Raw genomic sequence first — 54,629 nt, 5'->3', positions numbered from 1 at the left:
AAGCCGTGGCGCAGAGTCGCCAGCGCGCCATGGGTATCCAGCCACTTGCACAGCGATTCCAGCACGCGGGCGCCGGTCTGTTCGCCGTGCAATGCCTCCAGCTTCTCCCACACCTTGCCCTGGGTGGCGCGGATGAAGGCCAGTGCTTCGCTGGGGAAGATCGCGCGCTCGCGGTCAAAGCCTTTGGTATCGACCCGCGTGTAGCCCTCGCCCAGCAAGACCGCCTCGATGGCGGTTTCAAAAGCAGCTTCACTGGTGCGCTTCATGCGGGCAATCTCTTCAGCTTCTTCAGCAGATAGTGGGCAACGATTTGCGAGAAGGGAGGCAGCTCGCTGCCCAAAGAGCCATCCCACTTCGGAAGCTCTCTCGCATGATCAAGCTTTGCGTTTCCAAGGCCTTGAAGGAAACCGGTCAAAGCGTATTTTCGGTTCTCCGTAAGCCGGCTCAAGTTGAGATTGAGTACCTCATTAATCGCCGTTCTTACCGCCTCATCGTCCGATGTGATCTCCCCATTGCCCAAGAAGCGAATCTTGCGCTCGATCGGGTGGGCTGGATCACATACGCTGAAGCACAGGTCTCTGTTGCCCTTATGGGTATCACAGTGTTGCCTGTCGATGGGCTGTCCCTCGTTTCCTTTGCACACGCCGTGCAGATTGCCAAAATCGAGCTGCCGCTCTGGGTAGTCGGTCTGGCATTGCCAGTGTTCGATCTTCATGTCCTCGGCCGTGGCCCGAATACGAGACTGGCAGTAGCAGCACACGCCGCGCTGCTCATTCACCAAGGCTTGCCGCAGGGCCGCCTTGTCCGCGTAGTTGTTGTAGTCGGCATGCGGCTGCTTGCGATGTTGGGTCAAAGTGGCGGGTTCTGGCCCTTTCCGGATTGTCCGCATCTATTCGGCTCCCTCCAGAAAACGGATCAGTGAGCTGGCACGGGTCAGTTCGGGCTCATCCTCGCCTAGCAGGGTGTTGAAAATTCTCGCTTCACCTTCGGTTCCCAGCCGCCTGGAAAAAAATCGACGCAGAAAAGAGCCGACCCGAGCCGCCCTGATGACGATTCCAGCCGTTTTCCCAGCCGATTGTGCAACCGCAATCGAGCAGCGCTCCCGTCGCTGCAAAGACACCGTATTCAACCGTCAAATGCCGCAACGCAAGTGGCGCGATAGCGCCATCGGGTTACGGCGCCAGCAAATTACCCAGCCGCGTCAGGTTGTAGGCGGCGAAATTGAGCAGCGCATGCGCGCGAATCGTGTCCAGCCCGCGCGCCATCAGGCGGCGCAGCGTGCCGATGTCCTTGGCCCAGCCAAACGCCTCTTCGATCATCTTGCGACGACGCAGGCTCACCGCATAGCCTTCGGTAGCCTTGACCGCCACGGGCACGGCGCTGCCCTTGGTCTTGGCGGCAACGTGCGCCAGCACGCCCAGCGGCGTGAGCGCAGCGATGAACTCGGCCGTGTCGTAACCCCGGTCGGCCGCCAACGTCGGCTGATGCGTCGCGTCGGCCGGCTTCACGGTGCGCTTGACCATCACCAGCGCGGCCTCGCGCTCGGCAGTGCCGGTAGCCTGGGTGGTGTGCACATCGACGATCAGCCCGTTGCGGTTCTCCGCCAGCGCATGGGTTGTGAAGCTCAGGTAGGCGCCTGCGCCGCCCTTGCTGGCGAGCAAGGCGTCCGGGTCGGTGCGCGAGACGTGCGTCGCGTTCGAACGTTTCTGCCCCCGGAAGTCCACCTCGGGGTTGCGTCCCTGATCCGGCCCCGGGGGCTCGTCCGAACCGTCGCGTGCGGCCAGGCTCTTGTGCGAAGCCCACGCCCGCAGCAGCGAGCCGTCGACGCTGAAGTGCTCGTCCGAGACCAGATCGGCCCACTCGGCAATCGCCACCACGCCACCGAAGAACTCGCGCATCACGCTTTCCTTGAGCAAGCGCTCGCGATTGGCCGAGAACGTCGAGTGATCCCACACCGCCTCGTCCAGCGTCAGGCCCACGAACCAGCGATACATCATGTTGAAGTCGATATGCTCGACCAGTACGCGCTCCGAGCGAATCGAAAACAGGCATTGCAGCAACGACGCGCGCAGCAGCCGCTCCGGGGCAATCGAGGGACGGCCGCCTTCGGCATAGAGCGAATCGAAAGTGGGCGACATCGCACGCAGAACCAGATCGGCCAGCACCTTCACCCGCCGCAATGGATGATCCTGAGGAATTCGCTCCTCGATATTCACGTAGCTGAACAAGGCGTTCTGTTTATGATCGGTGCCGCGCATCGGAATTGTCAGACCGTTAATGCAACAAGCATTATAGCAGATCTAAAACCCTTGCACTTACTGGGAAACGTATTAAATCAACACCCTGCTAGCTTGCTTGCGAGGGCCGCGATTACGGATCGAGCGTCGTCGAAGCGCTCCTGGTCGATCAGTTCGAATAGAGTTTTCAGTTCACCGTCCACTTGTCGGTTGCGCACTAGCGCGCCCATCAGCTCTTGAAGGATGCGGTTGGCATCCATGCCATAGGCCTCTGTCGGTACGGTCACGCTCACCTTGCCATCCACAAACTCGAGAAAGCGCACACAGCGCGCAGGCACCTCGCCCAGCACCAACGGGGAATGGGTGGTGACCACGAACTGGCAGGATTGGAAGGTCTCCCGCAGGCGCTGAAGCACATCGCGCTGCCACTTGGGATGCAGGTGCAGCTCGATCTCGTCGATCAATACCAGTGCCACACCGTCGGCGATGGGGTTGTCACTGTCCGGGTTGGCAATGGACAGGCGTCGGGTGAGGTCGAAAACCAGGGCCAGCAGGCCGCGTTCACCATCAGAGAGTTGCTCAAGAAACAGTGGTTGGCCACGCTTTGTCACGCTGAAACGCGGCGGGCGAGCATCGTGCAATTCCAGGTCGCAGACCTCAGGCAGAAATGTCTGAATCGCTTGCTGCAGGTGCTGGAAAAGTCGATCTTTGGTCGCCGTAGTTGCCTCGGATGCAACAACCCGATACCAATTGGCGAAATCGTTAAGCGACACCTCCAGTTGGTTGAGCGCCTTGTCATACGCCGTTGCTGCGTCGAGCTTCTTTGTCTTGGGCAGTGCCGGTGGAAGTCGAGACAGAAAGCGAGAGGTGGTGTAGAACACGGCAAATGGCTGCTGACGGCACTCCTTTAGGGCAGCAAGCAGGTCGTCTGCATCAATCGCTGAGTCATCGGGCAAAATTCGGACAGCAGGAACGTCTGAGGTCTGACCAAGCTGGAATTCAATCAGCCTGATTTCGTCGTTGATCTCCTGTTCTTCTTTTGAACCCTTCTTGGTCTCGCGTGTGGCAAAGCGCAGCTCATCTCGACGCTTGATCAGCGTCTCTGTTTTGTCGGCAGCCAGTGGTGCCGCGCGGTTCAGATCGACAATGACCGTTGCCGTATCGAGGCCAAGCGTCACCGACATGGCGAGCCCAGGCTTGCCCGATTGAACGTCGGTATCGTTCAAGCCGAGAGGAGTCTCCCGGGAGACCGTGAACTTCGGCAGCGCCAGCGATAGCGCGCTCGTCAGTGCCTTCAAAACACCGGATTTTCCCACACCGTTGACGCCCGCAATCACCGTCACATCATCGGCAAAATCGAGGTCGATCTGATCGAAGCCTCGAAAGTTGGCCAGCGCGATTTTCTTCAGCTTCATCCAGCCATCTCCTCCAACGGGATCTGCCCGGTGACTGCAGCCGAGATCAGTGCGGCGCGGCGCTCCTTCAGGAGGCTGATAGAGCTTCTAATGTATTCGCGGACTGGAGCCGATATCTCGGCATCGCGTTCGAGGAAGGTGATGATCTCCTCCTGTTCGGCCTTTGGCGGCAGTGGGATGTGAATTTCCCCGTATCGCGTCGGACTCAAGTTGGCCTGGCCGATCGCCGGAATCGCGTTCTTTCGAGCGAACTCCAGAAACAATGACGAATTCAGTAGCGCGACCAAGTATTGCGGCGTTGCGCGATGATTCGTACGAATACGAACCAGATAGGAAGCGAAGGTCAAGGGCTCGTCTGGGTCGAAATCCACTAGCCCGACCTTTGCGATCTGATCAAGACTGTTCGTTCGGTTGAAGAGCAGATCGTTTCGCCGGAGCAGCAAGTGGCCGTCGACCTCCGTAATCATTCCGGACTTCGAAACATCAACCCTACCATCGACAATGCAGCTCATACGGAGGACTGCAATTTCTCCTTCGTCTCTGATGCTTTCCGACAACCCATAGTCCGATGAAGCCCAGGTGCGCTTCAATTGGCAGGTATTCCAGTGCGCTGGAACTTCGTCTAGCCACTCTAGGCCGGAGGGTTTGAGCGGGGCGTTGGGGTCGAGGCCGCGGGTGACGACGCGGCTGATGAGGCCAGCGCGCTTTTCTTCCAGTAACGCCAGCATGCGTTCCTTTTCGGCAATCAGTCCGTCGATGCGGGCGGTTTCGCGGTCGAGGTAGTTGGCGATAAGTCGCTGAGCACTGATTTTCGGCAAGCTGACCTTGATGTCGCCGAGATCTGAAGCATTGATAGCCGGATAGCTGACGCCGGTAGATCGGCTCTCTACCTCCCACAGAAACTTGCTTGCCCGAAGGGCATACTTGCAGAACCGGTGGTCGAGCAAGTTCGACGGCCTGACGACGGCAAATCCTGTCGAGACGATTAAATTGTCCGGTGGATTCTCGACCGGCGCTATAGCCTGAAGGTAGGTGCGTACGGTTGAGATGATGACATCACCATCACGCACGACGCGGCGGGCACGGCTGGGCGCATCTTCGAAGCGATAGTTGACGATGTCGTGGACTCGCCCTTGAGAATCAACGTTGCCGATGTCGATGTAAGCCAATTCAAAATCAGCGTCGGAGGACTCTGAGAGTGCCTCGTCGTTGATGGTCGCCGCGTACTTGAGACGTTGTGCCGGAAACGGTGTTGTCGGCATCACTCCGTCACCTCCCGCAGCAAGCCCAGGATCCGCTTTTCAACCTTGGCCAGATCGGCATCGATCTCGGCCAGCGGCCTCGGCGGCTGGTACTGGAAGAACACGCGGTTGAAGTTGATCTCGTAGCCCACCTTGCCGATGCCGCCGTCCTGCTCGTCCAGCGTCTCGCGGTCGATCCATGCATCCGACACATAAGGCTGAACTTCGCGCTGGAAATAGCTGACGATGTCTTCCTTGAGCGGGATGCTCTCGAAGTCCTTCAGCGCCGGGTCGGGTTCGTATTCGACGTGCTTGCCCTTGCCTGCAGCGTGCAGACCCAGAAGGGCGTAAAAGGCTTCGTCCTCGAGGGGGGGTACCCCCTGAGGGAACAAGGCTTCCTCATCGAGCGTGAACTTGATGTGGCGCTTGGCAATGACGGGCGCGGCCTCTGGGTCCGTTACGGTGAAGCAGTCGCGGAAGATCTTCTTCTGTGCTGTGCCTTTGGCGCCCTTGGCCCAGCCTTCGACATCATCCGGCAGGGTTCTGAATATCTGCTGCACTGCGTCCCAGGTTTCGTTCCAGTCCAGCAGCGGTTCGCTGTCGAGTGCGTCCTGCACGGCCAACAGGGCGTCGTACAGCTCGGGGCAGGTATTGAGGAAGCGTTCGCAGGCGTCCTCGGTGATCTGGAAGCGCAGGCGCAGCGGGCGCAGCACGGTGATGCGGCGATAGCCGAAATCGGCGTTGTCGAAGACGCGGCTGGTCTGGCTCTCCTCCATGGAGCCGTGTTCGCGGGTGATAAGCTCAAGCGCGGTGTGGTCCAGGTAGCGGCGTTTGTCGCCGAGGCTGCGCTTCATCGGCGTATAGCGCTCGCGGGCGTCGATGAGCTGGATCTTGCCCTTGCGGTGCCCAGCCTTGCGGTTGGTGACCACCCAGATGAAGGTGCCGATGCCGGTGTTGTAGAACATCTGCTCCGGCAGGGCGACGATGGCTTCAAGCATGTCGTGTTCGATGATCCAGCGGCGGATCTCGCTTTCGCCGCTGCCGGCGCCACCGGTGAACAAGGGGGAACCGTTGAAGACGATGGCGGCTCGCGAACCCGGCAGATCCTTGTTGCCAGATTGGTAGTCCGCGAACTTGCTGATCATGTGAAGCAGGAAGAGCAGCGCGCCATCGTTGATCCGGGGCAGCTTGCCTCGGTATATCTGCCCGTTCGGCCCTTGGCCACGGAAACTGGGCCAGCGGTCGATTTCCTTCTTCTCGGCCTTCCAGTCCACGCCGAATGGCGGGTTGGCGAGCAGGTAGTCGAACCAGTGCATGTCCTCAAAACGGTCGTCGATCAGGGTGTTGCCGAGTTCGACGCGGCTATCCTTTTGGCCCTTGATCAGCAGGTCGGATGCGGCCACCGCATAGGAACGTGGGTTGTAGTCTTGCCCGTAGACTTTGACGGTTGCCTGCTCGTTGTGAGCGCGAATCCAATTCTGTGCCTCGGCCAGCATGCCCCCTGTGCCGCAGGCAGGATCGCAAATGGTGACGATGACGCCGGCCTGGGTGAGCACGTCGGTGTCCGGCTCCAGCAGCAGGTTGACCATGAGCTGAATCACTTCACGTGGGGTGAAGTGATCGCCCGCCGTCTCATTGGCCGATTCGTTGAAGCGGCGGATCAGGTCCTCGAACACCAGCCCCATGGTGATGTTGTCGACGCGCCTGGGATGCAGGTCAATCTCGGCGAATTGGGCGACAACCTGGTAGAGACGGTTGGATTCCTCGAGCTTTTCGATCTCTTTACTGAACTCGAAGCGCTCGAAGATCTTGCGGACGTTCTCCGAGAACCCCTGGATGTAGTCCTCCAGATGGCGGCCGATGTTGTCCGGATCGCCCTTGAGCTTGTAGAAGTCGAGCTGGCTGTGGTTGTGGAAACCCAATGAGCGCCCGTCCTCGTCTTTGGCCAGGTTGTTGAGGATGGCGTCGATGTTGGGGGTGTTCTTCGCTTTGAGTGCTTCGTAGCGCTTGAGCACCTCGTCTTTGGAGGACGCGAGTACGGCATCGAAGCGGCGTAGCACGGTCAAGGGCAACATCACGCGCTCATACTGTGGCGGGCGGTAGGGGCCACGCAGCAGGTCGGCGACGGACCAGATGAAGTTGGCGAGCTGTTGGAAGTTGCTATTTGTCATTGCTGATCTGCCCAGGCAGCCATGTCAGGCTGCGGAAAGTGCTTGAATCAGGTGCGGGTTGATGAAGAGCTTCTCCCGTCCGGCCTTCATCTCGCGCAGGAGGCCGATGTCGACGAGTTGCTTGAGATAGACCGATGCCGTCTGGCGCTGGGCGATGTCGGCATCGACGACGTTGGCGATGCGGCAGTAGGGCTGCACGAAGATCAGCTCGGTCAGCTCGCGGGAGTAGATGCCGGGCGCGTCACGCTTCATCCGCTCTGCGGTTTCATCGATGAGCGCCCTAATTGCCTTGATGCGGGACGTTGTCCATTGCGCAGTACTGCGAACCGCGCCGAGCATGAACAGTATCCAGGGCTCCCAGGCGGCATCACGGCTGACGTTCAGCAGGAGCCGGTAGTAGTCCTGTTTGGCCTCGATGACGGCTTTGGACAGGTAGAGCACCGGGATGTCGAGCAAGCCCTGCTCGACCAGGTACAGCAGGTTGAGCACCCGGCCGGTTCGGCCATTGCCATCGACGAAAGGGTGGATGGCCTCGAACTGGTAGTGGCCGATGGCCATGCGTACCAGCGGGTCGATGTGCTCGGCCTCGTGCAAGAAGTGCTCCCAGTTGGAGAGCTTGTCGCGAATGCGTGCCTCACCTTCGGGCGGGGTGTAGATCACCTCGCCGCTGCGGTCGTTCATCAGCGCCGTGCCCGGCGTCTTGCGGATGTCGATAGCGACGCCCTTGATGGTGCGGCAGATGTCGACCGCGGTACGGGTCGTGAGTGGATGACGACTCAGCGATTGGAATCCCTCGCGCAGCGCTGTCCGATAGCGGAGCGCTTCCTTCGTCGCCGGGTCGGCCATGGACTCGCGATCATCGGCAAACTGGAAGAGGCGATCCGTCGTCGTCACGATGTTCTCGATCTCCGAGCTCGCCTGGGCTTCCAGCAAGGGAATGCTGTTGATCAGCACGGCCTGGTTGGGGATTAGCTCACCGGCCTGCTTGAGTTCGGCGACGGCGGCACGCGCCTCGATGCAGGCCTTCAGGATGGCCCGAGACTCGACTTCCGCCTGAGGGGGAAGGGCAGGGAGGTCGTTGTATGGCTTGCGCGGGTCGAAGGTCATGTGTCGATAGCAGGCTGATTCATCGACATTTCGATCGGACGTGTCGACGGATTCGACATGATATCGTTTCGTGTCGAAAAATGACGATATTCTCTACAAATTGGGCTCAGTTGAGCGGTGTCTAGGGGAGTGATGTGCAGAGACTGGAACGAGCAGTAGAGGCGGGAATGCACCGATTGCGGGGTGTGCCAGGGACGCAGATTGCGGCGGGACCGGCGCCCAGGGAGGTGGGTTACCGCTTGCTTTCGGCCCTCCTTAGCTTCGGTTTCTTCGCTCTGTACTCCCAGGCGGTGTTCATTCTCTTCATGGGGAACGAGGGCTTCTTCTCCTACGACATGCTGGTAAACGGGGCGGTCGGGATCGGTGTGTTCTTCCTTGCTACAGAGCTGACTATCGTGATGTTTGCGATCTCTGCTGTGGGGGTGGTGATCCCGGCGCTACGGTGGTGGTATCGCAGAAGTATCGACTGGGTACATGTCGCAGTGCTCGGCGTGGTCAACCTGTATGTCATCCTTGGCGTGGCTGGCGCGCTGAGCCGATCGCAACAGGACTGGATGATCTGGCTCGTGATCTTCGCCGTTAGCATCCTGGTATGCCTTCAAATCGGTGCCCTAATTCACGGAACAGCCAAGGACAGCCTGCGCAGCCTGGTTATCGTCTTGGTCTGTTTGCTGGGCATTACGGCCGTGGCGCACAAGGAGACCGTGGCGCTGCTCGAGTTCGGCCTCAAGCACTTTGGCGTTGGCGGCAACGTCCCCGTGACGCTCGAGCTGGAGCATCCGGCCGAGGCTAAGACGGTCGATGGGCGCCTCGTCTTCTTGTCTCCCGAGAACGCCTACGTCGTTCTGGATGGAGACAATCGGGTGTCGATCATTCCCCGGTCGAAGGCCGAGATCATCAGCGTTTCCTCCCGTAAGTCGCCCGCGATGTGATGTTTGCCGGCGTCAGCCTATCCTGCACTAGTCGTGCTTCACGCCCATTTTTTGGACATGTCCAAATTTTGGAACTGCGGGCAGCGTCTGTCTGTTGCTCGGCGGTGCGCTGAAGTTGTCTTGCGCACCGCTGCTTCAGCTTTTCCGGGTGGAGGGGCCTCCAATATCCTTGGTTGCCAGCTCAGCGTGCCGTGTGTTCATGGCCTCTACCATCTCGACTACCAGCTGATGAAGGGCGCCGATGCTCCGCTTGGTGAGCCGGAATTCTTCCAGGTTCGCTTTGTAGGCCGCCGCGAACTCCAGTGGCTCGATGACGCCGAACTCGTAGCTGACACATGTGCGAGTCGGATCTTCGGCAATCTGGTACGTGCCGTCAGGTTGCTCTACCGTGACGGGGGCTGGTCCAACCGATCGGTGTGCCCGGAGGATTTCGCCGGTATGAAACCTGGGGCCGAAGGAATGGCTCGTCAGGTTGCGGAAATCGCGGCTGTGTTTGCGGTAAGTCTTCGAGTCGATCTGCGTCCACAGATCGCGGAACCGTCGGTACGCGTTCCAGTGGGAGCCGAGACGATCCAGTTGCGCCAGTCGTTGCCGCACGGAGAAGCGAGTACCCGGCTTGAGCGCATCTTGGTCGAGGCGATCCTTGCTGTTCGGAACGGTGAAGCAGTTCGCATGGTGCAGGGCGGTTTCGGCAACTTCGAGAAGCCGTTCCGCCACCGCGCGGGGTTGGTACATCGCGAAGAACGCCAGGGGTTCGACAAAATGATAGGCGATCTCCCAGCGCGTTTCCTCGTCGTATTCGGGTAGCAGCTCGATCCAGGTGGCCCACTCGTGTAGCCGCATCGCCCAAACGTTGATGGCTCTGTGCCGTTTCCAGTGGAAATTGACTTCTCAACAAACATGACGATCGGTGGTACAACCGCCCGAACCTGACGCCGACCTTGCGCCCGATGAACACCCAGATCGAAGCCCTCTTCACCACCGCACTTGGCCTGCAGCCGCCCTGGCACGTCGCCAAGGTCGAGCTCAACATAGCCAAGCGGCGGATCGACTTCGAGGTCGAGCACACCGGCGGCCGTGCAACGTGTCCGGCGTGTGGGGCCGAGCACCAGCTGATCCACGATCGGGTGCGGCGCAGCTGGCGTCACCTGGATTTCTTTCAGTTCGAAGCGTGGCTGCATGCCGAGATCCCGCGCGTGCAGTGCAACGGCTGCGGCAAGACCACGCAGCTGCCGGTGCCGTGGGCGCGTGAGGGGAGCGGCTTTACCCTGCTGTTCGAGACGCTGAGCCTGTCGCTGTGCCAAGAGATGCCGGTGCGCCAGGCAGCCAACCAGTTGCGGGTTGCCCCGAAGCGCCTGTGGCGCCGCGTGCGCCATTACGTCGAGGTGGCCCGCGCCAAGGACGACATGTCGGGCGTCCGTTACGTTGGCATCGACGAGACCAGCGTCAAGCGCGGGCACGCGTACATCACCGTCGTGCATGACCTTGAAGCCAAGCGCCTGCTGTTTGCCACTCCCGGCCGCGATCACGGCACGTTGCAGGCCTTTGCCCAGGACATGCGTGCGCACGGCGGCGATCCGCTGGCCATTGAGCACGCCTGTATCGACATGAGCGCGGCCTACGCCAAGGGAATCGGCCAGTCGCTGCCCCATGCCCGGATCAGCTACGACCGCTTTCATGTCGTGGCGCTGGCCAACGCGGCGATGGACGAGGTGCGTCGCGAAGAGGTGCGTAGCTCGGCGGCAGCGGTGCGCGAAGCGGTCGGCGCACAGAGCAAGAAGACGCTGCGTCAGCTGCTGTGGGGGATGCGCAAGAACCCGGTGAGCTGGACCCGTGCCCAGTTCGAGGCGATGCACTGGCTGCAACGCTCGAATCTGAAGAGCGCGCGCGCCTGGCGCCTGAAGCAGGCACTGCGGCTGGTCTATCGCGATGCAGCCGCGAGCAACAGCGAGGAGATCGCACAAGGTGCCATGAACAAATGGCTGAGCTGGGCGCGCCGCAGCCGCCTCGAGCCCTTCAAGCGGCTGGCCCTCACCCTGAAGGCGCACCTCGGCGGCGTCGTGCGCGGCATGCTCGACGGACGCAGCAACGCCTACGTCGAAGCGATGAACGGCCTGCTCCAACAGACGAAGACCGCCGCCCGAGGCTTCCGCAACATCGAGAACTTCATCGCCATGGCCTACCTGCGCATGTCCAAGCTCAAGCATCTACCGCAGAACCCCCTGGTGCCGGCCGTCGCCCGCGACTACGGGCGCTACCGTCATGTTTGTTGAGAAGTCAATTTCCACTGGAAACGGCACAGAGCCACGTTGATGCCGTTGATGGCCTCGCGAACGGCGCTGGGGACGCTCCAGCTCCATTGAAAGCTGCCGTTTGCCTGCGAAGCATCGTCAGCGATGGCGAACGAGACCAGGCCGGGGAAGGTCTTTTGCCGGCTCCAGCCAAGCTCGTGGAATCGGGTGTATGCGCCAATCATGGCCTCTCGCCATCTGGCATTGGCGGAGGTGGGGTCTTCGTCGGGTTGCTCGTCGGGGTGTGTGCTCATGCGCCGGTCCATAAGAAGAATAGGAATATTATTCTTATGTTCTTGTTTCCGGCGTTGCGCTGAGCCAGCGGAACCTTATCCACGGCCCGAACCTGTGGGAAACCGGCCCGCGAGCCTACGCATCGCAAGAGGCCGGTTTTCCACAGGCGCCGCGCAGCGGCGGGGCGGTGGGTAAGGTGTTGAGTGGGGCGAGGAAGTGAAGGGCGCCCCGCACGGATGGGGCGCTGCTCGCTGAATCTGCCGCGTTGTCAGCTGCGTGCAGGGCGGTTCTGCTTCTGCATCAACTCACGAAGACCCGCGCGATAGGCGGGCTGAGGACTTGAGGCCACGCTGTTGCCCCCTTTCAGCGCGTTGACTGCCTGGAAGGCCTTGCCGCCCACCCAGCCTGAGAGATTGCCAACGCCGGCGATGGTCTTTCCTGCTGTTTGCCCGGCGCCTTTGCCAACGGCGGCTGCACTTCTTGCGGCGCCGGTCATCTGCCCGATGGAGAGGACAGCCATCGACAGTCCCCCAGCCAATGCAGACGCCATGCCTGCTACACCCTTGATGACCGCGTACAGGATGCCCGCGATGATCAGTAACTCGAATGCGATGAGCGCCATGTTCTGATCACCCGTCCCGACGGTGACCTTGGTCAGTTCGTGTTCGTAGATCATGACGCCGAGGGTGAGCACCGTTGCCGTGAGCACGACGATCAGGATGTGGTTGAGGACGTAGCCGATCCACTGGTCGAAGAATCTGGCGGTGACGGGAAACAGCAGCGCCATGATGAACAGCGGGCCGATGGCGAACAGGATCTTCAGCAACATTGTCGACATGACGATGGCGATGCCGCCGACCACTACAACGAGGGTCAGTCCGACGGCGATCAGAACGGCGCAGACGTACCAGGCGTAGGCGCTGGTCAGTTCGGTCCAGCCGGCCTCGCGGGCGTTCTGCATGCACTGGGCGATGAGGTCCATGCCTTGGCCCAGCGTGGCATCGAGCGTCCCATAGATCGTGCCGGTGCCTCCGCTGCCTACTGCGGCCGCAAGGGCGGCTTCCAAGCCTTTGAGCGTCTCCACCACGAGTGCCAGGTAGTTGCCGGCGTTGAGCGCGAGGGCGCCGATCAGCGCGATCTTCGCGCTCTTGACCAGGAAGTCGCCGAACGGCTGTTGCACCTTGCCGGCGATGATCAGGTAGCCGTACAGGGTGAAGTAGAGTGCTGCGCCCGAGATCGCCCATGGGGTGATCGTCGTGATCATGTCAGATGAGACGTTAGTGACGAACGCTGCGGTGGCATTGTCGATCGTGCCGCCAACGCCTTGGAAGACAGAAGTGGTGACGGCCATCGCTACTTGCCTCCCAACTTGAGGTCGGTGCGGGGTTGTACGTTGAGCGTGCCGCGTTTGCCGGCGTCGGCGCGCGTTGTCGCGCGCTCCGCATTGATGCAGTTCGGTGTGGCCGACAATTCGCCTGGGTTGCTTCGGCATTGTTGCAGTCTGTCTGCGCGCTCGGTCGGGTGCGCCAGAAACCAATCGACGGTTTGCGTCGGATCGGGGTCTGGAGCGCAGGCGGTGACTACGAAGAGGAGGAGAACGCCGGAGGCGATCGTGTTCTTCATCATCGTTCCTCCCGCACGGCTTGCTGTGCCCTTTGCTGGCCCGCCAGGGTGTTCAGTGGTTCTGGTCTCTCCAATGAGTCCAGAACGCGAAGCGCGTAGGCGAGTTCTGCCGCTGAGATGAGGCGCAAGGCTGCGACCGTACGCAGCGCTTCGATCCGCGTCGCCGCCCAGGTGGTTGCGTGGTTGGTCCGTCCGTACAGGTGTGCGAACAATGGAAGGCCTCCTACCGAAACGGCGCAGAGCAGGAGCGGCGAAGTGTCGTTGGCGAGTCCGTAGATCGTCCCGACGATGAAGGCGCTTCCGGTGCAGATCGCCACGAGGTCAGCCGTGGCGAGGCTCGAGTCTCGGCGCAGGACTTCACCGCGAAAGCCGAGCAGATTGAGCGCATGCCAGAAGCGGAGGATGAAGAAGATCCCCAGGGCGATGATTGGGAGTGGGAGGAGGGTCAAAGTTGTCATGATCTGTTCCTCACTCACGGCCAAGGGAGAAGTGCATCGGTGCTACCCCGAGCGTTCCACGGCGCGCGGCGTCGCGCATCTGGAGTTCGTGCGCCTGACGCTTTTGGATTGCGTCTTCCGCCTGGGCGATGATCTGGAACATCTGCAGCTTGGTGGCTTCGTTCTGGATCATGGCCTGTTCGCTGGCGATGCGGCCTTGCAGCTCTGCGATGGCCTTCGGGTCCTCCGTGCCGTTGATCCGATTCATCAGCTGCTCGATCTGTGACAGCCGTTGCTGCGCGCGCTCATAGGCTTCTGTGGCAAACGCCTTGTCCTGGGCACTCTTCACGGCACGAGCCTGGCATGCGATGCGTTCGTCGTCCGCCGGGATGTGCGCGCAACCATCAAACTTCCTGGTCGCGTCGTAGATCGTTTGGGCTGTGCCCGAGAGGCCGGCGTAACCACCGGTTCGGACCAAGTCGTAAACGGTTTGCCAGTCGTTCGGCAGATACTCCCGATACCGCGGATCATTCAGGATGGTGCCCAGGTTTCGGGAGCCGGTCAGCGCATCGTATTGCTGCTTCATCTGGTCGAGCTGGGCCTTCATCTGTGAGATCTGCTCGACATATTTGGCGATGCTTTCGATGTGGTTCATGACGTCGGTCGCAATGCTTGCCCCGTCGGTGACGGGAATCTGCGCATGGGCGCCGGATGCCTTGATCAGCATCCAGCCTGCGACAACGCATATCACGAGTGCCTTGATGATGTTCATCGACGTGTTCCTTGTGGTGGGTTGGTGGAAGAGGTCAGCGGTCGCGGTCTTGACCGGTTGAGCGCTTGAGAGCCGGCTCGGCAACTGGTGTGTCTCGGCTCGCCGCTGGGGGATTGCGATCTCGCAGCGCCGGCATCTGCCGGACAAAGTCGACGACGCCCATGGCGAGTCGGCGGTCTTCGTTGTTCGGCGATCGGGCGAGGCCGGCTGCGATCTGCCGGTATGCGGTGAGTGCTGCACGTTGGCTTGCGCTGAAGTTGTCTTGCGCGCGCTGCGGTGCCTGCTCTGTGGTGAGCAGAGAGGCCTCACGGCGGACACGACTGGTCTTGTGGATGGTCTGCTGTCGCTTCGAGCGCTTGCTTACGCCGCGGGCGGTTCGTGGTGTGGCGTTGGCTCGGACGCCTTGCTCACGAAGTCTCTCGGCGAAGTGCTCGCGCCACCGTTGTAGATCCGCCTTGCGCGGGTTGAGGCGAGTGCCGTCAATGCCCTGTGCTTGCACGCACAGATGGACGTGGGGGTGTTTCTCGTCGTCGTGTGCTGCAAAGACGTAGTGGTGATTGGCCGAGAACTCGCTCTGGGCGAAGCGTCGTGCCGCCCGGGTAACCGCATCGCGGTTGGTGCCTGGTGGCATCGAAAGGACGATGTTGAAGGCTTCCCGGCGCCGGCTTTCCATGGGAATGCCGTACAGGCCGTGAGTCCATTCGTGCTTCAGGTCATTCACGGCCGCACGTCCGTCGACGTGCTCGCAAGCGTCGTTCTCCAGCGTCACCTTGCCGTTGCGGGAAATGTAGTCAAGGTGCGCGGCGATCTGGCGCATCCCCTTTCCGCCACCGGATATCTTCACCATGACCTCGGGCGCTTTGCTGATGGTTTCCGTGAGCTGACGGCGGACCCCTGTCGGTGTGCTCGGCTTGGAATGGGTGGAAGCGGCCACGGTAGTACGCGTGATCGTCAGCTTGGCGCCTCGCGGGCGGATCGGTGCGTAGAACAGCCGGTCGCCCCATTCCTTGAGGACGCCATCAATCTCGACGGTCATTTCAGTACCCACCGATCAAGGTTGGCGCGCATCACCATCGTGACTTCCTGGGTGTGCGAGGCGATCACCTGGTGGAGCGCGTCGATGCGCTCCTTGGTCAGACGATCTGGAAGACGTCGGTCGAGATTGGCCTGGCGTGCGATCTGGTTGAGGTTGCGGCCAATGGCGAGCAGGCGCGAGTTGGATTCGCCAAGGGCGCGCAGCTCCACCATGCCGAACTGGGGTTGATGGGTCAGGCATGCGCGGATCAGGTTGATGATCCATTGGTTCGGTGAAACGCCTTCGAGCGCCGCCGTGGCCTTGATGGCGGAGAGTTCGGAGGTCGATAGCCTTAGCTCGATGCGCACGCGTGCATGATCGGGGTCGGGAAGTTGCGTGCTGACTGGCTTCATCCCGTCAGCTGCCGCGCTGGTCAGCTTGACGATCACCTGGCGGATAGCGGCGCTCGGGGTGAGGCCGGATTGCCTGCAGAACTGCACCCAGCGGTTCTTCAGGTTGTCTCCCAGGTGGACGCTGAGGATCTTGCTCACCTTGGCGCCTCCTCGTCGTGAAGGCGTTGGTCGGAATCCGGTGCGGGGGCACCGCGCAGGATCTGTTTGATGGCCTGCTTGGACTTCGCCACTACCTCGGGCGACGCGCGACGCGCAGGCGCACGGCGTGAAGCGGATTCTTGTTCGGCACGCTGCCTGCGCAGTCGGTCGGCTGCGGCACGTTGCCCCCAGCTCACGGGTTTGCCGGCGGCAAGGCGCTTTGCGAGGCCTGCGATGACTGCGTGACGGTCAACGACCGGACCAGCGTCGATATCCGCAAGTCGGTCACTCCACACGTCGGCGAGTTGCTGCGGTTCACATCCGTAACGGTCTGCTGTCGAGAGGATGGTGTCGTGGTCTGCGGCAGCCGCTGTGGAAAGGTGTAGCGAGGTTGTGGTGCTTTCCGGCTCGTCGGGATGGAGGGGATGGGGGAGGATTCTTTGAAACTTCTTGGGATTCTTATTGGGAATAGATTCCGCAGATTCCCGACTCTGGATGCCGCGCTTCCCGGGGACTAGTTGCCGGATTTCACGGAGTCTAGATTCCGTGAAATCGTCAATCTGATGATTCGTAGGTGTTTTTTCTCGCGGTGCCGCCAGGAACCGAACGTAGTTCATCGGATCGACGCGATAGTGGAGTCGCGCTGGCTGGCCGCGACGGGCTTCGTGCAGCAGCCCGCCCTGCTTCAGGCGGTTACGGGCACGTGACTGAGCGTCCGGGCCGACTCCCAGCATGTGTTCCCAGCTGCCGCAGGCGGCAAATACGCTTCTCGGCTCTGTCGGCGGAGTGCCGGTCTGCGGAAGGTCGAACCATCCGCTGTTCTTCTGGGAAAGCGCGGACAAGTAGGCGGCTTGCGCGAGCATGGCGGCTGCAACGAGGTCGCCGTCGAGGCGACTGACCAGCGCAATCGGAATGCTCAGGCGCGGCCCTTCGATCGTGCGAATCAGCTCCGCAGGGTCGATCAAGTGTAAGCGCTCCACGAACCCCATCCTTACGTAGCCCTGGGTGAGCCCGCATGCTTCGGCTTCCGTTTTCCGGGGAGCACGAGCATGTCGGAGCGCAGCACGTTTTGGTTGTCGCACCTGTCGGCGATCGAGGCCGAGGGCATCACCACGAAGGCCTACGCCGAGCGCGAGGGCCTGTCGCCGCAAGCGCTTTACCAATGGCGTAAGCGCCTGGTGGCCGGCGGTCGCCGCAGCCGCGCCAAGCTTGGCGGATTCGTTCCGATCCAGATCGAGCCTTCGATGACGGCCCGCACGGGCTGCACGGTAATGATCGGCGCACAGCTGCGGCTCGAGTGCGCGACGCTGCCCGGCGTCGACTGGCTGGCCGCGCTGTCGGCGGCGCTCTCGGAGCGGAGGCGCTGATGCATCCGGGGCACACCATCGGCGCGGTGTATCTGTACCGGCCGGCGATCGACTTCCGCAAATCCATCGGCGGGCTGTCGGCGCTGGTCGAGCAGGAACTGGGGCTAAACCCGTTCGGCGACGCGCTGTACCTGTTCATCAACCGCCGCCGCGACAAGCTCAAGGCGCTGTACTGGCACCGCAACGGCTTCTGCCTCTGGTACAAGCGACTCGAAGCCGAGCGCTTCGCCTGGCCGGCGGCCGAGGCGGGCCAGCCCACCTGCACGCTGACGATGAAGGAGCTTGAGTGGCTGCTCGAAGGCTTCGATCTGTGGGCGGCTAAACCGCATAAAACGCTGCATTACCAATCAGTTACGTAGCATGATCGGGTATAATTCCGGCATGCCGCAACGTACCGCCGTCCCTCGCTCGAACCCCGCCGTCGGCGTGTGCGCATCCGTCCTCCCCGAGCAGTTGCCCGACGATCCAGCGGCGCTCAAAGCTTTGCTGCTGGCACAGCAGCAGGCGTTCGAGGCACGTGAAGCCGAACGGCAGGCAGCCTTTGATGCCCGCGAGGCGGAACTGCAAAAGGCCTTCGAGGCGCGCATCCTCGAGATCTACGAGCAACTACGCCTGGCGCGTCGGCGCATGTTCGGGCCCAGCAGCGAATCGCACGCGGGCCAGGGCTGGCTCTTCGACGAGGCCGAAGCGCTGGCCGCATCCGCACCCGAGGCGGACGACACCGCGACTCTGCCGCCCCCGGCCACCGAGCCGTCTGGCCAGACCCCGGCCGACGCCGGCAAGAAGAAGGCGCGCGGCAAGCGCAAGCCCTTGCCCATCGAGCTGCCGCGCATCGACGTCATCCATGACGTCCCCGAGGCCGAGCGCACCTGCGCCTGCGGCACGCCCATGGTCGAGATCGGCCAGGACGTCAGCGAACAGCTCGATATCGTGCCGATGCAGGTGCGCGTGCTGCGCCACATCAAGAAGCGCTACGGCTGTCCCAAGGGCGACCAGGCGCCCGTCAGCGCCCGCGCCCCGGCGCAGGTGCTACCCAAGAGCAACGCGAGCAACGACCTGCTGGCGATGCTGCTCGTCACCAAGTACGTCGATGGGCTGCCGCTGGCGCGTTTCGAGTACGTGCTCGCCCGCGCAGGCGTGCTCGTGCCGCGCCAGACCCTGGCGCGCTGGGTGATCGGCACCGCACGGGCACTGCAGCCGGTCGCCAACCTGATGCGCGATGTGCTGCTCGGGCACGACGTCATCCACATGGACGAAACCCCGGTCCAGGTGCTCAAGGAGCCTGGCCGGGCGGCGACCAGCAAGAGCCAGATGTGGGTGCAGCGCGGTGGCCCGCCGGGTAGGCCGGTGATTCTCTTCGAGTACGATCCGAGCCGCGCGCAGGCGGTGCCCTTGCGCCTGCTCGAAGGCTGGAAGGGGCATCTGATGGCCGACGGGCTCGAGAGCTACGGCGCCATTGCCTTCACCGAAGGGGTGACCCGGCTCGGTTGCTGGGTCCATGCACGCCGTCGTTTCGTCGATGCCGGCAAGGTGCTGCCCGAAGGCAAGCGTGGTCGCGCCCACGAGGCGCTGGCCCTGATCGGCAAGCTCTACGCCATCGAGAAGGAGGCGCGCGAACTGAACGACGCCGAGCGTCTGGCGCTACGCCAGAGCCGAAGCCGTGCCGTCATCGGTGAGCTTCGCGGTTGGCTCGATCAGGTGCTCCCCACCGTGCCGCCCACCTCGATACTCGGCGGTGCCCTAGGCTACCTGCATCGGCAGTGGCCGCGACTGACGCGCTACCTCGAGCGCGGCGACCTGCCGATCGACAACAACCCGGCCGAAAACGCCATCCGACCCTTCGTCGTTGGGAGGAAGGCGTGGCTCTTCTCGGACACCCAGGCCGGCGCGCGTGCCAGCGCGCTCATCTACTCGCTGATCGAGACCGCCAAGGCCAACAACGTCGAGCCGTACCTGTGGCTGCGCCACGTACTGCGCGCCTTGCCTACCGCGACCACCGTCGAACACTTCGAGGCCCTCCTGCCCTGGAGTCTCAAGGCTGAGCAGTTGATCACAGCGTAGCGAGCCCCGGAAGGATGGGGTTCGTGGAGCGCTTACGATCAAGTCGGAAAAGTCGTTGGCGCCGGGAGGGAGTGCTTTCATCGGAGGCCTGTCAGGCGACGGACTCATCGATGAAGCGCGACAGGTGCGTCACGCTGAACAGCACCCGGCGACCGATGCGCCGCTTGGCCGGGCGGAGCTTCTCGGCAACCTCGTTGTTGCCAGCGAGGGTGAGCCGCAGACCTTCAGGGCTACGGTTAAGAACTTCGGCGACCTGCTGGATGGTCAGGAGGGGGCTGCCGTAGCGTTGGAGGAGGATTTCTTCGGTCGTCACGCTCATACTCCCAGGGAAGGAAAGTTGAGCGAATTTTGGCCGCTTAAATGCCTATGTCAAACCATCGACTTTTTCCAACGTGTTGAAAATGAACAAAATATAGTGGTTTGGCTTGCGTTATTGGGTGCCGTTGAGAACAAACTTGATTGGATCGGTAACGAAAGTGATCGTCTTGGACAAGCGCACATGGTCAAAGCTGTTGTCGTTTCTCGATTATTGCTGTGTGCTATTGAAAATTAATGAGGATTGAATGTAAGCGCTCCACGAACCCCATCCTTCCGGGGCTCGCTACGCTGTGATCAACTGCTCAGCCTTGAGACTCCAGGGCAGGAGGGCCTCGAAGTGTTCGACGGTGGTCGCGGTAGGCAAGGCGCGCAGTACGTGGCGCAGCCACAGGTACGGCTCGACGTTGTTGGCCTTGGCGGTCTCGATCAGCGAGTAGATGAGCGCGCTGGCACGCGCGCCGGCCTGGGTGTCCGAGAAGAGCCACGCCTTCCTCCCAACGACGAAGGGTCGGATGGCGTTTTCGGCCGGGTTGTTGTCGATCGGCAGGTCGCCGCGCTCGAGGTAGCGCGTCAGTCGCGGCCACTGCCGATGCAGGTAGCCTAGGGCACCGCCGAGTATCGAGGTGGGCGGCACGGTGGGGAGCACCTGATCGAGCCAACCGCGAAGCTCACCGATGACGGCACGGCTTCGGCTCTGGCGTAGCGCCAGACGCTCGGCGTCGTTCAGTTCGCGCGCCTCCTTCTCGATGGCGTAGAGCTTGCCGATCAGGGCCAGCGCCTCGTGGGCGCGACCACGCTTGCCTTCGGGCAGCACCTTGCCGGCATCGACGAAACGACGGCGTGCATGGACCCAGCAACCGAGCCGGGTCACCCCTTCGGTGAAGGCAATGGCGCCGTAGCTCTCGAGCCCGTCGGCCATCAGATGCCCCTTCCAGCCTTCGAGCAGGCGCAAGGGCACCGCCTGCGCGCGGCTCGGATCGTACTCGAAGAGAATCACCGGCCTACCCGGCGGGCCACCGCGCTGCACCCACATCTGGCTCTTGCTGGTCGCCGCCCGGCCAGGCTCCTTGAGCACCTGGACCGGGGTTTCGTCCATGTGGATGACGTCGTGCCCGAGCAGCACATCGCGCATCAGGTTGGCGACCGGCTGCAGTGCCCGTGCGGTGCCGATCACCCAGCGCGCCAGGGTCTGGCGCGGCACGAGCACGCCTGCGCGGGCGAGCACGTACTCGAAACGCGCCAGCGGCAGCCCATCGACGTACTTGGTGACGAGCAGCATCGCCAGCAGGTCGTTGCTCGCGTTGCTCTTGGGTAGCACCTGCGCCGGGGCGCGGGCGCTGACGGGCGCCTGGTCGCCCTTGGGACAGCCGTAGCGCTTCTTGATGTGGCGCAGCACGCGCACCTGCATCGGCACGATATCGAGCTGTTCGCTGACGTCCTGGCCGATCTCGACCATGGGCGTGCCGCAGGCGCAGGTGCGCTCGGCCTCGGGGACGTCATGGATGACGTCGATGCGCGGCAGCTCGATGGGCAAGGGCTTGCGCTTGCCGCGCGCCTTCTTCTTGCCGGCGTCGGCCGGGGTCTGGCCAGACGGCTCGGTGGCCGGGGGCGGCAGAGTCGCGGTGTCGTCCGCCTCGGGTGCGGATGCGGCCAGCGCTTCGGCCTCGTCGAAGAGCCAGCCCTGGCCCGCGTGCGATTCGCTGCTGGGCCCGAACATGCGCCGACGCGCCAGGCGTAGTTGCTCGTAGATCTCGAGGATGCGCGCCTCGAAGGCCTTTTGCAGTTCCGCCTCGCGGGCATCAAAGGCTGCCTGCCGTTCGGCTTCACGTGCCTCGAACGCCTGCTGCTGTGCCAGCAGCAAAGCTTTGAGCGCCGCTGGATCGTCGGGCAACTGCTCGGGGAGGACGGATGCGCACACGCCGACGGCGGGGTTCGAGCGAGGGACGGCGGTACGTTGCGGCATGCCGGAATTATACCCGATCATGCTACGTAACTGATTGGTAATGCAGCGTTTTATGCGGTTTAGCCGCCCACAGATCGAAGCCTTCGAGCAGCCACTCAAGCTCCTTCATCGTCAGCGTGCAGGTGGGCTGGCCCGCCTCGGCCGCCGGCCAGGCGAAGCGCTCGGCTTCGAGTCGCTTGTACCAGAGGCAGAAGCCGTTGCGGTGCCAGTACAGCGCCTTGAGCTTGTCGCGGCGGCGGTTGATGAACAGGTACAGCGCGTCGCCGAACGGGTTTAGCCCCAGTTCCTGCTCGACCAGCGCCGACAGCCCGCCGATGGATTTGCGGAAGTCGATCGCCGGCCGGTACAGATACACCGCGCCGATGGTGTGCCCCGGATGCATCAGCGCCTCCGCTCCGAGAGCGCCGCCGACAGCGCGGCCAGCCAGTCGACGCCGGGCAGCGTCGCGCACTCGAGCCGCAGCTGTGCGCCGATCATTACCGTGCAGCCCGTGCGGGCCGTCATCGAAGGCTCGATCTGGATCGGAACGAATCCGCCAAGCTTGGCGCGGCTGCGGCGACCGCCGGCCACCAGGCGCTTACGCCATTGGTAAAGCGCTTGCGGCGACAGGCCCTCGCGCTCGGCGTAGGCCTTCGTGGTGATGCCCTCGGCCTCGATCGCCGACAGGTGCGACAACCAAAACGTGCTGCGCTCCGACATGCTCGTGCTCCCCGGAAAACGGAAGCCGAAGCATGCGGGCTCACCCAGGGCTACGTAAGGATGGGGTTCGTGGAGCGCTTACAGTGGTCGACGCTGCGCTGTGTCGTCATCGGAATCTGGTAGAAAATGGATTCTCGCAAGCAAAGACCCCGCAGACCAACAACACGCTTCGCTCCCTTGCATACTGAATTGCCCACCACCTCTCCTCGCCGCCGCACGCTGGCGGCTGTGCTGCTGTTTGCGATGACGGTGCTCGCCGCGCTGGCGGGCACCGGGCATGGGCCGCCCGTGTGGATCGCCGGGCTGGCAGCCTGGGGCGCGGCCGTGCTGTTGTGGCCACAGCTTGCGCGGGCGCAGAAGCGCCAGGCGCTGCTGCTGGCGGGCGCGGGCGTGGTGGCCTTCGGCGTCGCACTGGGGCGCGGGGGCAGCCCGAGCTTGCTGGGCTTGCTGACGCAGAACACCGCGCTGCTGGGCATGCTGGCGGCGGTGAGCTTCCTGCGCCTGCTGCGCACGCCCGAGGCCGGCAGCGCAGGCCTGCCCAAGGGCCGCGGTGCGCTGTGGCGCACCTTGGGCGCGGTGCACGTTCTGGGTGCAGTGATCAACCTGTCGGCGGTCTTCATCATGGCCGACCGCATCGGCCCGGACGGCAAGCCGCGCCAGGACCAGGCGGCCGTGCTGGTGCGCGCCTTCCTCGCCGCGGCGCTGTGGTCGCCCTTCTTTGCCGCCACCGCGGTGGCGCTGACCTATGCGCCCGGCGCCAGCCCGCTCGGCCTGGCCGCATCCGGCATGGCGCTGGCGGTGGTGCTGCTGTGGCTCGCCGGCCGCGACACCGAGCGCAGCAGCGGCAACCGGGCGGCCGATTTCATCGGCTATCCGATGCAGGCGTCGGCGCTGAAGGTGCCCGCGGTGCTGGCGGTGCTGGTCGGGGCCGGACATTGGGTGGTGCCCGAATGGGCGGCGCTGGCGGTCATCAGCCTGGCCGCGCTCGCGGTGGTGTGCGTCGTGGTGCTGGCCCAGCAGGGCGCGCGGGCGGGCGGCCGTGCGCTGTATGGCCATGTGCGCGACCGCCTGCCGGGCATGTCGGGCGAGCTGGTGCTGTTCCTGTCGGCGGCGGTGTTCGCCAGCGGGCTGCGTGCGCTGATGGACAGCGGCGGGCTGTGGCTGCCCTTTTCCGCGTTCGGTGTGACCGAGGCCGCGCTTGTGCTTGCGGTGATGATCCTGCTCGCTGCGCTCGGCATCCACGCGGTGATCACCATCGCCATGGCTTCGGCCTGGCTGGCGCCGCTGCAACCGGAACCGACACTGCTCGCGCTGGTGTTCGTGCAGTCGTGGGCGATCGGCCTCGCCGCCGGGCCGATGTCGGGCATCCACCTTGCGTTGCAGGGCCGCTACGGCCTGTCGGCCGCACAGCTCGCGCGCGCCAACGTGCGCTACTGCCTGCAGGCCTATGCGGCCGCGGTGGTGTGGCTGGCGGTGATCGGCAGTGTGCTGGACGTGGAGTTGTTGCCGGCCTGGGGCTGACGCGTATCGCGGGGCTCCATTGCTATCCGCGCGTGTAGCCTTCGGCCCAGGTCTTGCGGTCCTTGATCCAGACAGGTGTCAGGATCGGCAGCAGCCAGAGTCGAGCCCCCAGCGTCGCAAGGTTTTCAGGCTGATCTTCCAGCGGGCGGCGAGCTGCCTTTCTCATCCGCCGTTTTGCCACGGAATCGGCGGCGCCACCAGCCGCCGGGCGCGGCCGTCGCCGACCGTGCCGAAGCGCGCGTCGCGTTCTTCCCATGCTGCTTGCGCCTGCGCGATGTCGGCCTTGTCGAAGCCGACGAAGTTCCACCACACCAGCACCGGTTGTTCGAACGGCTCGCCACCCAGCAACAAGGCGCGCGCGCCTGCGGGCAGGGCCAGGTTCAGGTCCCGACGCCCTCTGCCGAGATAGGCGAGCTCGTCGGTGCGGATGGTGTCGCCGTCGATCGTCGCGTCGCCCACGAGCGGCATCAAGCCGTACTCGAAACCGGGATCGAGCTCGAGCGTGAGCGCGCTCGTTGTGTCGCAGGCGATGTCGATGCCGACCAGCGGCGAATGGATGCGCGCCGGCGCGCTCCGCTGGCGGTAGCGACCGGCGAGAAGGGTCAGTTCGGCGCCGCCCTCGCGCCATTGCGGCAAATCGGGGTAGTGCGCGAAAGCCGGGTCGCAATCCTGGTCCTCCGGCGGCAGGGCAATCCAGAGCTGCGCCGCATGCAAGCGCTCGCCGTCGCGCAGCGAATCCTCGGTGTGGGCGATGCCGTGGCCGGCGGTCATCAGGTTGACCTGGCCGGGGCGGATGAGCTGTTCGTTGCCCAGGCTGTCGCGATGCAGGACCTCGCCCTCGATCAGCCAGGTGAAGGTCTGCAGGCCGATGTGGGGGTGCGCGCCGACGTGCAGGCCCTTGCCCGGCTCGAACTGCACCGGGCCGGCGTGGTCGAGGAAGCACCAGGCGCCGATCGTCCGCTGCTCGCGATTGGGGAGGGTGCGGCGGACGAGCAGGCCGTCGCCGAGGTCGGCGTTGCGGGGCGGGATGCGGACGATCGGGTTCATGGTCAGTGTCCTTGTAGGTGACGTGTCGCGGGCCGCCTGCCTCGTGCCACGCTTCATGCAGTCCAGTCTAGTCGCGATGCAAGCACATTCCACCGCGCGGCCGCAGGCATCGACGCGAGTACGACGTTCCGGCGGGACCATCGGAGCTTTCCCCCACCACGTCTTCCACGGAGAACGAGGCGGCCCGGCCGCTTCCGCAATGGCGCGCGAGCCAGTTTTCGACGTGCTCCGCGACTTCCTCCCAGCCCGGCTCGGCGAGAATCCAGTGGGCGTGATTCGCGAACGCCATGAAGCTCGCCACGTGCCGGTACTTCCTTGCCACCCGCCAGGCGACGCTGACCGGCACGATCCGGTCCGCGTTGGCGCCGACGACCAGGACGGGACACCTCACCCGCGAAGCCGCCACCCTCGACGCGCGCGCCGAGTCCAGCGGCCAATAGCCGATCTCGAAGATCACGCGGCCCGACTCCGCAACGAGGCGCTCGTAGGCGTCCGCCTGCTGGCCTTGGGGCAGTCGGTGGAGCAATGCGTAGACGGCATCGCGGAAGCCCAGTCGCGCCGGCTTTCGCCAGAAGCCCCATGAGCGCTGGATGGACCAGAAGCTCCGGATCACCGATGGCGTCACCGCGACGACGCCGGCAGGGGCGGCGGGCGTGAGCAGGACGAGGGCGCTGCACAGACCGCGGGCTGCCAGCATCTGGCCAAGCAGCCCGCCCATCGAGTGCCCCATCAGGATGGGCCGGGTGTCGAGCTGGGCGAGCTCGCTTTCGAGCGCAGCCACGTAGTCGATAAGACTCGCGCTGCCCAGGCGAGGGTCGGGATCCGCGGTGGGCGGGCTACCGTGATAGGGCAGGCTGGCGACGACACAGCGGTAGCCGGCGCGCTCGAAGAAGCGGCGATAGTGCTCCCAGCACCAGGGGCCGCCCCACATGCCGTGGATCATGAAGATCGTGTCCGTCATCGTCATCCCTCCCGCCGCCTTCGCATCCAAGCCCGCCCACGCAGCACGGAGCCCGCGCAGATTCCACTGTAGCCGCCCGCAGCACGCCGTCCAGGCCGGCCGTCGTCGCTATCCACTACAAATGAGACCGGACAGGCTTTTCCTTGATCTGCTCTGGCAAGTCCTTGAAATCACGGAAAAGAGCCCCATCTGGAAGCGGTCAGTCGTTACCGCCGCGCCAATCCGTTTCCCAGATGTCACAACAAGGAGCTTCGGCCTCGTGAGATTCGTCATGCCCATCGACCAGATACCTGCCTGGCCGCGACGCCGTCTGACGCATCTCCCGGTGGATGACGCGCCCAACGCGTGTCCCCTCCCGCAGGCCCGACGCGAGCGAGCTGGGCAATGAAGGCGCCCGAAGCGTTGGCGCCGATCCCATCCTGGCTTCGCGCCGCGGCCGGATTCGTCCTGCTCGTGCTCGCCGCGGTCTTCGCCGAACCGGCGTTCCGCCTCCTGCCTGCGGATCACGCCGTGCAGCCCTGGTTCGACCCCGCGCGCAACGCAGCGATGGCGCTGGCGGTGTTCGCCGGGGCGCGCCTCATCGATGCGCTGCTCACTGCCCGGCTTTCGCGGCGCCGCAAGGGGCAGCGACCGGTACCGAAGGTGCTCCTCGACCTGTTCCGGGTGTTCCTCTACGCGCTGGCGACCCTGGTCGCGCTGTCGCTGTTCTTCCGGCAGGATCTCTCCGGCATCCTGACCGGCTCGGGGCTCGTGCTGGCGGTGCTCGGGTTCGCGATCCGCAACGTGGTGGCCGACACCCTGTCGGGTATCGCGCTCGGCATCGAGGCGCCGTTCCGCATGGGCGACTGGGTCCGCATCGAAAACCTCGCGCAGGGCCGGGTGCAGGAGATCGGCTGGCGGACGACGCGGCTGGTCACCCGCGACAGCACCTACGTGATCCTGCCCAACAGCCAGATCTCGCGGCAGCGGATCACCAATTTCAGCGCGCCGCGCAAGGAGTATCGCGACCATGCCGAACTGATCCTGCCGGTGAGCCTGCCGGTGGCGGCGGCCAAGGCGCTGATGCGCGAGGCGCTGTCCGCGGCCGAGAGCATCGTCGAGGGCAAGCCACCGGAGGTGGAGGTCGTGCGCTACGGGCCGCAGGGCATCTGCTATCGCGTCAAGTACTGGGTGCCGCAGCACGACCGCGAGCCGGTGTGTCGCAACGAGGTCTTCAGTCTGGTCGACGCTGCGCTGCGCGAGAAGGGCGTCGCGCTCGTGCCGGCGCCCATCACGTCACCCTGCCGACAGGAGGCGGGAGACACGGAGAATTGACACGCCTGTCGGTCGGGAGTACTAGTCAGTCCCCCCTGCGGCCAGCGCTCCGCATAACCCTCAGCCCGGACGCGGGAGCATCGATGACGGCACCACAGCCCAACAACCCGCTGCACGGCCTGACCCTGGAGCGGATACTGAATGAACTGGTAACGCGCTTCGGCTGGGCGGGGCTCGGGCGGCGGATCGACATTCGCTGCTTCAATCACGAGCCCAGCATCGCCTCCAGCCTCAAGTTCCTGCGCCGCACGCCGTGGGCGCGCGAGCAGGTGGAGGCGCTTTATCTCGATACCCTGCGAGCGGCCACCGGGCCGACCGCTGCGACCGACCGCAACACACCGAGGAGCAAATCGAACACGTGAAGACCCCGAGCAGAATCGAGCCGCTGGTGGCCGACGGCCTCGTCGACCGCGTCATGCGCCAGCTCATGAGCGGCAAGGAAGCCATGGTCTATGTCGTGCAGTGTGGCGACGAGCTGCGCTGCGCCAAGGTTTACAAGGAAGCCAACAAGCGTGGCTTCCACAAGGCGGCCGACTACGTCGAGGGGCGCAAGATCAAGAACAGCCGCCAGGCGCGCGCGATGGCCAAGGGCTCGCGTTACGGGCGGCAGGAGCAGGAGGCCGCCTGGCAGCACGCGGAGGTCGACGCGCTGCGCCGGCTCGCTGCGGCGGGCGTTCGCGTACCGACACCGTACGATTTTCACGAGGGCGTGCTGTTGATGGAGCTGGTGACCGACGAGGACGGCGAACCGGCACCGCGGCTCAACGACCTCGCCCTCGGCGAAGACGATGCCCGACGCTTCCACGCCGATCTCGTGCGCCAGGTCGTGCGCATGCTCTGCGCCGGCATCGTTCACGGCGACCTCTCCGAGTACAACGTGCTGGTCGATCGCGTGGGGCCGGTGATCATCGATCTGCCGCAGGCGGTCGACGCCGCGGCCAACAACAACGCGCGCGCCATGCTCGAGCGCGACGTCGACAACCTCGCCGCCTACTTCGGCCAGTTCGCCCCCGATCTGCGCGGCACCGAGTACGGCAGGGAGATCTGGTCCCTGTACGAATCCGGCAAGCTTCACCCCGAGGTCGAGCTCACCGGGGTCGTCGCCGCGGACGAGGCGCCGGCGGACCTCGGCGAAGTGATGCAGGTCATCGAGGCCGCGCGCAGGGAAGAGGCCGCCCGCCAGGCGGGCAGGGCGGCGGTGGGCACGGACTGAAGCTCGAGGCGGATTCTCATGCGGCCCCATCTGCGCGTCTCCCCCGACGAAGTCGAGATCACCGCGATCCGCGCCCAGGGTGCGGGCGGGCAGAACGTGAACAAGGTGTCGAACGCGGTGCATCTGCGCTTCGACATCGCCGCCTCCAGCCTGCCGGAGGAGGTGCGGACGCGGCTGATGCAACTCGGCGACCAGCGCATCAGCAAGGACGGCGTGGTGATCATCAAGGCGCAGAAGTTCCGCAGCCTGGAGAAGAACCGGGCCGAGGCGCTGCGCCGGCTGGAAGAGCTGATCGACCGTGTTGCCGCACCGCCGCGGACGCGCCGCGCCACGCGGCCCACGCGTGCCTCGGTCACGCGACGCCTGGAGGGGAAGGCACGGCGCGCATCGGTGAAGGCGGGGCGGGGGAAGGTGGGCGAGTAGGGCCGCGGGCGGCAGTCAGTCGGCGTCGAGCAGCCGCACGCATTCGTCCATCAGCGAGCGCGTCAGGTCGGATTCGTAATTGGGGTCGAGCGCTTCCATCATCTCGTGCGCGGTACGCAGCCCCGCCTCGCGCGACAGCGAGTCGGCGATCTGGCGCGCCAGGTCGTCGCTGAGCTCCGACAGGCGGCGACGCTCGGCCAGCGCCAGACTGCGCCCGGTGCGACCGAGCCAGTCCGCGACGAGGCTCGCGCCCTGTGCGGCGGTAGGCCACTGGCCGTGCTCGTAGAAGAGCGACAGGCGCTCGGCGGTGAGGGCGAAGAGCAGCGCGGCGCGCGTGCCGCGGCTGTCGGCGGGGGATGGGGGAGCTTGCTGCGGGCGCATTGGTCGGATTCGGGCGTCGGTTGGGATCTGGCAGGGATGGTACTTGCCCCCGCCCTCATTGGATCAGGCTTTTCTCGGGCAGGGACGTCTGGTTTTGTGATCCGAGGGTGGCGTCGCTTCGCTCCGGCAGTTGCTTCTTCCGCTGCCGCGACGTCGCTTCGCTGGGGTATCGTTGTGGCTCGCGGCAGTCGCTCGCCGCATCCTGCGAGGAGGCAGCGTTCGTGAACCCGATTGTCGCATCGGCGGCATGCGCCGCGATGCTGTTGCTGATCAGTGCGCCCGCTTCCGCGTCGGCCGAACTGGCGCGGACGAAGTACTGCATGAACTGCCACGGTTTCGGCAGCGGGATCGTCGGGCCAGGCTATCGGGAGATTGCCGTCCGGCGTAGCGGCGAGCCCGGCGCCGAAGCCTCGTTGGCGCAACGCATTCGCCACGGAAGCAGCGGCGAATGGGGCAGAACGGCGATGCCGGCGAATGCGGTCAGCGCCGATGAGGCCGCGCAGCTCGCACGCTGGATCCTCTCCCTGGCGCCTGGTCGCTAGGCCTTGGCTTGGCGCGCGAGGAGTCCGCAGTCCCAGGGAGGGCCGGATGCCGCGTCTCGGAGGCCGCGCACGCGGTCGACCTCACCCCCTCGCCGTGTTTCCCGGACGCCGAAATCCGGCTAGGGTTTTCTTGATAGGAAGTCTCACCCTGGGTGAGCTGGTGCATCGAAGAATCAGGGCCGGAGCTCGGGATAAGTCTGGCGCAAGCGGTAGTCGGCGAAGAATGCGCCGAGTGGCAGCAAGGCACCCACGAGCAGCAGCAGTGCGAGGCCGGGACGCAGAATGCCTCGGGCAAGTGCGCTCAAGGTCGCGGCCGCGAGCGATAGAAAGAGTGCGCCATGCACCGGCCCCAATATGCGTGCGCCGAGCGGCTGGTCGAGCAGGTATTTGACGGGCACGGCGACGAACACGAGCGCCAGCAGCGCAAGGCCATCAGAGAAGGCGAGCCAGTAGAGGATCTTGCGATGGGTATGCACAAGGCGGTCCGGGTCGAGTGGATCGGCGGGAGGGATTAAAGTATCAGGAAAAACTGATAGATATATGGTGAAGCGTCTTGCTGCCACATCCCGTCAGATCTGGCAGTATGCGGGCCACTGTGTCAGGCAGGCACTGTTTGCTTGCGCGTGTCGTCGTCGCGTCGTGGCCCGTTCAGAGCATGAACATCAGTTTTGCCAGCACGACGATACCGATTCCGAGCCCCATCGCCAGATAATGCACTGCCTCGAAGCGGTCGATGCGGAAGTCTTCCGGCCCGCCGGTCACGATGAGAAAGTGCTTGAGGTGACCGCCGGCGCTGCGGCTGCGATGCTGCATGAAGACAAACGGTGAAGTGGCGAAGATGGTGAGCAGTCCGAGGGCGAGGCTCATCTTGACGGTGAGCATCATGCCGAAGCGGGTGTCGATGAACGCCGCGAATCCGCCGAAGCTTTCGATGTAACCGAAATACATGTAGAAGCCGGTGATATAGAGCGGGATCACGGCGAAGGGGTAGGTGCGGCGGATACGTCGGAAAAGGTAGAACTCCACCTGTTGAAACAGCTCGTCGCCGATCAGCTTGCGTACCGGTTCGAGAATCAGGACCTCCATCGCGACGGCGCCGACGAAGAGCACCGCGCACAGGAGGTGAAACATCACGACGAGTTGGTGGTCCATGACTGGCTCCTGCGCTAATCGATAATGGGAATGAGTCGCAATATAGATCAGAGGTCGCCGACGATGACTTGATGCATGTTAAGAATGGCCTTTGAGCAGTCAGAATCGCCGCGATGGCGCCTCGGCAAGCAGCGTTGGCCGGGCTGGACGCCTCCGCCAGCTTCTCCGGACGTTCTTCAGGCTTTGGACATGACGATGATGACGGCCACGAGCACGCCACCGCCCAGCGCCACCAGACTGAACCTTTTGGCCTCCCTTTCCGCGCGCGGAAGCAGATGGGTCGCGCCGACATAGACGAGCGCCCCTGCGGAGAGGGCGAGAAGGGCGCCGAGCCTCTCGGTCCCCACCTGGCTGACGAGCGGGTACGAAGAAAGCATCCCGAGCGGTGTCGTCCCAGCGGCTGCAAAGGCGGCGAGCAGCAGTGCCTTGCGCTCCCCGAAGCCGGCGTTCAGCAGCAGCAGGTAGGTGATGATCCCCTCGGGGAATTCGTGGAGGACCATCCCCAGCGTTGCCAGCGAGCCGGTGAGAATGCTCACGTTGAAGGCGATGGAATAGATGAAGCCGTCGATGAAGGAGTGAAAGCCGATTCCCAGCATCGGAATCAGGCCGATGACGTAATCCCTGCGCTCGGGACTGCGCTCGCACACGAAGGCCGTCACGAAACGGTTGAAGAGGTGAAGACCGAGGAATCCGCTCAGCAGCCAGGCCGGTGCAGCCGCGTTCATGGTGAATGACTTCGGGATGATGTGGAGAAACGAGGCCGAGATCAGCACGCCGGCTGCGAAGCAGACGAAGTAGGTCATGTTCTGCTGACCCCACGCGGCAAAGCGCCGGATCGTGTAGATGCCGAGGGAGGTCACGATGGCGGCCAGGACGCTGGTGCCGAACGCGATCCAGAAATGGCTGCTCATGTCCCCTGTCTCCCGTTTTTGCGCCGAACCGACAGCTTGCCCGGCGGCGGCCGGCGTCGTCACCGCCGAGTCGTCGACCCGCTTCGCCGTTCGCTGTGCCTGCGGCTCCTCAGGCGCGACCGCCGCGCCACCGCCGCCCCGGCCCGGCACCGCCGCGGCCAGGGCCGCCGCCCGCGCCGCCGCGCTCGACGCAGCGCTCGACGCAGCGCTCGAAGGCGGGTAGATGGCGTTGCTGCGAGGCTTCCTGGAGTCTGCGCAGGACCTCGAGGATCTCGGGCCGCCCGACGGCCGCGAGCAGGCGGTCATACATTTCGGCGTTGGCGATCTCCGCCGCGACCCCGGCCTCGCAGGCGGCCAGCAGGCTGGGATAACGCTCGACCCGTCCCGGCCAGGTGTTGTCCGGCACCGGCAGGGCGAACTGCCGGAACAGCGACAACAAGGCCTCGATGTGGCGACCTTCCGCGTCCCTGATGTGAATGAACGGCGCCACCTCGCCGAAGTCGGAGATCACCTGATCGTAAGTCGCCCAGGCGTGGTACTCGTCGTCGAGTGCCTCGTGCAGCACGCGGATGTCGTTGTCGTTGAGCGCATTCATTGCATGATCTCCATGATGGTTGTCGCGACTTTCATTGGCGAGTGTCTCGGTTGCTGCGCGAAAGGCGACGCAGATAGAAGGTTTCGCCCTCATGCTCGAGCCGTCGCAGATCTCCGCTCGCGAGCAGTCCTTCGACCACCTCCATGCCGGCGCCGGCCTTCTCGGCCAGGGCGCGAACGACCGACTCGCGCAACGGATGTACCGCGCTGATGGCGAGAATCTCGGCCGGCAGGTCGCCACCGAAGGCGAATACGTCGCCTTCGTACTGGGTCAGCAGTTCCACCTCGACCCCCTGGGTGCTGAGGATCTGATGTGCTTGCAGCACGACCGACTCGTCCGGCCCGCGGATGCCGCTCACGGCAGGCGGGCGGTGGGGGATGGCGAGATAGGCGCGCCCGATGCCGGCCTCGCCCATGAAGCGCGCCAGCGCCCGGCAGTCCTCGATCCCATCGTTCATGCCGGCGATCAGCATGGTCTCGCTCACCAGCTGGCCCTCGAATTCACGGGCGAAGCGCTTGATCCCCGACAGAATGTCGGCCAGGCGCAGCACGCCATGAGGTCGATTGACGCGGTCCCACACTGCCGGGAGGACGCTGTCGATCTTCACGCTGACCCAGTCGGCCCGGCTCAGGGCTTCGCGCACTTCGGCCTGCCAGATCAGCGAGGCATTGCTGATGACCGCGATCGGCAAACCGAGCTCGCGCAGTGCGTCGATCGATTCGGCCAACCGGAAATCCAGCGTGGGCTCACCATCCGGGACGAAGGTAAGGTAGTCGACCGTTTCGCCGCGGGCCCGCACGGCGTCCACCCGGGCTCGGACCTGCCGCAGGATTTCCGCCGGCGCCAGGAAGGGGCGGCGGATGAGTTCTTCCTCGTGCGTCGGACCCACCTGGCAATACACGCAGGAGTAGCTGCAGTGCTTGGGCGGGATATTGTTGATCCCGAGGCTGCGACCGAGGCGACGTGAAGGAATGGGGCCGAATGCAATGTCCATGAGCGTAGTCCTGCAACGAGTTGCGTGGGCGGCGCAGAGCGCGGGAGAGAAGATTTCCCATCCGCTTGCGTTGAAATCAAGCAAACAGCGTGCCTTCTGACTCGTCGATTACAGGCCGCCTGTGGGCCGTAACACGCGCCGCTTCGCCTTCAATATTGGCCCGGATCCTGCTTAGGTGAAGGTGGCTGACAGTTTTTGGCATACCTTTGGACGCGCATGTGAAGGCGCACGAGCGGAGAGTGGAGATGCTTCAAAGAATGTCTGGATCGTCCTATCACCCCAGCTACTGGCTTGCGGCCCTGGGTGCCGGCGGGCTCTCGGTGTCGTTTTTCATGTACCTGATGTGGTTGCTGCCACACCCGGGCTTTCCGATGCCCACCTGGGAGCATCTTCAAGGAGTCTGGACAGGCGGGGCCGAGATTTCAACATCCGTCCGCTTCGTCTCGATGGCGGCCACGCTTGCCGTGATCGTGCTCGCTGCGCTGCACTTTGCCCTGCTGTGGTGGAACATCCGCGAATATCGCGCGCCCGCCAACCGGCCGGACCTGGATGCCCTGCGTGACACGCCGGCGGAAGTGCAACTGATGGCGGTGCCGCTCACGCTCGCGATGACGGTCAACGTCGGCTTCGTGCTCGGCGCGCTGTTCGTGCCGGGCCTGTGGTCGGCAGTGGAGTACCTGTTCCCCTTCGCGCTGATCGCCTTCCTTGCGATCGGCTGGAGCGCCCTTCGCATCTTCGGGCGCTATCTCTCCCGATTCCTCGTCCACGGGGGATACCGCGGCAGCGAGCACAACCACCTCTCGGCCCTGCTCGCGGTGTTCACCTTCTCCATGCTCTCGGTCGGTTTTGCCGCACCCGCGGCGATGTCGCACCTCAAGCTGGTTTCCGCGCTTGCGGCGACGCTCTCGATCCTCTTCTTCGTCATCGCCATCACCGTTGCCGTGATCGTGCTGGTGGGCGGCGCCGCCGCGATGATGACGCACGGGCTTCAGCCCAAGGCGACGCCGAGCATCTGGATGCTGGTGCCAATCCTCACGCTGCTCGGCATCGAATGGGTGCGGCTGCGGCATGGCCTGGCGCATCACTTCTCTTCCGGAAACGACAGCGGCGGGATGTTCTACATGCTGACCGCGATCTTCATGCTGCAGATCGGCGTGATGCTGATCGGCCTGCGGGTGATGCAGCTCAATGGCTATCTGCGCCTGCACCTGGCGGGCGAGGGGCGCGACCCGGTGAGCTTCGGCCTCATCTGCCCCGGCGTGGCCCTGTTCGTCATGGGAATGTTCTGGTGGCACCTGGCCTGGGTCGATAGCGGCCTGATCGCGAAATACAGCGCAGGCTATTGGATTGGCATCGGCCTGCTCGCCATCGTCCAGCTCGCAACGCTGCTGGCGCTGCTGAGGCTTTCGTGGACCCTGATGCTCGGACGCGAGACGAGGATCGTCGGGGTCGATGCATGAGGGCTGCCCGGTGTATCCGGCCCGCATTGACGCGAGGGGCGGGCGGCCCTACCCTCGACAGTACGAACGGGGCGCCATCCACGTAGCCGGCAGTGTCCCGTCCGCACCCTTCGGCCAGCAAGGAGAAGGGCCTTTCCAATCCCCTGCATGACGTGGGAGGTGAATATGGAAGAGCAGGATGTATCGTGTTCGCGCGTATCGGGTGCGGTACCCGACGCGCCGGTCGAAGCGGACCAGGTCCCGGCCGAGTCCGCAAGCCAGAGGGAGGTGCCCAGAATGGTCGCACGCGTTGGACAGAAGGCGCCGGATTTCGCGGCGCCCGCCTACTACCAGGGAAGCTTCACCAACGTGAAGCTGTCCGATTTCGCTGGCAAGTGGGTAATGCTGTGTTTCTACCCCGGTGACTTCACCTTTGTCTGAGCAACAGAAGTGTCTGCGGTCGCAGCGCAATATGATGCTCTTCAGGCATTGGATGTAGAGGTCCTTTCAGTCAGCGTCGATAGCCATTTCGTACACAAGATCTGGAACGACGAAGAATTGTCCAAGATGGTCGATGGCGGTGTGCGTTTCCGCATGGTGTCCGATCAGGCGGGCAACATCGGGCGCGCCTACGGCGTCTATGACGAGCAGCAAGGCATCGAGATGCGTGGCCGTTTCATCATCGATCCCGATGGTGTGATCCAGGCCATGGAGGTGATGACGCCGCCCGTCGGTCGCAAGCTCGCCGAAACCGTCCGCCAGGTGCAGGCCTTCCAGCATGTCCGGGCCACCGGCGGCAAGGAAGCCACGCCCGCCGGCTGGGAGCCCGGAAAGCCCACACTCAAGCCGGGGCCCGACCTTGTAGGCAAGGTTTGGAAGGTCTGGAATCCCTCGATGGAGTAGCTCCGTCACGGATCCGTGGTGGAACCCCGTCCGAGTGGCGGGGTTTTTTCTGAACGAAGGGATTCCCGATTGTCAAGGTCGGCGCGCCGGGTTTTCATGCCGGTCTTTCCTGAAAACCCTCGATCCCCCCGTTGGGGCCTGCGTTATGACAAGAGAAAGCCTTGCCTCTCTCCCCGCCGTTGACCGCTTGCTGGCCGACCCGGCGCTCGGCGAACAGGCGAACACCCACGGTCGTCGCGTCGTCACCGATGCAGTACGTGCCGAGCTGGCTGCGGTCCGCGAGGCGGTCCGTGCGGGTGGCCAACCGCCCGCCACGGCTGCGCTGGTCGGGGCCGTTGTCCGGCGTGTCGAGGCCGCGAGCCTTGCCCGGCTGCGTTGCGTCTTCAACCTCACCGGAACCGTGCTACACACCAACCTGGGGCGGGCGACGCTTCCGGAGGAGGCGATCGCGGCCATGGTGGACGCAGCACGCCATCCCTGCGCGCTCGAGTACGATATCGATTCCGGCGGCCGTGGGGATCGCGACGACCTCGTCAGCGAACTCCTGACGGAGCTCACCGGCGGCGAGGCCGCCACCGTGGTCAACAACAACGCCGCCGCCGTCTTCCTGCTACTCAACACCCTGGCCCAGCGCAAGGAGGTCATCGTCTCGCGCGGCGAATTGGTCGAGATCGGTGGCGCCTTCCGCGTGCCCGACATCATGAAGCGCGCCGGTGCGCGCCTGATCGAGGTCGGCTGCACCAACCGCTGCCATGCCCGCGATTTCGAGGAGGCCATCGGGCCCCGCACGGCGGTGGTGATGAAGGTCCACACCAGCAACTATTCGGTCGAAGGCTTCACCAAGGCGGTGCCGCGGGCCGAACTGGCAGCCATCGCCCACGCACACAGCCTGCCTTTCGTCGAGGACCTCGGCTCGGGTACGCTCACCGGACTGGAGGCTTGGGGTTTGCCCCACGAGCCGACGCCGCGGGAAGCGATCACTGCGGGTGCCGACCTCGTCACCTTTTCTGGCGACAAGCTGCTGGGCGGTCCGCAGGCCGGCATCCTGGTGGGTCGCCGGGAGCTGATCGGGAAGATCAAGAAGAACCCGCTCAAGCGCGTGCTGCGTGTGGGCAAGATAACGCTCGCGGGACTCGAGGCGGTTCTGCGCCTCTACCGTGATCCCGATCGCCTGCCCGAGCGACTCGAAGCCTTGCGTCTGCTGACTCGGCCCCAGGGCGAGATCCTTGCCCAGGCACAACGTCTGCAGGCAGCACTCGCGCAGGCGCTGGCCGATTGGCCGCTGACGGTGAGCATCGCGCCGATGCACTCGCAGATCGGTTCGGGCAGCCTGCCGGTGGATCGCCTGCCATCCGCTGGCCTCCTCTGCCGTCCGCAGCGCAAGGGCGGCACGCTGAACCGCCTGGAGAAGGCGCTGCGCGGGCTGCCCGTGCCCGTCATCGGTCGCATCGCCGACAATGCGCTCTGGCTCGATCTGCGCTGCCTGCGTCCGGAAGACGAAGCGGACTTTGCCGGCCACCTGGCCGATCTCGCCGCAGGAAGAGACCGCGCATGCTGATCGGCACCGCGGGTCACATCGATCACGGCAAGACCACCCTGGTGCGCGCTCTCACCGGGGTGGACACCACGCACCTGCCCGAGGAAAGGGCACGCGGCATCACCATCGAGCTCGGTTACGCCTTCACCCCGCTGGAGAGCGGGGACGACACCGCCGGCGGGCAGGTACGCAGCCTCGGCTTCATCGACGTACCCGGCCACGAGCGTTTCATCCCGACCATGTTGATGGGCGCCAGCGGCATCGACTTCGCGCTGCTCGTGGTCGCGGCTGATGATGGCGTCATGCCGCAGACGCGGGAGCATCTGGCCATCCTGCATCTGCTCGGCGTCGAGCGCGGCGCGGTCGCGCTGACAAAGTGCGACCGCGTGCCCCCCGCGCGCATCCAGGAAGTCGAGGCGCAGATCCTCGCCCTGCTCGCGTCCACCTCGCTGGCGGATAGCCCTGTGTTCGCAGTCTCCGCGGTCTCGGGCGCGGGCGTCGAGCCCTTGCGCCGCCATCTGCAGCGGCTTGCCGAGACGGAAGCGCCGCGGCCCGCCGATTCCGGGTTTCGGCTGGTGGTGGACCGACGCTTCTCGCTCGCCGGTGCAGGCACTATCGTCACCGGCACGGTGCTCGCCGGCGCGGTGCGGGCCGGGGACACCGTGCTGCTCGCCCGGCCCGACGGATTCCGGCGCGAGCTCCGCGTGCGTGGCTTGCGGGTCAACGGTCGTGCAGCGGATGCGGGCGCGGCCGGCAGTCGCTGCGCGGTCAATCTGAGCGGCATCGATTACGGCGAGGTCGAGCGCGGCGACTGGCTGTTCCTTCCGCAGGCGGTGCGCGCCACCGATCGCCTCGACCTTCGGCTGCAGCTGCTACCCGACGCCCCGCGCAAGCTCGCCCAGTGGTCCGGCGCGACGCTGCATCATGCCGGTGGCCAGGCCATGGCACGCCTGGCCCTGCTCGACGAGGCGCTCGAGGCGGGCGGGCTCGCGCCCGGGGGCAGTGGCCTGGTGCAGGCGGTCTGCGACCGTCCGCTGTTCGCCTGCTGTGGCGACCGCGTCGTCATCCGTGATGCAGCGGGGCGCGAGACGATCGGCGGCGGCCGGGTGCTCGATCCCTTTCCGCCCGCTCGCCATCGTCGTCGCCCCGAGCGCCTTGCCATGCTGGCGCTGCTCGCAGCGCCCGATCCCGCCACCCGTCTTGCGGCCCTGGTCGAACACGCGCCCCTCGGTGTGGATCCCGCAGAGCTTGCCCTCGCACACGATCTGCCTGGCGGCCGAATCCAGGCCCTGGTGCCCGACGCGAGGCATCTGGCGACCAGATCGGGCGGCCGCATCTTCTCGGTCGCCGCCTGGACTGCACTGGGAGAAACGGTGCTGACACGGCTCGCGGTTCATCACGCGGATTTCGCCGACGAACCGGGGGTCGAGCGTGAGCGGCTGCGGCGGATGTGCGCACCACAGCTCCCGCCGGACGTCTTCCTCGCTCGTCTCGAAGCACTGCTCGACGAGGGACGGGTGGCACGCGCCGGCTCGAGCTGGCACTTGCCGTCGCATACCGTCGAGCTGACGCCGGCCGACCGGCGGCGAGCGGACCTGCTGGTCGAGCACCTTCTCGCGGGGAGCTTCGACCCACCCTGGGTGCGGGAACTCGCAGCCCGTTGCGACCTGGATGAAGCCGCCACCCGCAGCCTGCTGCGGCGGATGGCGATGCGCGGCGAGATCTTCCAGGTGGTGCGCGACCTCTTCTATCCGCGCCCGACGGTCGCCCGCCTGAGCGCCATCGCAACCGAGCTGGCCGAAGCCAACGATGGCCATGTTCGTGCGGCGGATTTCCGCGACCGGATTGGCGGCGGTCGCAAGCGGGCGATCCAGATCCTGGAGTTCTTCGACCGCGTCGGCTTCACGCGCCGCGTCGGCGAAGGCCATCGTCTCGCTCATGTGGTGCGCGGCGAGCCGCCGGTCCAGGGTGGCAAATAGTCGCGGGATGTGAGGTTACAATATCTCGGCGCGAGGAAGAGAGGCGTTCCCCGGTGGGGCGACTGGTCTTCAAAACCAGGTGGGGCCGTCAGCCGGTCCCAGGTGGGTTCGACTCCCATTCTCTTCCGCCAGCGTAACGGCGGACGGCAGGCCGAGGCCGATGGTGTGCCGACTGAACGCCGATGACGCGCATCGTCGCGAGTCCGGGACGGACCGGTCCCATTCCACGCAGGAAAGATTCCTACATGACTAGCAAGATCAGAATAGCGATTGCCGGCTACGGCAACCTGGGCAGGGGCGTCGAAGCGGCCCTTGCGCGCAGCCCCGACATGGCGCTCGTCGGCGTATTCACCCGGCGCAATCCGGCCGACCTCGAGCTGCAGAGCGCAGGGGTGCCGGTGCATGCGATCGACGGCATCGCCGATTTCGTCGATGCGATCGACGTGCTCATCCTCTGCGGCGGCTCGAAGACCGACCTGCCCGAGCAGGGACCGGCGCTGGCCGCACGCTTCAATACCGTGGACAGCTTCGACACCCATGCGAAGATTCCCGATTACTACGCCGCGGTCGATGCCCAGGCGCGGCGTGGCGGCCACACCGCGCTGATCTCGGTCGGCTGGGATCCGGGCCTGTTCTCGATCAACCGCCTGTATGGCGAAGCGGTCCTGCCGGACGGCGTCACTTACACCTTCTGGGGCAAGGGGCTGAGCCAGGGCCATTCCGACGCGCTGCGCCGGGTGCCGGGCGTACAGGGCGCGGTGCAATACACCATCCCCTCGCCCGAGGCCATGGAGCGCGTCCGCAGCGGGTCGCGCCCCGCCCTCGCCACCCGCGAGAAGCACACGCGCGACTGCTACGTCGTGCTCGCGCCGGGTGCCGACGCGGCGACGGTCGAGCAGGCGATCGTGACCATGCCGGACTACTTCGCCGATTACGACACCACGGTGAGCTTCATCAGCGCCGAGGCGCTGCAGCGCGACCACGCCGCGATGCCGCATGGCGGCTTCGTCATCCGCAGCGGCACCACCGGGGCGGAGAGCTCGCAGATCATGGAGTTCTCGCTCAAGCTCGACAGCAATCCCGAGTTCACCGCGAGCGTGCTGGTGGCCTATGCGCGCGCGGCATTCCGGCTCAACCGCCAGGGCGAGGTCGGCGCCAGGACGGTGTTCGACGTCGCCCCCGGCCTGCTCTCGCCCAAGGACCCCGCCGAACTGCGCAAGGAACTGCTGTAGTCGGCACACGCGCACCCTGCGCTGGCGCGTGTCGACGTACGCCCGCGCTGCGCGGCGCACGTCCGAACAGGGCGGTCCACGCTAGCGCCGCACCTCGAAGATCAGATTGAAGGGCGTCTCGGTGGCGCGGCGGATGTGCGAGAAGCCGGCCTTGCGGAACACCTCGGCAAGACGCGCCTCGCCCGCCTGCGCACCGAGCACCATGTGCCCGCCGTCGGAAATCGCGTGTGCGCAGCACAGCGTCGTCGATGCAGCGTAGTACAGGCGGGCAACCGGCGAGACGTTGTCCTCGATGCGGTCGTTGGCGAAAGGCTCGATCAGCATCACGGTGCCGTCGGGCGCGAGCGTCGTGGCGGCGTGGCGTGCCGCGGCGACCGGGTCGCCCATGTCGTGCAGCGCGTCGAAGAAGCAGATCAGGCCGTAGCCCTGGCCCGGATAGCCATCGGCGCGCGCGACCTCGAAGGTGACGCGGTCCGCCAGACCGGCGTCGTCGGCGTTGCGGCGTGCCGCCTCGATCGAGGCTTCGTGCACGTCGAAGCCGTGAAAGCGCGAGCGCGGGAAGGCCTCCGCCATCAGCAGGGTCGAATGGCCATGGCCGCAGCCGACGTCGGCGACGGTGACGCCGGCCTCGAGCTGCCCGACGACGCCGTCCAGCGCCGGCAGCCACTGCGGCACGAGACTGCCGCGGTAGGCATTGCGGCACGAGACTGCCGCGGTAGGCATTGCGGTAGAAGGCCGCCACGCCGCAGTAGAGGCGCTCGTCGTGCTCGCCCCACGCGACCCCCTTGCCGGTGCGGAAGGCCTCGAGGGCCTTGTGCTCGTCGAACCACATCGAGGCCGGCACCTGCCACGCGTTGGGCAGGTACACCGGGCTGTCCTCGTCGGCCAGCACCAGCGCCTGCTCGGGCGGCAGCTCGTAGGTGTCGCTGCCCGCGTCATAATCGACGTAGCCGCCGGCGACCTGTGAGTTCAGCCACTCGCGCACGTAGCGCGCCGCGCAGCCTGCGCGTGCGGCGAGCTCGGCGGCGCCGATCGGGCCGACGCCGGCCATCGCCTTGTAGAGCCCGAGCTTGCTGCCGAGGCTCACCATCACGCCGCCATAGCCGGCCGACAGGTCGCCGACCGCACGGTCGAGGAAGGTTTCGAGTTTGGTCTGGTCGATCACGCATGCGTTCATGGTCTTCGACTCCTGCATGGGGTTGAGGGACTCGCGACTGCAGGGGCATGATCGCAATACGGCGCGCGCGGCCCCAGAGGCGAATTCGCCCGGGATCGGTCCGTTCGTGCCAGACTGGTCGCGCCAGGGGGGCCGCCGGCCCGTCCGTCCGCGACCCCGATGTAGTTCCGCATCGACATGGAGCACGCGCGATGGCGCTACCGCCGGTTCCGCCCGGGCAGCCTTCCCGTCACGTATGTCTCGTCGCGCTGCCCGACGGCGCGGTATCGACCCTGTTCGGGCTCTTCGATGCGATGAACGCGTTCGCGCTGATGGGCTTGTCCGACGCGGCCGCTGGCGTACAGGCGCCATTCCGGCTGGACATCGTCGGCGAGCGGAGCGGTCCGCTCGCGCTCGCGAGTGGGGTCGAGATCACGGTCGGGCGCTCGATCGACAGCGTCGAGGCGAGCGACATCGTGATCGTCCCTTCGGTGGTGCTGGGGCCGCGAGGCTGGACGAAGGGGCGCTATCCACGCCTTGTCGAGTGGCTTGCACGCATGCACGCGCACGGCGCCGTGCTGTGCTCGGCCTGCTCCGGGATCTTCCTGGTCGCCGAAACCGGCCTGTTCGACGGCCGCGATGCGACGGTGCATTTCGGCTATGCGCGCGCCTTCGCGGCCGCGTATCCGGCGGTGTCGATCCATCCGGAGCGGGCGCTGGTGATCGCCGGCCGACGCGAGGAGCTGGTGAGCTCGGGCGCGTCGACCACCTGGCACGATCTCGTGCTCTACCTTTTCGCGCGCTATGCCGGCGCGAGCGCCGCGCAACAGGTCGCGCGCATGTTTGCGCTGCAATGGCACCAGGACGGGCTCGCACCCTACATCGTCTTCGAAGGGCGGACCGATCACGGCGATGCCGAGATCGTGAGCGCACAGCAGTGGCTGAGCGAACATTTCGCTGTCGCTCACCCGGTCGACGAGATGATCAGGCGCTCGCGGCTCGCCGAGCGCACTTTCAAGCGCCGCTTCGCGGCCGCGACCGGCCTCACGCCGATCGCCTACGTGCAGCGCCTGCGCATCGAGGACGCCAAGCGCCGGCTCGAGCGCACCGACGCGTCGATCGACGAGATCAGCTGGCGAGTCGGCTACGAGGATGCGGCCTTCTTCCGCCGCCTGTTCAAGCGCACCACAGGCCTTACGGCGGGCGCCTACCGACGCTGCTTCCGCATGCCGGCGTTCGCTTGCCCGCCGCCGCAGAACGGTTGATTGTGCCACGCCGTGCTCGCCGGCCACGGGCTTATAATGCCGTTAGCATTATCGGGGAGGGTGCAATGAGGACCACGACGAAGGCGATAGCGATGGCGATCCTCGGGCTGCTGGTCGTTGCCGCAAGCGCGAACGCCCAGGTGTTCAGGTGCGAGGCGGGCGGACGGACGGTGTTCTCAGATAGGCGCTGCGACGCCGATGCGGTGGCGGTCGATCCGCGCCCGGCGGCGGGCGACTTCGACCGTGCAGCGGCGGCGGCGCGGGACGCGCAGACCTCGCGCATCCGTGCCGGGCTCGAGGCTGACGAGGCCGAGCGGCGGGCCGCACGCGAGGCGGCGGAGGCGAGCCGCGAGGCGGAGCGGGGTGCGCAGGCGCGGCGCTGCAGCGAGCTGCGCCTGCGAGCGCAGGAGCTCGCGTCTCGGGCGGCGCGCATCGACGACCCAAAAAGGGCGCGGCGCGAGCGGGCGAAGGCGACGCAGGCGGCCGATGACTTGTGGTGGGCGTGTAGAACGCTGGGTTGAGTCGCGGTGCGCCTTTGGGCGTGGTTGTGTGCGGTCCTTGCGCTGCGCTACGATCCGCCTCCCGCCATTTCGCGTCCGGAGATCTCCGATGCAAGCGTTCGCCAACCAGGTCGTCGATCTGCTCAACGGCCTCCTCTGGGGCAACATCCTGATCTGGCTGCTGGTGGGTACCGGTGTGTACTTCACCCTGAGGCTCGGCGTCATCCAGCTGCGCCACTTCGGCCATATCTTCAGCGTGCTGCGCGGCAGCCGTCATGCCGACGCCTCGGGCATCTCCTCCTTCCAGGCGCTGTGCACCTCGCTCGCCGCGCGGGTGGGTACCGGCAACATCGCCGGCGTGGCGGTGGCGATCACCATGGGCGGGCCGGGCGCGATCTTCTGGATGTGGGTGATCGCGATGGTCGGCATGGCCACCGGTTTCGCCGAGGCCACCCTCGCGCAGCTGTTCAAGATCCGCGACGACAAGGGCCAGTTCCGCGGCGGCCCGGCCTACTACATGGAAAAGGGCCTCGGCCAGCGCTGGGCGGGCGTGCTGTTCTCGATCTTCCTGATCATCGCCTTCGGCTTCGCCTTCAACTCGGTGCAGTCGAACACCATCACCGGCGCGATGGTCGGCGCCTTCGGCCTCGACATGGGCACGACGACGGTCGCCGGTCTCGAGATCGGCATCGCCTCGCTGGTGATCGGCCTGGCGGTGGTGGTGCTGACCGCCCTCATCATCTTCGGCGGCCTGCGCTCGATCGCGCGCTTCGCCGAGATCGCGGTGCCCTTCATGGCGGTCGGCTACCTGCTGGTGGCGATCGGCATCATCCTCACCAACCTGCCGGCGGTGCCCGAGGCGCTGGCGCTGATCTTCAAGAGCGCCTTCGGCCTGCACGAGGCGGCTGCGGGCGGCATCGGCGCGGCGATCCTCAACGGCTTCAAGCGCGGCCTGTTCTCCAACGAGGCGGGCATGGGCTCGGCGCCGAACGCGGCCGCGGCCGCCACCCCGTATCCGCCGCACCCCGCCTCGCAGGGCTATGTGCAGATGGCGGGGGTGTTCATCGACACCATGCTGATCTGTACCGCGTCGGCCGCGATCATCCTGCTCGCCGGGCCTGTCGAGGGCACCGGCATCGGCCTGGTGCAGAACGCGCTGGCGGCCGAAGTGGGCGGCTGGGGCAAGTACTTCCTGGCCGTGGTGGTGCTGTTCTTCGCCTTCACCTCGATCGTCGCCAACTACTTCTACGCGGAGAACTGCCTCGTCTTCCTCGAGCACAATCACCCGGCCGGGCTGCTGATCTTCCGTCTGCTGGTGCTCGCGATGGTGTTGTTCGGTGCGATCGGCTCGCTGCCCTTCGTGTGGAACTTCGCCGACGTGGCGATGGGCCTGATGGCGATCACCAACCTCATTGCCATCCTGCTGCTGTCGAACCTGGCGGTGAAGCTGGCGCGCGACTACGATGCGCAGCGCGCCGCCAGCAAGCTGCCGAGCTTCGACGCCAACCGATACCCCGAGATCCGCAGCAGGATCGAGCCGGGCATCTGGCACTGAGCGGGGCTGCCCTCGAAGGGCGCCGACACGGCGCCCGAGGGCGGGCTCACGAACCGATCGCCTGCAGGATGTTGTAGACGATCACCGCGAACACCGCCATCACGCCCGCCCACAGCATGAAGACGCCGTAATCCTTCTCGCGCAGCGAAAAGCCCATGCCGAGGAGAAACAGGCCCAGGGTGAATGCGCCCACGGTGGGCCAGAAGGAAGCGAGGTTCATGTTCATGTGCTGACAGCCTCCGAAACGTCGGATCGCCGGTCCGGACCGAATATGCGCGTGGGCGCCGGCAGGCAATGCGAGTCCGCGGGGAAGGTGGGAAGGTTCGCGAGCGGCCGGCAGGGCGAGGGCCCCACCGCAGCCCGATGGTAGCACCGCAACATGACATGCGTCTTGGCGCGGCGCCGCTAGGGTTCCCGGCGTGGACGGGGAAATCTTCCTGCAGGGAGCGCACAAGGCGGCAGCTTGCGTACTGACACGATGTGTGGATTCGGTTCATGCTCCGACTAAAGGACGAAACGGAGACGGAGCCCATCCATGCGCGACACATTTCCCTTGTTGGTCGAGACCGACTTCCCCGCGCTCTCGCGAGCTCGGCTCGAAACGCTGCAGGCCAATCTCGGCTATCGCTGCAATCAGGCCTGCCTGCACTGCCATGTGGCGGCAAGTCCGCGCCGCACCGAGGAGATGAGCTGGGAGACGATGGTCCTGCTGCTCGCGGTGGCGCGTCGGCACCGCGTGGCCACGCTCGATCTCACCGGCGGCGCGCCGGAGATGAATCCGCACTTCCGTCGCCTCGTCACCGAAGCGCGGGCGACCGGACTGCGTGTCATCGACCGCTGCAACCTCACCATCCTGAGCGAACCGGGCTACGAGTGGCTCGCGGACTTCCTTGCCGACAACCGGGTCGAGATCACCGCCTCGCTGCCGTGCTATCTGGAAGACAACGTCGATGCCCAGCGCGGCGACGGCGTGTTCCGCGCCAGCCTCGAAGGCCTGCGGACCCTGAACGCGCTCGGTTATGGCCGGCCCGACACCGGCCTGGTGCTGAACCTGGTCTACAACCCGCTCGGCCCGAGCCTGCCCCCGGCTCAGCAGGCGCTCGAGCAGACCTACAAACGCGAACTGGCGGCGCGCTACGGCGTGGTGTTCAACCAGCTTTTCACGCTGACTAACATGCCGATCCAGCGCTTCGGCAGCCAGCTCGTCTCGCGCGGGCAGTTCGACGGCTACATGAGCCTGCTCAAGGACGCCTATCGCCCGGAAAACCGGGCCGGCGTGATGTGCCGTTCGTTGGTCTCGGTGAATTGGCAGGGGCAGGTGTTCGACTGCGACTTCAACCAGATGCTCGGGCTGCCTCTCCGTGTCCGTCCGCAGGCGCCGACCCACCTGTCCGACCTGCTCGATGCGGACCTCGAAGGTCACGCGATCCGTGTCGCCACGCACTGTTACGGCTGTACCGCGGGACAGGGGAGCAGCTGCGGCGGCGCGCTCGAGCACGCGTCCGACGGCATGCAGGATGCGTCCGTAGCTGCCGCGCACGGCGACCCTCGGTAAGCGCGTGATGAATCGCCGCAAGCGGGTGCTGCTGCTGGTGATCGCCGTCGCGATCGGTGGCTTCTTCTTCTTCGACCTCGGGCAGTATCTCGACCTGGCGTTCCTCAAGTCGCAGCAGGCCGCGATCGAAGGCTTTCGCGACCGCAACCCGGTGGCGAGCATTGCCATCTATTTCGTCATCTACGTGGTCGTCACGGCCTTGTCGATTCCCGGGGCCGCGCTGCTGACCCTGGCCGGCGGAGCGGTGTTCGGCCTGCTGTGGGGGACGGTGGTGGTGTCATTCGCGTCGACGCTCGGTGCCACCGCCGCTTTCCTGCTGGCGCGCTTCCTGCTGCGCGACTGGGTCGGCCAGCGCTTCGGCCAGCGCCTCGCGTCGATCGACGAGGGCGTCCGGCGCGAAGGGGCGTTCTATCTGTTCACCCTGCGCCTGGTGCCGGTGTTCCCCTTTTTCCTGGTGAATCTGCTGCTGGGGCTGACCGCGATGCGCACCCGGACCTTCTTCTGGGTGAGCCAGATCGGCATGCTCCCCGGCACGGTGGTGTACGTGAATGCCGGCACGCAACTCGCCCGCATCGACAGCCTGGGCGGAATCCTGTCGCCGGCGTTGCTCGGCTCGTTCGCCATCCTGGGCGTGTTTCCGCTCATCGCGCGGCGGGTGGTGGAGCGCATCCGGGGCCAGCGGGTCGCTGCGCGCTGGCCCCGACCCGCACGTTTCGACCGCAACCTGATCGTCATCGGTGGCGGCAGCGCCGGCCTGGTGACGGCCTACATCGCCGCGGCGGTGAAGGCCAAGGTCACGCTGGTGGAGCGGGACAAGCTCGGGGGCGACTGCCTCAATACCGGTTGCGTGCCCTCGAAGGCGCTGATCCGCTCCGCGAAGTTCCTGTCGCACGTTTCGCGAGCGAGCGAGTTCGGCGTTGCATCGGCCGAGGCGCGTTTCGACTTCGCCGAGGTCATGGAGCGGGTGCAGCGGATCATCCGTGAAGTTGCGCCGCACGACTCGGCCGAGCGCTACACCGCGCTCGGCGTCGATGTGGTGCAGGGCGCCGCGCGCATCGTGTCGCCCTGGGCGGTGGAGATCGAGACGGCCGAGGGTGAGCATCGACGCCTCACCACGCGCGCCATCGTCGTCGCCACCGGCGCACGTCCCGCGGTGCCCGATCTGCCGGGGCTAGAAGAGGTCGGCTACCTGAGCTCCGACACCGTGTGGTCGCTGCGCGAACTGCCGCGCCGGCTGCTGGTGCTGGGCGGCGGGCCGATCGGCTGCGAGCTTGCCCAGGCGTTCGCGCGCTTCGGCGCCCGGGTCACGCTGCTTCACCGCGGACCGCGCCTGTTGCCGCGCGAGGATGCGGATGTTTCCGAGCTGGTGATGCAGCGCTTTCGCGCCGAAGGCATCGATCTGCGCCTGGGCCACCACGCCAAGGCCTTCGTGCGGGAGGGCGACGACAAGGTCCTGATCGCCGATCATGCCGGCCAAGCGGTGCGCGTTCCCTTCGACACGGTGCTCCTTGCGCTCGGACGCAGCGCCAATCTGAGCGGCTACGGGCTCGAGGAGCTCGGCGTGCGCTGCGCGCGCTGCGCGCGGACGATCGAGACCAACGCCCTGCTGCAGACCAACTACCCCAACATCTACGCCGCGGGCGACGTCGCCGGCCCCTGGCAATTCACCCACACTGCCGCCCATCAGGCGTGGTATGCGGCGGTCAACGCCCTGTTCGCTCCGTTCAAGACCTTCAAGGCAGACTATCGGGTCATCCCCTGGGCCACCTTCGTCGAACCCGAGGTCGCCCGCGTCGGGCTCAACGAGCAGGAGGCGCGCGCGCAGGGCATCGCCTTCGAAGTGACGGTCTACGGCATCGACGACCTCGATCGCGCGATCGCCGACAGCGAGGCGCACGGCTTCATCAAGGTGCTGACGGTGCCGGGCAAGGACCGTATTCTCGGCGTGACCATCGTCGGCGAGCATGCGGGCGACCTCATCGCGGAATACGTGCTGGCGATGAAGCAGGGGATCGGCCTGAACAGGATTCTCGGCACCATCCACATCTATCCGACCCTGGCCGAAGCAAACAAGTACGTGGCGGGGAACTGGAAGCGGGCGCACGCGCCCAAGCGTTTGCTCGGCTGGGTGAAGCGCTTCCACGACTGGCGCCGGGGGGCGGCGGGCTGACGGTGGATCAGGTCATGGTGAGCATTCCGACGAGGGCATGAGCGTGAAGGATCGCAGGGAGGAGTCGATGGCGGCGCCCGGGATCGAGGTCCAGCCCCATGAGCTGTCGATCGTGATCCCGGTGCTCGACGAGGCCGCCGGCGTCGTCGAGCACCTGCAGGCGCTTCAGGGCTTGCGTGCGCACGGCGTGGAACTCGTCGTCGTCGATGGCGGCAGCAGGGACGACACGGTCGCGCTGGCGGCGCCGCTGGCGGACCGTGTCGAACAGGCGGGCCGGGGGCGGGGGCGGCAGATGAACGCGGGCGCGCGTTGTGCGCGGGGCAGGGCACTGCTCTTTCTGCATGCCGATACCCGGCTGCCGGCCGATGCGCTGCCGGCGGTTCGCCAGGCGATCGGCGACGCTTCCCCTTGGGGTCGTTTCGACGTGCGCATCGTCGATGGCCCAGCCGCGCTCGCGATGGTGGCCTGGGCGATGAATCTGCGTTCGCGCCTGACCGGCATCGCGACCGGCGACCAGGCCATGTTCTGCACCCGGGCGGCCTTCGACCGTGCTGGCGGTTTTCCGGAAATCCCGCTGATGGAAGACATCGTGCTGTCGCGGCGCCTGCGCGCGATCGCGCGTCCGGCCTGTCTGCGCACGAGGGTCGAAACCTCGGGGCGACGCTGGGCGCGTCACGGTGTCGTGCGGACGGTGCTCACGATGTGGTGGCTGCGCCTGCGCTTCTGGCTCGGCGCCTCGCCCGAGGCGCTCGCACGCGCTTACGGCTACGCGCCCCGATGAGCGGCGGGCACGGGCAGCCTGCGGCCATCGAGCTGGCGATCCTCGCAAAGGCGCCGGTGGCCGGTTTTGCGAAGACGCGGCTGATTCCGCATCTCGGCCGCGAGGGGGCGGCAGCGCTGCAGCGCTGGCTGCTGCGGCGCGCGGTGCGGGTGGCGGTGAGGGCGGACCTCGGGCCGGTGAGCCTCTGGTGCGCGCCGGACACCGGGCATCCGGACTTCGAGCGCTGCCTGGCCTCGGGCGAGGTCCGGCTGCTGTCCCAGCCGCAAGGTGATCTCGGCGTGCGCATGCAGGCGGCCGCGGCAGCATCGCGCACGCCGGCCGGCATGCTGATCATCGGCACCGACTGCCCGGTGCTGACGCCGGTGCTGATCCGTCGCGTTGCACGCGCGCTCGGCCAGCACGATGCGGTGGTCGTGCCGGCCGAGGATGGGGGTTACGTGCTGATCGCGCTCCGTCGTGCCGATCCGCGCCTGTTCGCGGACATCGACTGGAGCACCGACCGCGTCATGGAGCAGACGCGGGAACGCCTGCGCGCGCTCGGGCTGCGCTGGCACGAACCGGCAGCCCTGTGGGATGTGGACCGGCCCGAGGACTTCGAGCGGCTGGCCGCACTTAGCCCGGCGGTCCGCGCGGCGGTCGCGCCGGCGGAGCGGACATGAAGCGGCTCGTGCTCGCCGGCGCCGGACACGCCCACCTGCATGTGCTGCGAGCGTTGGGCGAGGGGCGTTGGCGCGGCGTCGAGGTGGTGCTGATCTCGCCCCATCCGCGCCAGATCTATTCCGGCATGGTGCCCGGCTGGATCGCCGGCCACTACCGTATCGAAGAATGCGTCGCGCCCATCCCGCCGCTGGCCCGGGCCGCGGGCGTGCGCTACGTTCAGGGGGCGGTGGTGGGCATGGACGCGGATCAACGTCGCGTCCGCCTGGCGGACGGGCGTGTCGTCGCCTACGACCTGCTGTCGCTCGACACCGGCGCGGGGCTCGCGCTCGAGGCGGCGCTGGCCACCCATCCCGGCGTGCTCCCGGTGCGGCCGCTCGAGTCCTTCGTGGCGCGATGGCGGGACGCGCATGCGGCGCTCGTGCGCGATCCCGGCAGCCGCGTGGCGGTTTGCGGGGGTGGCGCGGCGGGGGTCGAACTGGCGCTCGCGGTCGCCTATCGATTGCGCGTGGAGACCGGCAGCGAAGCACCGAGGGTGGTGCTTGCATCCGGCGACACGCTGCTTCCGGGGCACGCCCCCGGCGTAGTCAGGCGGGTGCGCACGGCATTGGCACAGCAGGGTGTCGAACTCGTCGAGGCGCGCGTCCGGGCCGGGCGCGACGGCCTCGAGACCCTTGCGGGCGGCCCGGTGCGCGCGCAGTGGATTGTGGCGGCGACCGGCGTGCGCCCTCCGACGTGGCTCGCAGGCGCCGGGCTTGCGCTGGCGCCGGACGGCTTCGTCGCGGTGGGACCGGGCCAGCGAAGCGCCTCGCACCCGCAGGTTTTCGCGGCGGGCGACGTCGCCACGCGCGTCGATGCACCGCGGCCGAAGTCCGGTGTGCATGCGGTGCGAGCCGGGCCGGTGCTGACGGCCAACCTGCAGCGCGCGCTCGCGGGGCGCGACCCCTTGCCTTACCGGCCCCAGCGGAGAAGCCTGTACCTGCTGGCGACGGGGCCGAAGGAGGCGATCGTGTCATGGGGCGGGCTCGCTGCGAGCGGCGCGCTCGCATGGCGCTGGAAGGACTGGATCGACCGGCGGTTCATGCGGCAGTACCAGAAACCGGCCGGCGATTGATTCGCCCGCGGATCTAGCGCACTGAACGCATCCAGGCCAAAACGAGCGCGACGGTCAGCGCGACCAGCAGCACGAACAGCAGCACGAACAGCAGGGCCGCATGGCGGCGCACCGCCAGTTCCAGGGGCGCCCGGGCGGCGAACGTCAAGACCGTGCTGTCAGTCTGGCGCTGACCGCATCGACGAGGGCGACGAAATCGGTTTCGCTGTGCATCTGCGTCGAAAGCGTATTCATGTTTCGGAGAATGGCGGTCAGTTCCGCGATCGTGCGGCGGATCTCGGTGTAGAGGTCGATCTCCTCCCTGAACCCTTTCAGGTCGGCAGCGGACACGGTCTTGAGGGCTTCGTCGAGTTCCCGAATCTGCGCCTCCCAGTGCTGCACGTAACGCACCCGTTCGGCCGCACGCTGAATCTTCGCGTCATCGAGCAGGACCGGGAAGACGCGGTCCTGAAAGTCGCCCCGTGCTGCGACCTGCATCAACTCGAACATGCAGTGCGGCGAGCGCAGGTACTTGTCGCCGATCACCGCAATGACGCAGCGGCCGCGGCCGAGTCGTTGCATGAAGGCGTGGATGTCGGCCTTGTAGCCCAAGGCGTGCTTGTCGCGCACGACCGCGATGCCACGCGCGGCGAACACGCGCTCGAGGCGGTCGACGAGGGCTTCGCTTTCGCCGCCCCAGGCATAGGAAACGAAGACTTCGGGCGAGGCATCTGCCGATCCCAGCGCGATGTCTGCCGGGCTGGAGGGGGTGGCCTCAACGCTCCCGGAGCGGTCCGGCGGCATTCGAGCGAGCGAGGATTCGAGCGCCTTGAATACCGCATCGACGTTCTGCCTGTTACGGCCGAAATCGAACACCGTCGTGCTCACCTTGCAGCTGCTGCGCACATGGACGGTGGCCCCCTCCACCCGGAGCTCGATGTGCTCGCCGAAGGACTTCCAGTTGACCCCGCCGCTTGCCTCGATGCGCCCTTCGGCTGGCAGTTCGCGCTCGATCGTGAAGCCGCTTTCCACCAGCGCTCCCCGACATCTGTCGAACAGTCGCGCCGCTGCCAGCGGGTATTTCCGCGCCTCTTCGTGACTCGCTCCCATTCCGGCCTTCGCTGTGAATGCACTCGCCGCGGTCCCGCCGGGGCGGGCCTCGTGGGCGTCGAAGCGTTGCTGCCGCCGCCTGCCGGCGCGCCGGCGGACGCGCCGATGACTGACGACGGGATCACCCGATTCTAGCGGCTTGCAGACGGTGCGGCGCGGTGCGCTTCGGCCGGCCTGTGCCTGCCGCGACTACCGCAGCAGCAGGGTCGCAATCGTCGCTGCGCGCAGCAGATCGGTGGTCTTGCTGCCGAAGATCAGCGAGCGCAGCGGCGAGTGAGCCCAGGCGCCCATCAGCAGCATGTCGATGCTGCGCGCCGCGATCTCGCGGGCGATGACCGTTTCCGGGTCGCCCGGCAGGTAGTCGGCGACGACCCGGAATCCGGCCGCCTCGAGCGCTTCGCGGGCCCAGCCGAGCTGGCGATCGGCGTCACCGCGTTCCTTGCCCGCCATCACGATGTCGATCGGCAGGCCCTTGAACAGCGGGCTGCCGGCGATCATGTCCACCCCCTTGCGGGTGACCGCGGTGCCGTCGTAGGCGAGCATCACGCGCGCCGGCGCCTTGAAGCCTTCGGTGACGGTGAGGATCGGCTTGTGCACCGCGCGCACCACGCGCTCGACGTTGCGCCCGAGCGCCTTCGCGCTGCCCGGCTGCGCGGTCGCGGCCGAGGCGCCGCGACGGCCGAGGACGAAGAGGCGAACGCCGGCCTCCTGCTCGGCCAGGGTCTGGTCGAGCGCGCCGTGGCGCTGGCGCATGTCGACCGACGGGGCGCCGGCGGCCAGCGCACGCTCGCGCAGGCGGTTGAGGAAGAGGCGGCCCTGTTCGCGCTTGCCGCGGGCGATCGCGGCCTCCTTGTCGCTGAGCGCGCTCAGCAGGTGTTCCTGCGCGTTGATGCCGATCGCGCCGCTGTGGTCCTCGCCCGAGCCCTGTTCGAGGTGGCGATCGATCACGTGCAACAGCTCGAGCGGTGCCTCCATGCGGTGCGCGGCCCAGGCGGCGTACTCGGCGACGGTATCGGCGAAGTGGGACTGGTCCACGCAGGCCAGCACTTTCCTGTCTTGCTTGTTCATGCCGTTCTCCTCAGTGGCCCATCAGCAGGTCGTCGGCCCCGTCCTTGTCGTGCACGGCGAACCTGTCGACCATCGTTGCGCTGGCCTCGTTGAGGCCGACGACCTCGACCTCCGTGCCTTCGCGGCGGAACTTGACCACCACCTTGTCGAGCGCACTGACCGCCGTGATGTCCCAGAAGTGGGCGCGCGACACGTCGATCACCACCTTGTCGATCACTTCGCGGAAGTCGAAGGCGGCGACGAAGGCGTCGGCCGAGGCGAAGAAGACCTGGCCGCTGATCGTGTAGCGGCGCTGGCGACCTTCGTCCTCGGCGATCGAACGCACGCGCAGCAGGCGGCCAACCTTGTGCGCGAAGAAGAAGCCCGAGGCCAGCACGCCAACCAGCACGCCCTGCGCCAGGTCGTGGGTGGCGACGGTGACCGCGACGGTGGCGATCATCACCACGCTGGAACTCGGCGGGTTCTCGCGCAGCTTGCGGATCGAGTTCCAGTCGAAGGTGCCGATCGACACCATGATCATCACCGCCACCAGCGCTGCCATCGGGATCTGCGCCACCCAGTCGCCCACCAGCATCAGCAGCGCGAGCAGGAAGAGGCCCGCCGACAGCGTCGACAGCCGGCCGCGGCCGCCCGACTTCACGTTGATCACCGACTGCCCGATCATCGCGCAGCCCGCCATGCCGCCGATGAAGCCGCTGGCGATGTTGGCCACGCCCTGGCCGACGCACTCGCGGTTCTTGTCGCTGGGGGTGTCGGTGAGGTCGTCGACGATGGTCGCCGTCATCAGCGACTCGAGCAGGCCCACCACCATGAGGGTCAGTGAGTAGGGGAAGATGATGGCGAGCGTCTCGAGGTTGAACGGTACGTCCGGCAGCAGGAACACCGGCAGGCTGTCGGGCAACTCGCCCATGTCGCCGACAGTGCGGATGTCGAGATCGAGCATGATGGCCACCGCGGTGAGCACTACGATGGTGACCAGCGGCGAGGGGATCGCGCGGGTGAGGTAGGGGAACAGATAGATGATCCCGAGGCCGGCGGCGGTCATCGCATAGACGTGCCAGCTGACGTCGGTGAGCTCGGGCAGCTGGGCCATGAAGATCAGGATGGCGAGCGCGTTGACGAAGCCGGTGACCACCGAGCG

The 54,629-nt window shown here is 65.8% G+C and carries 59 protein-coding genes, 1 tRNA gene and 1 pseudogene (2 of these 61 only partly in view); 26 read left to right on the top strand and 35 right to left on the bottom strand.

What is annotated here, in order from left to right; all coding sequences use genetic code 11:
• From BB334_RS06810 to fic, 7 genes are all read right to left on the bottom strand, one after another.
• Positions 1–266, bottom strand: the 5' end (the start) of a protein-coding gene (locus BB334_RS06810) for a type I restriction endonuclease subunit R (RefSeq protein ID WP_068806059.1). 2,761 nt of this gene lie to the left of the window's left edge; only the first 266 of its 3,027 coding nucleotides appear in the window; its start codon is at positions 264–266; the stop codon falls past the left edge of the window.
• Positions 263–889, bottom strand: coding sequence for a retron system putative HNH endonuclease (locus BB334_RS06805; RefSeq protein WP_068806056.1), 627 nt, complete (start codon positions 887–889; stop codon positions 263–265). Before BB334_RS06805 ends, BB334_RS06810 begins: the two co-directional genes overlap by 4 nt.
• 283 nt (positions 890–1,172) lie before the next feature.
• Positions 1,173–2,258, bottom strand: a complete 1,086-nt coding sequence (locus tag BB334_RS06800; RefSeq protein ID WP_068803382.1) for an IS5 family transposase — start codon at positions 2,256–2,258, stop codon at positions 1,173–1,175.
• Positions 2,259–2,335: 77 nt separating this feature from the next.
• The gene (locus BB334_RS06795) at positions 2,336–3,652 is read right to left on the bottom strand and encodes an AAA family ATPase (protein WP_068806053.1); all 1,317 of its coding nucleotides are present in this window, start codon (positions 3,650–3,652) and stop codon (positions 2,336–2,338) included.
• Complete coding sequence (locus BB334_RS06790) at positions 3,649–4,914, bottom strand: restriction endonuclease subunit S (protein ID WP_068806050.1); 1,266 nt, start codon at positions 4,912–4,914, stop codon at positions 3,649–3,651. The genes BB334_RS06795 and BB334_RS06790 overlap by 4 nt, the downstream gene beginning before the upstream one ends.
• On the bottom strand, positions 4,914–7,064 hold the full coding sequence (locus tag BB334_RS06785) for a type I restriction-modification system subunit M (RefSeq protein WP_068806047.1): 2,151 nt from the start codon (positions 7,062–7,064) through the stop codon (positions 4,914–4,916). Before BB334_RS06785 ends, BB334_RS06790 begins: the two co-directional genes overlap by 1 nt.
• Positions 7,065–7,088: 24 nt before the next feature.
• Positions 7,089–8,171 (bottom strand): protein adenylyltransferase Fic, encoded by a 1,083-nt coding sequence (gene fic, locus BB334_RS06780; protein ID WP_068806044.1) that lies wholly within the window; start codon positions 8,169–8,171, stop codon positions 7,089–7,091.
• 239 nt (positions 8,172–8,410) lie between these two features.
• On the opposite strand from fic, the gene BB334_RS06775 reads away from it, so the two are divergent.
• Positions 8,411–9,103: a hypothetical protein gene (locus BB334_RS06775; RefSeq protein WP_158014374.1), complete on the top strand. Its 693-nt coding sequence runs from the start codon at positions 8,411–8,413 to the stop codon at positions 9,101–9,103.
• A gap of 135 nt (positions 9,104–9,238) precedes the next feature.
• On the opposite strand, the gene BB334_RS06770 is transcribed toward BB334_RS06775, so the two are convergent.
• Complete coding sequence (locus BB334_RS06770; RefSeq protein ID WP_068806038.1) at positions 9,239–9,946, bottom strand: hypothetical protein; 708 nt, start codon at positions 9,944–9,946, stop codon at positions 9,239–9,241.
• A 107-nt stretch (positions 9,947–10,053) separates the two neighbouring features.
• On the opposite strand from BB334_RS06770, the gene BB334_RS06765 reads away from it, so the two are divergent.
• A complete protein-coding gene (locus BB334_RS06765) occupies positions 10,054–11,376 on the top strand; it encodes an ISL3 family transposase (RefSeq protein ID WP_068806035.1) in 1,323 nt (440 codons plus the stop codon).
• On the opposite strand, the gene BB334_RS06760 is transcribed toward BB334_RS06765, so the two are convergent.
• The 8 genes from BB334_RS06760 to BB334_RS18155 all read right to left on the bottom strand — a co-directional run bounded on the left by BB334_RS06760 (position 11,364) and on the right by BB334_RS18155 (position 17,006).
• Positions 11,364–11,648 (bottom strand): hypothetical protein, encoded by a 285-nt coding sequence (locus BB334_RS06760; protein WP_158014373.1) that lies wholly within the window; start codon positions 11,646–11,648, stop codon positions 11,364–11,366. The genes BB334_RS06765 and BB334_RS06760 overlap by 13 nt on opposite strands.
• 248 nt (positions 11,649–11,896) lie before the next feature.
• The gene (locus tag BB334_RS06755) at positions 11,897–12,979 is read right to left on the bottom strand and encodes a type IV secretion system protein (protein ID WP_068806029.1); all 1,083 of its coding nucleotides are present in this window, start codon (positions 12,977–12,979) and stop codon (positions 11,897–11,899) included.
• Between the two features lie 2 nt (positions 12,980–12,981).
• Entirely contained in the window at positions 12,982–13,254 is a 273-nt protein-coding gene (locus BB334_RS06750) for an EexN family lipoprotein (protein ID WP_232756671.1), read from the bottom strand.
• Positions 13,251–13,709, bottom strand: a complete 459-nt coding sequence (locus tag BB334_RS06745; protein ID WP_068806024.1) for a hypothetical protein — start codon at positions 13,707–13,709, stop codon at positions 13,251–13,253. Before BB334_RS06745 ends, BB334_RS06750 begins: the two co-directional genes overlap by 4 nt.
• A gap of 10 nt (positions 13,710–13,719) precedes the next feature.
• Complete coding sequence (gene virB5 / locus BB334_RS06740) at positions 13,720–14,460, bottom strand: P-type DNA transfer protein VirB5 (protein WP_068806021.1); 741 nt, start codon at positions 14,458–14,460, stop codon at positions 13,720–13,722.
• Positions 14,461–14,494: 34 nt separating this feature from the next.
• The gene (locus BB334_RS06735; RefSeq protein WP_068806018.1) at positions 14,495–15,496 is read right to left on the bottom strand and encodes a relaxase/mobilization nuclease domain-containing protein; all 1,002 of its coding nucleotides are present in this window, start codon (positions 15,494–15,496) and stop codon (positions 14,495–14,497) included.
• Entirely contained in the window at positions 15,493–16,026 is a 534-nt protein-coding gene (locus BB334_RS06730; RefSeq protein WP_068806015.1) for a plasmid mobilization relaxosome protein MobC, read from the bottom strand. Before BB334_RS06730 ends, BB334_RS06735 begins: the two co-directional genes overlap by 4 nt.
• Positions 16,023–17,006: a hypothetical protein gene (locus tag BB334_RS18155; RefSeq protein ID WP_158014372.1), complete on the bottom strand. Its 984-nt coding sequence runs from the start codon at positions 17,004–17,006 to the stop codon at positions 16,023–16,025. The genes BB334_RS06730 and BB334_RS18155 overlap by 4 nt, the downstream gene beginning before the upstream one ends.
• Before the next feature lie 69 nt (positions 17,007–17,075).
• Here BB334_RS18155 and tnpA (BB334_RS06725) point away from each other — a divergent pair, with 69 nt between their 5' ends.
• Genes tnpA (BB334_RS06725) through tnpC (BB334_RS06715) form a run of 3 tightly spaced genes read left to right on the top strand, consistent with a single transcriptional unit; the run spans position 17,076 to position 19,454 of the window.
• On the top strand, positions 17,076–17,393 hold the full coding sequence (gene tnpA / locus BB334_RS06725) for an IS66 family insertion sequence element accessory protein TnpA (RefSeq protein ID WP_068804612.1): 318 nt from the start codon (positions 17,076–17,078) through the stop codon (positions 17,391–17,393).
• Entirely contained in the window at positions 17,393–17,752 is a 360-nt protein-coding gene (tnpB, locus tag BB334_RS06720) for an IS66 family insertion sequence element accessory protein TnpB (RefSeq protein WP_068804609.1), read from the top strand. The genes tnpA (BB334_RS06725) and tnpB (BB334_RS06720) overlap by 1 nt, the downstream gene beginning before the upstream one ends.
• A gap of 22 nt (positions 17,753–17,774) precedes the next feature.
• Positions 17,775–19,454, top strand: coding sequence for an IS66 family transposase (gene tnpC / locus BB334_RS06715; protein ID WP_068806079.1), 1,680 nt, complete (start codon positions 17,775–17,777; stop codon positions 19,452–19,454).
• Between the two features lie 91 nt (positions 19,455–19,545).
• On the opposite strand, the gene BB334_RS06710 is transcribed toward tnpC (BB334_RS06715), so the two are convergent.
• Complete coding sequence (locus BB334_RS06710) at positions 19,546–19,767, bottom strand: plasmid-related protein (RefSeq protein WP_068806262.1); 222 nt, start codon at positions 19,765–19,767, stop codon at positions 19,546–19,548.
• Between the two features lie 24 nt (positions 19,768–19,791).
• On the opposite strand from BB334_RS06710, the gene BB334_RS18605 reads away from it, so the two are divergent.
• Entirely contained in the window at positions 19,792–20,007 is a 216-nt protein-coding gene (locus tag BB334_RS18605) for a hypothetical protein (protein ID WP_158014371.1), read from the top strand.
• A 48-nt stretch (positions 20,008–20,055) separates the two neighbouring features.
• On the opposite strand, the gene tnpC (BB334_RS06705) is transcribed toward BB334_RS18605, so the two are convergent.
• The 3 genes from tnpC (BB334_RS06705) to tnpA (BB334_RS06695) are packed head-to-tail and all read right to left on the bottom strand — an operon-like array spanning position 20,056 to position 22,434.
• Positions 20,056–21,735, bottom strand: a complete 1,680-nt coding sequence (gene tnpC, locus BB334_RS06705; RefSeq protein WP_068806079.1) for an IS66 family transposase — start codon at positions 21,733–21,735, stop codon at positions 20,056–20,058.
• Between the two features lie 22 nt (positions 21,736–21,757).
• Entirely contained in the window at positions 21,758–22,117 is a 360-nt protein-coding gene (gene tnpB, locus BB334_RS06700; RefSeq protein ID WP_068804609.1) for an IS66 family insertion sequence element accessory protein TnpB, read from the bottom strand.
• Entirely contained in the window at positions 22,117–22,434 is a 318-nt protein-coding gene (gene tnpA / locus BB334_RS06695; protein WP_068804612.1) for an IS66 family insertion sequence element accessory protein TnpA, read from the bottom strand. Before tnpA (BB334_RS06695) ends, tnpB (BB334_RS06700) begins: the two co-directional genes overlap by 1 nt.
• 177 nt (positions 22,435–22,611) lie before the next feature.
• Between tnpA (BB334_RS06695) and BB334_RS18145 the strand changes: the two genes are divergently transcribed.
• Positions 22,612–23,955: a hypothetical protein gene (locus BB334_RS18145; protein WP_232756670.1), complete on the top strand. Its 1,344-nt coding sequence runs from the start codon at positions 22,612–22,614 to the stop codon at positions 23,953–23,955.
• Between the two features lie 162 nt (positions 23,956–24,117).
• Here the strand turns inward: BB334_RS18145 and BB334_RS06685 are convergent, their stop codons facing one another.
• Both BB334_RS06685 and BB334_RS06680 read right to left on the bottom strand, forming a co-directional pair.
• Positions 24,118–25,002: a pirin family protein gene (locus BB334_RS06685; RefSeq protein WP_068806009.1), complete on the bottom strand. Its 885-nt coding sequence runs from the start codon at positions 25,000–25,002 to the stop codon at positions 24,118–24,120.
• A 67-nt stretch (positions 25,003–25,069) separates the two neighbouring features.
• The gene (locus BB334_RS06680; RefSeq protein ID WP_083200329.1) at positions 25,070–25,963 is read right to left on the bottom strand and encodes an alpha/beta hydrolase; all 894 of its coding nucleotides are present in this window, start codon (positions 25,961–25,963) and stop codon (positions 25,070–25,072) included.
• A 384-nt stretch (positions 25,964–26,347) separates the two neighbouring features.
• Here BB334_RS06680 and BB334_RS06675 point away from each other — a divergent pair, with 384 nt between their 5' ends.
• From BB334_RS06675 to arfB, 4 genes are all read left to right on the top strand, one after another.
• On the top strand, positions 26,348–27,277 hold the full coding sequence (locus BB334_RS06675) for a mechanosensitive ion channel family protein (protein ID WP_068806003.1): 930 nt from the start codon (positions 26,348–26,350) through the stop codon (positions 27,275–27,277).
• Between the two features lie 83 nt (positions 27,278–27,360).
• Positions 27,361–27,639 carry a VF530 family protein gene (locus tag BB334_RS06670; RefSeq protein ID WP_068806000.1) on the top strand — a complete coding sequence of 93 codons (279 nt, stop codon included), beginning with the start codon at positions 27,361–27,363 and terminating at the stop codon, positions 27,637–27,639.
• Positions 27,636–28,490 (top strand): PA4780 family RIO1-like protein kinase, encoded by an 855-nt coding sequence (locus tag BB334_RS06665; RefSeq protein ID WP_068805997.1) that lies wholly within the window; start codon positions 27,636–27,638, stop codon positions 28,488–28,490. The genes BB334_RS06670 and BB334_RS06665 overlap by 4 nt, the downstream gene beginning before the upstream one ends.
• An 18-nt stretch (positions 28,491–28,508) precedes the next feature.
• A complete protein-coding gene (gene arfB, locus BB334_RS06660; RefSeq protein ID WP_068805993.1) occupies positions 28,509–28,913 on the top strand; it encodes an alternative ribosome rescue aminoacyl-tRNA hydrolase ArfB in 405 nt (134 codons plus the stop codon).
• A 15-nt stretch (positions 28,914–28,928) separates the two neighbouring features.
• On the opposite strand, the gene BB334_RS06655 is transcribed toward arfB, so the two are convergent.
• Complete coding sequence (locus BB334_RS06655) at positions 28,929–29,294, bottom strand: hypothetical protein (protein ID WP_068805990.1); 366 nt, start codon at positions 29,292–29,294, stop codon at positions 28,929–28,931.
• Between the two features lie 221 nt (positions 29,295–29,515).
• On the opposite strand from BB334_RS06655, the gene BB334_RS06650 reads away from it, so the two are divergent.
• A complete protein-coding gene (locus BB334_RS06650) occupies positions 29,516–29,836 on the top strand; it encodes a c-type cytochrome (RefSeq protein WP_232756669.1) in 321 nt (106 codons plus the stop codon).
• 173 nt (positions 29,837–30,009) lie between these two features.
• Here the strand turns inward: BB334_RS06650 and BB334_RS06645 are convergent, their stop codons facing one another.
• The 5 genes from BB334_RS06645 to BB334_RS06625 form a co-directional block, all read right to left on the bottom strand.
• Complete coding sequence (locus BB334_RS06645) at positions 30,010–30,312, bottom strand: DUF3817 domain-containing protein (RefSeq protein ID WP_068805987.1); 303 nt, start codon at positions 30,310–30,312, stop codon at positions 30,010–30,012.
• A 172-nt stretch (positions 30,313–30,484) separates the two neighbouring features.
• Positions 30,485–30,988, bottom strand: coding sequence for a hypothetical protein (locus BB334_RS06640; RefSeq protein WP_068805984.1), 504 nt, complete (start codon positions 30,986–30,988; stop codon positions 30,485–30,487).
• Between the two features lie 176 nt (positions 30,989–31,164).
• The gene (locus BB334_RS06635; protein WP_068805982.1) at positions 31,165–31,899 is read right to left on the bottom strand and encodes a ZIP family metal transporter; all 735 of its coding nucleotides are present in this window, start codon (positions 31,897–31,899) and stop codon (positions 31,165–31,167) included.
• Between the two features lie 109 nt (positions 31,900–32,008).
• Entirely contained in the window at positions 32,009–32,494 is a 486-nt protein-coding gene (locus tag BB334_RS18140; RefSeq protein WP_068805979.1) for a ferritin-like domain-containing protein, read from the bottom strand.
• Between the two features lie 31 nt (positions 32,495–32,525).
• The gene (locus BB334_RS06625) at positions 32,526–33,488 is read right to left on the bottom strand and encodes a radical SAM protein (protein WP_068805976.1); all 963 of its coding nucleotides are present in this window, start codon (positions 33,486–33,488) and stop codon (positions 32,526–32,528) included.
• A 257-nt stretch (positions 33,489–33,745) separates the two neighbouring features.
• Here BB334_RS06625 and BB334_RS06620 point away from each other — a divergent pair, with 257 nt between their 5' ends.
• The 6 genes from BB334_RS06620 to BB334_RS06595 all read left to right on the top strand — a co-directional run bounded on the left by BB334_RS06620 (position 33,746) and on the right by BB334_RS06595 (position 40,578).
• On the top strand, positions 33,746–34,948 hold the full coding sequence (locus BB334_RS06620; protein ID WP_232756668.1) for a TsoY family (seleno)protein: 1,203 nt from the start codon (positions 33,746–33,748) through the stop codon (positions 34,946–34,948).
• A 165-nt stretch (positions 34,949–35,113) separates the two neighbouring features.
• The gene (gene prxU, locus BB334_RS18435) at positions 35,114–35,830 is read left to right on the top strand and encodes a thioredoxin-dependent peroxiredoxin (RefSeq protein WP_083200328.1); all 717 of its coding nucleotides are present in this window, start codon (positions 35,114–35,116) and stop codon (positions 35,828–35,830) included.
• Between the two features lie 145 nt (positions 35,831–35,975).
• Positions 35,976–37,388, top strand: coding sequence for an L-seryl-tRNA(Sec) selenium transferase (selA, locus tag BB334_RS06605; protein ID WP_068805968.1), 1,413 nt, complete (start codon positions 35,976–35,978; stop codon positions 37,386–37,388).
• Positions 37,382–39,346: a selenocysteine-specific translation elongation factor gene (selB, locus tag BB334_RS06600; RefSeq protein WP_068805965.1), complete on the top strand. Its 1,965-nt coding sequence runs from the start codon at positions 37,382–37,384 to the stop codon at positions 39,344–39,346. Before selA ends, selB begins: the two co-directional genes overlap by 7 nt.
• 34 nt (positions 39,347–39,380) lie before the next feature.
• Positions 39,381–39,477 (top strand) — tRNA-Sec (locus BB334_RS18135).
• Positions 39,478–39,591: 114 nt separating this feature from the next.
• A complete protein-coding gene (locus BB334_RS06595) occupies positions 39,592–40,578 on the top strand; it encodes a diaminopimelate dehydrogenase (protein WP_068805962.1) in 987 nt (328 codons plus the stop codon).
• A gap of 81 nt (positions 40,579–40,659) precedes the next feature.
• Here BB334_RS06595 and BB334_RS18430 read toward each other — a convergent pair whose 3' ends face one another.
• Both BB334_RS18430 and BB334_RS18870 read right to left on the bottom strand, forming a co-directional pair.
• The gene (locus BB334_RS18430; RefSeq protein ID WP_198531191.1) at positions 40,660–41,301 is read right to left on the bottom strand and encodes a class I SAM-dependent methyltransferase; all 642 of its coding nucleotides are present in this window, start codon (positions 41,299–41,301) and stop codon (positions 40,660–40,662) included.
• 223 nt (positions 41,302–41,524) lie between these two features.
• Positions 41,525–41,629: pseudogene (locus BB334_RS18870) on the bottom strand (hypothetical protein); the annotation flags it as partial.
• A gap of 317 nt (positions 41,630–41,946) precedes the next feature.
• Here BB334_RS18870 and BB334_RS06585 point away from each other — a divergent pair.
• The 3 genes from BB334_RS06585 (at position 41,947) to BB334_RS06575 (ending at position 45,054) form a co-directional block, all read left to right on the top strand.
• Complete coding sequence (locus BB334_RS06585; protein ID WP_068805959.1) at positions 41,947–42,999, top strand: GlxA family transcriptional regulator; 1,053 nt, start codon at positions 41,947–41,949, stop codon at positions 42,997–42,999.
• A gap of 65 nt (positions 43,000–43,064) precedes the next feature.
• Positions 43,065–43,520, top strand: a complete 456-nt coding sequence (locus tag BB334_RS06580) for a DUF4124 domain-containing protein (protein ID WP_068805956.1) — start codon at positions 43,065–43,067, stop codon at positions 43,518–43,520.
• An 88-nt stretch (positions 43,521–43,608) separates the two neighbouring features.
• A complete protein-coding gene (locus tag BB334_RS06575) occupies positions 43,609–45,054 on the top strand; it encodes an alanine/glycine:cation symporter family protein (RefSeq protein WP_068805953.1) in 1,446 nt (481 codons plus the stop codon).
• A gap of 46 nt (positions 45,055–45,100) precedes the next feature.
• Here BB334_RS06575 and BB334_RS06570 read toward each other — a convergent pair whose 3' ends face one another.
• Positions 45,101–45,280, bottom strand: coding sequence for a hypothetical protein (locus BB334_RS06570; protein ID WP_068805949.1), 180 nt, complete (start codon positions 45,278–45,280; stop codon positions 45,101–45,103).
• A 309-nt stretch (positions 45,281–45,589) separates the two neighbouring features.
• Here BB334_RS06570 and arsS point away from each other — a divergent pair, with 309 nt between their 5' ends.
• From arsS to BB334_RS06545, 5 genes are read left to right on the top strand one after another with little or no spacing between them, the layout of a single operon-like run.
• On the top strand, positions 45,590–46,609 hold the full coding sequence (gene arsS / locus BB334_RS06565) for an arsenosugar biosynthesis radical SAM (seleno)protein ArsS (protein WP_068805946.1): 1,020 nt from the start codon (positions 45,590–45,592) through the stop codon (positions 46,607–46,609).
• 7 nt (positions 46,610–46,616) lie between these two features.
• Positions 46,617–48,779 (top strand): FAD-dependent oxidoreductase, encoded by a 2,163-nt coding sequence (locus BB334_RS06560; protein ID WP_068805944.1) that lies wholly within the window; start codon positions 46,617–46,619, stop codon positions 48,777–48,779.
• Positions 48,780–48,816: 37 nt separating this feature from the next.
• Positions 48,817–49,560 (top strand): TIGR04283 family arsenosugar biosynthesis glycosyltransferase, encoded by a 744-nt coding sequence (locus BB334_RS06555; RefSeq protein ID WP_068805940.1) that lies wholly within the window; start codon positions 48,817–48,819, stop codon positions 49,558–49,560.
• Positions 49,557–50,219: a TIGR04282 family arsenosugar biosynthesis glycosyltransferase gene (locus tag BB334_RS06550; RefSeq protein ID WP_068805937.1), complete on the top strand. Its 663-nt coding sequence runs from the start codon at positions 49,557–49,559 to the stop codon at positions 50,217–50,219. The genes BB334_RS06555 and BB334_RS06550 overlap by 4 nt, the downstream gene beginning before the upstream one ends.
• Positions 50,216–51,331, top strand: a complete 1,116-nt coding sequence (locus tag BB334_RS06545) for an FAD-dependent oxidoreductase (protein WP_068805934.1) — start codon at positions 50,216–50,218, stop codon at positions 51,329–51,331. Before BB334_RS06550 ends, BB334_RS06545 begins: the two co-directional genes overlap by 4 nt.
• A 13-nt stretch (positions 51,332–51,344) precedes the next feature.
• Here BB334_RS06545 and BB334_RS18780 read toward each other — a convergent pair whose 3' ends face one another.
• The 4 genes from BB334_RS18780 to BB334_RS06530 all read right to left on the bottom strand — a co-directional run.
• Positions 51,345–51,479: a hypothetical protein gene (locus BB334_RS18780; protein ID WP_269798992.1), complete on the bottom strand. Its 135-nt coding sequence runs from the start codon at positions 51,477–51,479 to the stop codon at positions 51,345–51,347.
• Positions 51,476–52,198 carry a toll/interleukin-1 receptor domain-containing protein gene (locus tag BB334_RS06540; RefSeq protein WP_198531190.1) on the bottom strand — a complete coding sequence of 241 codons (723 nt, stop codon included), beginning with the start codon at positions 52,196–52,198 and terminating at the stop codon, positions 51,476–51,478. Before BB334_RS06540 ends, BB334_RS18780 begins: the two co-directional genes overlap by 4 nt.
• 411 nt (positions 52,199–52,609) lie before the next feature.
• Positions 52,610–53,488 carry a universal stress protein gene (locus BB334_RS06535; RefSeq protein ID WP_068805931.1) on the bottom strand — a complete coding sequence of 293 codons (879 nt, stop codon included), beginning with the start codon at positions 53,486–53,488 and terminating at the stop codon, positions 52,610–52,612.
• A gap of 10 nt (positions 53,489–53,498) precedes the next feature.
• Positions 53,499–54,629 carry the 3' portion of a SulP family inorganic anion transporter gene (locus BB334_RS06530; protein ID WP_068805928.1) on the bottom strand. It continues 345 nt past the right edge of the window, so the window shows 1,131 of its 1,476 coding nt (coding positions 346–1,476); its start codon lies beyond the right edge, outside the window; the stop codon is at positions 53,499–53,501.

The organism is Thauera phenolivorans (assembly GCF_001696715.1).
GTDB lineage: Bacteria > Pseudomonadota > Gammaproteobacteria > Burkholderiales > Rhodocyclaceae > Thauera > Thauera phenolivorans.
The sequence above is the reverse complement of the archived record's forward strand: the minus strand, read 5'-3'. Positions and strand labels throughout refer to the sequence as shown.

Excerpts from the sequence above, each read along its gene's own strand:
- BB334_RS06805 (WP_068806056.1), bottom strand. The coding sequence starts at position 889 with ATGCGGACAATCCGGAAAGGGCCAGAACCCGCCACTTTGACCCAACAT.
- BB334_RS06800 (WP_068803382.1), bottom strand. The coding sequence starts at position 2,258 with ATGCGCGGCACCGATCATAAACAGAACGCCTTGTTCAGCTACGTGAAT.
- BB334_RS06795 (WP_068806053.1), bottom strand. The coding sequence starts at position 3,652 with ATGAAGCTGAAGAAAATCGCGCTGGCCAACTTTCGAGGCTTCGATCAG.
- BB334_RS06790 (WP_068806050.1), bottom strand. The coding sequence starts at position 4,914 with ATGCCGACAACACCGTTTCCGGCACAACGTCTCAAGTACGCGGCGACC.
- BB334_RS06785 (WP_068806047.1), bottom strand. The coding sequence starts at position 7,064 with ATGACAAATAGCAACTTCCAACAGCTCGCCAACTTCATCTGGTCCGTC.
- fic (WP_068806044.1), bottom strand. The coding sequence starts at position 8,171 with ATGACCTTCGACCCGCGCAAGCCATACAACGACCTCCCTGCCCTTCCC.
- BB334_RS06770 (WP_068806038.1), bottom strand. The coding sequence starts at position 9,946 with ATGCGGCTACACGAGTGGGCCACCTGGATCGAGCTGCTACCCGAATAC.
- BB334_RS06765 (WP_068806035.1), top strand. The coding sequence starts at position 10,054 with ATGAACACCCAGATCGAAGCCCTCTTCACCACCGCACTTGGCCTGCAG.
- BB334_RS06760 (WP_158014373.1), bottom strand. The coding sequence starts at position 11,648 with ATGAGCACACACCCCGACGAGCAACCCGACGAAGACCCCACCTCCGCC.
- BB334_RS06755 (WP_068806029.1), bottom strand. The coding sequence starts at position 12,979 with ATGGCCGTCACCACTTCTGTCTTCCAAGGCGTTGGCGGCACGATCGAC.
- BB334_RS06750 (WP_232756671.1), bottom strand. The coding sequence starts at position 13,254 with ATGATGAAGAACACGATCGCCTCCGGCGTTCTCCTCCTCTTCGTAGTC.
- BB334_RS06745 (WP_068806024.1), bottom strand. The coding sequence starts at position 13,709 with ATGACAACTTTGACCCTCCTCCCACTCCCAATCATCGCCCTGGGGATC.
- virB5 (WP_068806021.1), bottom strand. The coding sequence starts at position 14,460 with ATGAACATCATCAAGGCACTCGTGATATGCGTTGTCGCAGGCTGGATG.
- BB334_RS06735 (WP_068806018.1), bottom strand. The coding sequence starts at position 15,496 with ATGACCGTCGAGATTGATGGCGTCCTCAAGGAATGGGGCGACCGGCTG.
- tnpA (WP_068804612.1), top strand. The coding sequence starts at position 17,076 with ATGTCGGAGCGCAGCACGTTTTGGTTGTCGCACCTGTCGGCGATCGAG.
- tnpB (WP_068804609.1), top strand. The coding sequence starts at position 17,393 with ATGCATCCGGGGCACACCATCGGCGCGGTGTATCTGTACCGGCCGGCG.
- tnpC (WP_068806079.1), top strand. The coding sequence starts at position 17,775 with ATGCCGCAACGTACCGCCGTCCCTCGCTCGAACCCCGCCGTCGGCGTG.
- tnpC (WP_068806079.1), bottom strand. The coding sequence starts at position 21,735 with ATGCCGCAACGTACCGCCGTCCCTCGCTCGAACCCCGCCGTCGGCGTG.
- tnpB (WP_068804609.1), bottom strand. The coding sequence starts at position 22,117 with ATGCATCCGGGGCACACCATCGGCGCGGTGTATCTGTACCGGCCGGCG.
- tnpA (WP_068804612.1), bottom strand. The coding sequence starts at position 22,434 with ATGTCGGAGCGCAGCACGTTTTGGTTGTCGCACCTGTCGGCGATCGAG.
- BB334_RS06685 (WP_068806009.1), bottom strand. The coding sequence starts at position 25,002 with ATGAACCCGATCGTCCGCATCCCGCCCCGCAACGCCGACCTCGGCGAC.
- BB334_RS06680 (WP_083200329.1), bottom strand. The coding sequence starts at position 25,963 with ATGACGGACACGATCTTCATGATCCACGGCATGTGGGGCGGCCCCTGG.
- BB334_RS06675 (WP_068806003.1), top strand. The coding sequence starts at position 26,348 with ATGAAGGCGCCCGAAGCGTTGGCGCCGATCCCATCCTGGCTTCGCGCC.
- BB334_RS06670 (WP_068806000.1), top strand. The coding sequence starts at position 27,361 with ATGACGGCACCACAGCCCAACAACCCGCTGCACGGCCTGACCCTGGAG.
- arfB (WP_068805993.1), top strand. The coding sequence starts at position 28,509 with ATGCGGCCCCATCTGCGCGTCTCCCCCGACGAAGTCGAGATCACCGCG.
- BB334_RS06655 (WP_068805990.1), bottom strand. The coding sequence starts at position 29,294 with ATGCGCCCGCAGCAAGCTCCCCCATCCCCCGCCGACAGCCGCGGCACG.
- BB334_RS06640 (WP_068805984.1), bottom strand. The coding sequence starts at position 30,988 with ATGGACCACCAACTCGTCGTGATGTTTCACCTCCTGTGCGCGGTGCTC.
- BB334_RS06635 (WP_068805982.1), bottom strand. The coding sequence starts at position 31,899 with ATGAGCAGCCATTTCTGGATCGCGTTCGGCACCAGCGTCCTGGCCGCC.
- BB334_RS18140 (WP_068805979.1), bottom strand. The coding sequence starts at position 32,494 with ATGAATGCGCTCAACGACAACGACATCCGCGTGCTGCACGAGGCACTC.
- BB334_RS06625 (WP_068805976.1), bottom strand. The coding sequence starts at position 33,488 with ATGGACATTGCATTCGGCCCCATTCCTTCACGTCGCCTCGGTCGCAGC.
- BB334_RS06620 (WP_232756668.1), top strand. The coding sequence starts at position 33,746 with ATGTCTGGATCGTCCTATCACCCCAGCTACTGGCTTGCGGCCCTGGGT.
- selA (WP_068805968.1), top strand. The coding sequence starts at position 35,976 with ATGACAAGAGAAAGCCTTGCCTCTCTCCCCGCCGTTGACCGCTTGCTG.
- selB (WP_068805965.1), top strand. The coding sequence starts at position 37,382 with ATGCTGATCGGCACCGCGGGTCACATCGATCACGGCAAGACCACCCTG.
- BB334_RS06595 (WP_068805962.1), top strand. The coding sequence starts at position 39,592 with ATGACTAGCAAGATCAGAATAGCGATTGCCGGCTACGGCAACCTGGGC.
- BB334_RS18430 (WP_198531191.1), bottom strand. The coding sequence starts at position 41,301 with ATGCCTACCGCGGCAGTCTCGTGCCGCAATGCCTACCGCGGCAGTCTC.
- BB334_RS06585 (WP_068805959.1), top strand. The coding sequence starts at position 41,947 with ATGGCGCTACCGCCGGTTCCGCCCGGGCAGCCTTCCCGTCACGTATGT.
- BB334_RS06580 (WP_068805956.1), top strand. The coding sequence starts at position 43,065 with ATGAGGACCACGACGAAGGCGATAGCGATGGCGATCCTCGGGCTGCTG.
- BB334_RS06575 (WP_068805953.1), top strand. The coding sequence starts at position 43,609 with ATGCAAGCGTTCGCCAACCAGGTCGTCGATCTGCTCAACGGCCTCCTC.
- BB334_RS06570 (WP_068805949.1), bottom strand. The coding sequence starts at position 45,280 with ATGAACATGAACCTCGCTTCCTTCTGGCCCACCGTGGGCGCATTCACC.
- arsS (WP_068805946.1), top strand. The coding sequence starts at position 45,590 with ATGCGCGACACATTTCCCTTGTTGGTCGAGACCGACTTCCCCGCGCTC.
- BB334_RS06560 (WP_068805944.1), top strand. The coding sequence starts at position 46,617 with ATGAATCGCCGCAAGCGGGTGCTGCTGCTGGTGATCGCCGTCGCGATC.
- BB334_RS06555 (WP_068805940.1), top strand. The coding sequence starts at position 48,817 with ATGAGCGTGAAGGATCGCAGGGAGGAGTCGATGGCGGCGCCCGGGATC.
- BB334_RS06550 (WP_068805937.1), top strand. The coding sequence starts at position 49,557 with ATGAGCGGCGGGCACGGGCAGCCTGCGGCCATCGAGCTGGCGATCCTC.
- BB334_RS06545 (WP_068805934.1), top strand. The coding sequence starts at position 50,216 with ATGAAGCGGCTCGTGCTCGCCGGCGCCGGACACGCCCACCTGCATGTG.
- BB334_RS06535 (WP_068805931.1), bottom strand. The coding sequence starts at position 53,488 with ATGAACAAGCAAGACAGGAAAGTGCTGGCCTGCGTGGACCAGTCCCAC.